A 57,671-nucleotide genomic window follows, 5' to 3' on the forward strand; every position below is an offset into this window, starting at 1 on the left:
AGGTAAACCCTCTAATCCCCCATAATTACGACATTCTATATTGTCAATAGTACATTCTTTCATATCTAAAATAGACATTGATAAATCTAATTGTTCACCACATGGTTTACCACGTGACATATCAAGTTTTAGGTCTAATGCTTTAAACTCTTGATATCTTTGTTCTAATGATTTTTTTAAAGTTAGTAATTCATCTTTATTCATTTTTGTAAATGCTTTCATTAGTCTTCCCCCTATTGTTACACTGACTGAATGTATTTTACCATTATATACTATTTTTTCAAGATAAAATAATTAAAATTATGTTAATATTTGTCATATATATTAAAGAAATAAAATAAGAGTTTCTTTTTATTATAAAGTGAATTAAAAATTATTTATTATCTATAATATTTACATATTTTATTTTTTAACAAATATATCTATCTTTTTTTGAAAAATAATGATAAAATACGTATGTAACTATGAAAGTTTTTGTAGATTATGATATAAAGTAATTTTATGGTGATTAAGATATTGTTTTTAACAATTATGTTAGATTCTACAATGAAAACATTACAAGATAAAACACAAACTATTTTTATTTTAACTATTGAAGAAAAGAAATCTTTATTAAATGATAATCATTTAATAAAGTAATGATTAATTCTAGACTAATTGTTCAAAATAAGTAAAGAAGAATTAATTGAAAATAATATTAGCTTTTTTGATAATGTTTGTGATAAACTAATTAAAACTGCTTTGGAGGTAATGAGTAAATCATAGATATGATAGTTATGAAAGAAAATTGGTATGTGTTATTTGTATTAGTTGCAAAAGAAAAAAAATTGTGTTCAGTTTTAACGAAAAAAGGTTTAAATGCATTTATCCCACAGATGGAATATTATCGTAGAGATATTAAAGGTAATGCATTAAAGTCATTATTTCCAGGATATATATTTATCAAAAGTGAAATGAATCAGAGTGATTTTGATAATTTTTTATATAAATTAGAAGATCAAAGAGATGGTTTAATTAGACAACTTAAAAAAGATGGCATATCAGCTTTAAGAAAAGAAGAAATAGAGATGTTTAAAAAACTTCTTAATAATGAAGGTATCTTAGAAATGTCCCAAGCATTTATTGAAGATAAAAAAGCTGTTGTTACAAAGGGACCATTAATTTATTATCAAGATCATATAGTTAAAGTTGATAAACACAATAAATTAGCTTGTTTAGATTTAAAGTTTATGAATAGACAAATCCTAGTAGGATTAAATATTAAAAGCAAAATTTAATAAATGGAGCTGGTTTACCGCTCATTTTGTAATTTGAATATAGTTTTTCCTTGGGGTAGGGGGAATTGTATTCATTTTTATTATATATAAAACTGCATAAAGCAGTTTTTTTTATTATAGGAGGAATTATATGTCACATATTTTTTTAGCATCACCTCATATGAGTGATGAGGGTTATGAAAAAGAATATATTAAAGAAGCATTTGATACCAATTGGATTGCTCCACTTGGTAAAAATGTAAATGAATTTGAAAATGAAATAAAAGATAAATTAGGTGCTAAAGCTGCAGTAGCATTATCTTGTGGTACAGCTGCTATACATATGGCTATTAAATCATTAGGAGTAAAAAAAGATGATATTATATTTTGTCAAAGTCTAACATTTAGCGCTTCTGCTAATCCTATTACTTATGAAAAAGCAATACCTGTATTTATTGATAGTGATGAATCATGGAATATGTCACCAGTGGCTTTAAGAAAAGCGTTTGAAAAGTATAAAGATAATTTACCTAAAGCAGTTATTGTAGTTCATCTTTATGGATTGGCATCAAATATCAAAGAAATTAAAGAAATATGTAATGAGTACAATGTGTCTTTGATTGAAGATGCAGCAGAATCATTAGCAACAACAATAGATGGTAAGTATACAGGAACATTTGGTGATTATGGAATTATCTCATTTAATGGAAATAAGATTATTACATCATCTGGAGGGGGAATGTTTCTTGCAAATACTGATGATGCTGATGAAAGAGCAAAGAAAGTATTGTTTTGGGCAACACAAGCAAGAGAACAGGCAAGACATTATGAACATAAAGAAATAGGATACAATTACCGAATGAGTAACATAGTTGCTGGAATTGGTAGGGGGCAATTAAAAGTATTGGATCAAAGAGTGATTAAAAAAAGATATATCTATGAATATTATCAAAAGGAGTTAGGGAATCTTGAGGGATTAACAATGATGCCAAGAGATAAGTATAAGTCGTATTCTAATTGCTGGCTATCAACAATCCAGTTAGATGAAAACTGTAAAGTAAGACCATTAGATATAATAATAGCTCTAGAAGAAAATGATATTGAATCAAGACCGATATGGAAACCAATGCATTTACAACCAGTATTTAAAGATTATGATTATATTGATAATGACGCAACGTCTGAAAGATTGTTTAATAATGGAGTATGTTTGCCAAGTGATACAAAGATGAGTGATGAAGATTTAAATAGAATCTGTAAAATCATAAAAGGATTGTGGGAATAATGTATAAATTATTATTTAAAAGATTATTAGATTTTACATTATCGTTAGTAGCATTGATAGTATTATCACCAATAATGTTAATAATTGCAATAATGATAAGAATCAAATTGGGAAAACCAGTAATATTTAAACAAAAAAGGCCAGGTAAGGATGAAAAAATCTTTGAAATGTATAAATTTAGAACCATGAGTGACAAAAGAGATAGGAAAGGTAATTTATTATCAGATGAAGATAGATTAACAAAGTTTGGGAAATTATTAAGAGCAACAAGCTTAGATGAACTTCCTGAACTTTTTAATATACTTAAAGGTGACATGTCAATTGTTGGTCCTAGACCTCAGCTCGTTCGAGATATGGTTTTCATGAGTGATAAGCAAAGAAAGCGACATTCAGTTAGACAAGGACTTACAGGATTGGCACAAGTTAATGGTAGAAATAATATTTCATGGGAAGATAAAATAAATTATGATTTGAAATATATTGATAAAATAACGTTTATCAATGATTTTAAAATAATTATGAATACTGTTTTAAAAGTATTTAAAAGAGAAGGGGTTTCTACTGAGGGAATGGATACAGCAGAAGATTTTGGGGATTATTTATTGCGTTGTAAAAAAATTACTATTGAACAATATCAAAAGAAACAAAAAGAAGCTGAATTATTATTGGAGGATAAATAATATGAATTTCTCTGTAGCGATGTGTGTATATGAAGGGGATAATCCACTTTTTTTTGATAAAGCAATAAAAAGTATATTGGATAATACATTAATACCAGATGAAATAATTCTTATTGTAGATGGGCCAGTTTCTAAAAAACATGAACAGATTATTGATAAATATTTTAAAGAATTGACAGTTTATAGATTTAAAGAAAATCAAGGTCATGGAGTTGCTAGAAGAAAATCATTAGAATTATGTAATAATGAGCTAGTGGCATTAATGGATGCTGATGATATCTGTTTAAAAGATAGGTTTGAAAAACAAATTAATGTATTTAAAAATAATAGTAAGTTAAGTATAGTTGGAGGTCAAATAGAAGAATTTATAGATGATGTTGAAAACATTATAGGAAAACGAGAAGTACCTTTAAGTGATGATAATATAAAAACGTATATGAAAAAAAGATGTCCAATGAATCAAGTTACAGTTATGTTTAAAAAGAAGGATATTATTAAAGCTGGTAATTATTTAGATTGGTATTCTAATGAGGATTATTATTTATGGATTAGGATGGCTCTTAATAATTTGAAGTTTCAAAATATTGATGATACTTTGGTTTATGTGAGAGTTGGAAAAGAGGCGTACCAGCGAAGAGGTGGTAAAAAATATTTTTTAAGTGAATTTAGATTACAGAATTATATGTTAAAAAAAGGAATTATAAGTGTTCCTAGATGGATAATTAATGTAGCAGAAAGGTTTGTTTTGCAAATAGTTATGCCAAATAAATTAAGAGGTATAATTTTTCAAAAATTAGCAAGGAGATAAGAAATGAAAAAATATAAGATAGGGTATACTACAGGAGTTTTTGATTTGTTCCATATAGGCCATCTAAATATATTGAAAAAAGCTAAAGAGCAGTGTGAATTTCTTATAGTAGGTGTTACTACAGATGAGTTGTGTAAAAAAAGAAAAAATAAAGTACCGATTGTTTGTGAAAAAGAACGTATTGAAATTGTTAGAGCAATTAAATATGTAGATAAAGTAGTTGAACAAGTAGATATGGATAAATTAGCAATGATAAAAAGATATGGAGTAGATGTAGTTTTTGTTGGATCTGATTGGAAAGGAACATCTTCTTGGAAACAATATGAAAAAGAATTTGCTAAAGAGGATTGCGAGGTAATATACCTTGATTACACAGATGGGATATCATCTACAATTTTAAGAAAGAGACTAAATAGAGAATGATTTTTGTATATAGCAATTGGGAGAAGTTTTGTAATAAATTAGCAGAAAAAGGTTTAAATAGTGTTACAGCTAAGAGTATTACAGAAAAATCAATAGAAGGTAATTATATAGTTTTAAAGCATGATGTAGAAACTAATGTTTCTAGTGCCTATGAAATAGCAAAAATTGAAAATAAATATGGTCATTGTGGCAGTTATTATGTACAAGCATATTTGATGGAAGAACAAAAAAATATTTTGTTATTAAAAAAAATGGCAGCTATGGGTCATGAGATTTCATATCATCATGATGTTATGGATTTTAGTAAAGGAAAATTAGAAACAGCAATTAAAGAGTATGATAAAAATGTTGCGTTATTTGAAAATAATGGCTTTAAAATTAGAACAGTTTGTCAACATGGAAATCCAGTAATTGAGAGGGTTGGCTATAGTTCTAATCGAGATTTTTTTCGTAGCAATAGGGTTCAAGCACTTTATCCTAATACCTTAGATATTATGGTTAATTTTAAGGAAAAAATTAATACAGATTATGAATATTTTTCAGATGCAGGTAGAAAATTTAAAATGATTTATGATCCTATTAATAATGATATTATAAATTCAGATGATAAAAATATACCATTTGATAATCTAGATGATCTTTTAAAGTATATTAATGGGTTAAATAAATCAAGTATTATTAGTATTCATCCACATCGTTGGACTTCATCTGCTTGTATATATGTGATTAAAGATTTAATTTTTAAGATAATAAAGAAAATATCAAAATTATTATTACATATACCATTTATGAAGAAAATAATGGGTAAATATTATTACTTAGCTAAGAAAATATAAATTATTTGTTGAATATAAATAATATTTAATTTTTATATGAATAATATTGGAAGCTATAAACATAATATGAAAACTATAAATATATTTATTATTCATATCTAATTTAACTAAAGTGGAAAAAGAAGAATTGAAAAATATAGTAAAATTAGAAGGTAAAGAGGGGAGTTGTATTTTGAATATATGAATAAACAAACAGTTAGGGATGTTCAAGATAAAATACTCGAAACAATGGTGTTTATAGACAACATATGTAGAGAAAATAATATAACATATTTTATTATGGGAGGTACAGCACTTGGTGCTATAAGGCATGGTGGTTTTATTCCTTGGGATGATGATTTAGATATATTTATGACTTTTGAGGAATATAAAAAATTTAAAGATGTATTTGAAAGAAGAAATAGTGATAAATTTATGCTTCAAGAATGGAAGACTGTACCAAAATATTTGGAATATGCAAAAGTAAGAATGAATGGTACTACTTTTATTGAAAAGGCATTTAAAGATCGTCCAGATATGCATCATGGTATTTATGTAGATATTATGATTTTACATAAATGTCCCAATATATATTGGAAACAAAAATTGATTTATTTACAATCTAAGTTTGTTACTTTATATGGACTTTCACAGCGTGGCTGGAAACCTAAAGGAAAAACTCAAGCAATAGTTTTAAATTTATTAAAATTTTTACCTAAAAAAATACTTGCTAATTGGAGTTATAAAGGGATATATAAATATGATGATATGGAAAGTGAATTTAAATGGTGTTATTTTATTACACCTGCAAAATTTAAACAAGGAATTTTTGAAGACTATATGTTTCAAAATCCTATTGATATTAATTTTGAGGGACATAAATTTTTAGGATCAAAAAACATAAAAAAATATCTTGCATATCGTTATGGAGATTATATGAAATTGCCATCAAAGCAACAACAAAAAGCTGCTGTTCATGCCTATATTTATGATACAGAAAGGAATTATACTGAGTATATAAAATGATAAAATTTCAAATATTATGTGTTACTATGAATCAGACTGACTTTTCTAAAATAAATCAAATGAATATACATTCAGATGTAATATTTGCAAATCAATCAGATACAGTATCATTTGATGAGATGAAATTTGAAGGTCATAGTGCCAAGATGATTACTACTAATACTCGAGGTGTAGGTAAAAATAGAAATCTATCACTTATGTATGCAAGTGGGGATATTTGTTTGTTATCTGATGATGATATAAAGTATACTTCAACATATGAAAAAGATATTATTGAGGAATTTAGAAAACATCCTGATGCAGATATAATGATTTTTAATATAGATTCAAATGATGAAAAAAGAAAGCAAAAATATAATTCTAAAACGCGAAAATTATATTTTTATAATAGAATGCCTTATGGGGCCCCTAGAATTGCTTTTCGCAGGTCTTCATGGCAGAAAAGTAATGTATGGTTTACAACATTATTTGGAGGAGGGGCTAAATATACTAATGGAGAGGATTCTATGTTTTTGCATGATTTAAAAAAAAGCAAATTATCAATATATGTAAGTAGTGTTAATATTGGTATAGTTGATATGAGTGATTCATGTTGGTTTAAAGGAGCAAATGAAGAGTTTTATTTTAATAAAGGAGCTTATTGTGCTGCTTTACACTCATATACAAAATTTTTATGGGGATTATATTTTTGTCTTAGAGTGAAATCAAAATTAACTTTTAGTAAAAGAATAAATTATTTTAATAAAGGAATTATTGCTTATCAAAAGGGTAAAGAATGGAAAGATTTTATAAAGTAGTAGAAAAGATAAGAGTTTATTGCAAAATGGATATAAAAACAGATTGTTTGTAATAATGTTTATATAGTTAGGAGGAAATATATTTGAAATATGTATTTTTTTCTATTGGATTAATGTGTTTATTAATATTATTATTAGGGAATCTCGTTTTAATTATTAATAGAAAGAAAGAGAAATTATTTTATACGAATTTTTTATGCAAATATTCGATGACTGCTATAAAAGGAATGGCAATATTAATAATTATTATGGGACATCTAGGAAATATTTTTGGTGTACGAGTCTTTAATCCATTAGGATCGTGTGGAGTTGCAATTTTTTTATTTTGTTCAGGGTATGGTTTACAAAAATCATATTATAAAAAAAATTTAAAAAATTATTGGAAAAAAAGATTTTTTGCAGCATATATACCTTATATTTGTATAGAAATAATTTCGTATATATTTTTAGTTAAAGAAATATCGGCTTTAGAAATTATAAAAGATATTATTTTAATTGATACAGTTCACCCATTTGGGTGGTATATGCAGTGTTTATTTATATGGTATATATCATTTTACTTTTCATCATTATTAGAACAAAGGAAACAAGGGTTAAAGTATTGGGGATTATTTATTACATCATTATTGTTATTTATATTTATGAGAAGTTTATTTAAACAACAGGCAGTTTCTTTTGTTTTAGGTGTTTGGATGGCAAGTGATAATAGTAAATATAAAACTGATTCTATAAATATAGGAATTATTTTAGGTATATTAGGTGTTGCTTTACTTGGTATTAAACAAATTGCAATTATAAGAAACTCATCATGGATAATATTTTATGCTGTAGAAATGTTCCAATGTACATTATTGGGAATGGCAATTATTTTAATTGTAGATAATCTTGTTAAAAATAAGAGGGAAATAATTTCAAGATCTCTTTATTGTATAGGAATAATTTCTTATGAAATTTATTTGATACATGCATTTTTATTACCTCAATATCCTTCGTATCATGGAATTTTTATATTTTATGTGCTAACATTACTATGTTCTTTATTTATGTATGTAACAAATAAATTAATTAAACGGAGTTGTAGATATGAAAAAGTCAAGTCTATTTAACAATAGTATAAAAAAAATACATATGGTATTATTTGTTTATTGGTTTATTTTGGTTATTTGGCAAAATATTCGTTCAGGTGATAATCGTTCTGGTATGGATGTAATAATAAAGGTATCACTATTGTTATTTTTGGTATGCTGTTATTTATTTAAGTCTCATAAAGTTAATAGAAATGCTTTGCTTATTTCTTATATTTGGTTTTTTTGTTATTTAGTCACCTTTTTTAAGGATAAGTCAGGATTTAATTTAGGAATAATGATTCCATATATTTTTCCAGTATTGTTTTTTTTCTTAACATTTGCAATTGGGCATAAATTTGAAATAACAAAAAAAGAATTGTTAGTTTTTCTTAATTGTAACATAGCAATTGTTTTATATATGGTAGTTTATGCATTATTATTTTGTTCAGATCAATTTTTTAATGCGTTTTCATTGCAAAGTGCATATGGAAATGAATTATCTTCTTTTCTTGTAAGTAATATGGAATATGGAATGTATCTTTTATTTGGAATAATAGCATGTATAATTTGTTTGGAATTAAATGAAAAATTAAATAAATTTCAAAGAATGTGCTACTATTTTATAGTAGTTTTGTTTGCTATTAATTTAGTATTAACTTTTTCACGTACATCTATTATTGCTTTTATAGTTTTAATGTTATTATATGTGTTTTTTGCTAAAAGTAAAAAAACTAAAAAGATAATATTATTTTTGTTTGTTATTGCAATAGCTGCTATTTTTCTTTTACCATCTTTACAAGAGTTTTTTGTGGATATTGTATTTAAAGGTAATGCAGATAGTGGACGAAGTGAGTTGGCAAATATAGGTTTGAATATTTATCAAAGTTCTTCATTGGATAGAAAAATATTTGGAAATGGATTTTCAAATGTTAGTGATATGATTGAATTATCATCAATCCATAGCAATACACATAATGGTTATATTCAAGTGTTATTAGCAACAGGGATATGTGGTTTAATTATTACTGTTGGAATATTAGTTGTACAGTTTATTATTAATTTAAAATTTATTCAACAAGCTAAAAAGTATAGTTTTTTATTAATTTTGTATGCAGGATCTGTCCTGATAGCAGCAGTATATATGATGACTTCAACATGTACTATATTTTATTCTAATATAGATGCTTATTATTTGACTATAATGGCATTTATTATTCCAAAATATGTTCGAAATGCTATAAAGGCTGAAACATTTGATGAAAAATAAGTGTGGGGGAAGAATAAATGAATAGTGATGAATTACGAAGATTGCAACTAACTGAATTGGAATTATTGATTGATTTTGATAATTATTGTAAAAAGCATGGGTTGAGATACTATCTTATAGGCGGGGCGTTACTTGGAGCTGAACGATATAATCATTTTATTCCTTGGGATGACGATATAGATGTTGCTATGCCACGTGAAGATTATGAGTTATTTCAGCAAATATGGAAAAAAGATGCGATGACTAAGTACTTTTTGCAAAGTAGTAAAACAGATCCTTTATTTGCTCGTGGAATATTAAAATTGCGAATTAAGGGAACACATATTATAGAAGAAAGTTGTAAAAATATAAAATTTTTAAATGATGGAATCTATATAGATATTTTCCCAATTGACTTTGTTGATGAAAATAAAGGGAAAAAAATGGAAATGAAAGGGAAAAAAATTCGCTTTCTAGCAACTATGAAAACTATTAAATCTGGTTATGACAATAAAAGATTTAGATATATAAAAAAAATTATCTCTATATTTTTAAAGTTAGTTCCAACAAGTTATCTTGATAATAAATTAGAAAAGATATGTACTGAAGAGAATTCAAAAAAAAGAAAGTATGCAGTATTATTTTTACATAACTATGGTTGGAAAAAACAAATTCATCTAGCAAGTATTTTTGAAGAGGGAAGTACATGTATATTTGAAGGACATATATTTTGTGCCCCAAAAAATAAAGAAGCATTTCTTTTAAAGGTATTTGGTAGTGATTATTTAGTTGAACCTCCAAAGGAATTACAGAAGCAGCCACACAAGTATATTGAGATTAAATTTTAACTAAATATTTGATATTTATTAAAACGAAGTGAGGATAAATTAAAATGAGTACATATAAAAGAATACTTATAGTTTCAAATGAATGTTTCTCATCATCATCTTCAAATGGAAGGACATTGATGAATTTTTTTAAAGATTATGATAAAGAAAGCATTGCACAGTTTTTTTTGCATGGAACTCCTGATCAAAATATTTGTAGTAATTATTTCCAAGTTACAGATACTGATGCAAAAAATGCTTTTTTAGGGCGTAAAATAGATAAGAAAAAGAAAGTAGTATCTAAACATAGTAATAATAAAGTAATTAGGAATTGTAGGAATCTTTTAATTAGAGATATAGTTTGGAGAAGTTATAGATGGTGGAGTAAAGAATTAGATACATTTATCTCTACATTTAATCCTGAATGTATTTTATTACAAGCAGGGGATTCTCCTTTTATGTTTCATATAACAAGAAAGATTTCAAAAAGATATTCTATTCCGATTATAATATATAATAGTGAAAGCTATGTTCTTAAAGAGAAGTTATATAGTAGAGTAAAGAAAAATTCGTTTTTTCATAAATTATTACAATATGAATTAAAAGGCCAATATAAAGCAATTATGAAAAAAGCATCATATTGTATATATTCAACAGAAGCATTAGAACAAGATTATCAAATAAAGTATCCTCATCCAGGAAAAAGTAAGTCTTTGTATGTATCTAGTTCTTTAAAACCTGCTGTTGTATGTGATAAAAAAGAAAATGATCAATTTCATATTTTGTATTGTGGAAATCTTGGTGTTGGGCGAGCTGAAATTATTGTAAAAATGGCAAACGTTTTTAATGAAATTAATAAAAATATTAAATTTATTATTTGTGGCAGTTTTCCTACTGATGATGATTTAAAAAAAGCATCTTCTATACCTTGTGTAGATTATAGAGGAAGAGTATCTTATCAAGAAGCTTTAGAATTGATGTCATGTTGTGATTTATTAGTACATTGTGAAAATACTAATAGAGTGGATAATTTATATTATGCTTTTTCAACAAAGATTGCAGATTGTTTAGCATTAGGAAAACCTTTTTTAGTTTATGCTTCAGAAAAATATCCATTTGTTCAATATTTACATAATAATAAAGCTGCTTATATTGCGCAAACTACTGAAGAATTGAATGAAATAATTAATCAAATGTTAATTGATAATGATTTCAAAAATAAGTATATAAATAATGCAATTTTACTCGCTAAGAAAAATCATAATATAGAAAAGAATTCTGAGTTAATGAAAAATATAATAGAATTTGTTGTAAAACAATAAAGATAAAGTTCATAGAAATAGGTTTTAATAAATTATTTGGAGAAGAAAAATGAGTATATTTCAGAAAGTTAAAAAAAATGTTGGCTCACTTATGCTGATTATTGTTTTTTCTAAATTGATAGGAATGTTTAGAGATGTTGTACTAGCAAATTGTTTTGGAACTTCTAATGTAAGTGATGCATATTTAATCGCTATTTCTGTACCTACATTGATTTTTTATTTTATCGGACATTCTTTATCAACAGCTTATATTCCAATGTATAATAAAATAAAAAGTACAAAGGGAGAAACTAAAGCTCATGATTACACAAATATTATCATAAGCATTGCTATGGTTATATGTACAATTATAGTTATTATTTTATTAATTAGTCCTGATTTTATGGTTAAACTTTTTGCTGCTGGATTTGATGATGCGACAACAAATATAGCATCTTATTATATAAGGGTAAGTGCATTTAGTTTATATTTTATGACATTAGTTAATGTATATGGAAGTTACTTACAAATATATGAAAATTTTGTTGTACCAGCAATGGTAAGTGTACCACGAAATATTGTTATAATTTTGTCAATAATATTTGCATATTATTTTGGAATTGAGTTTTTAGGTTGGGGAATTTTATTTGCATATGTTGCAGAGTTTATATTTTTATTGCCATTTGTAAGAAGAAGCGGATATAAATTTAAAATAAAGATTAATATAAAAGATGAAGAGGTTATTGAAACATTTCGTATTATTACACCAATTTTAATAGGTGTTAGTGTTGGACAAATAAATAAGATTATTGATAAATCGTTAGCTTCAATTCTTATAATAGGAGGAGTATCAGCGCTATCGTATGCTTCTATTATAAATAATGCTGTACAAGAAGTACTGGTAACAGGAATTATTACAATTTTGTTTGCTAGTTGTTCTGAATTAGTTGCACAAGGAAAACATTTAGAAGTAAAGAAAAAATTATCAAATACCATAGATACTATGATTTGTTTATTAATTCCTGCATCTATTGGAGTTATATTTTTAGCTGAGCCTATAGTTAAAGTTATTTTAGGTAGAGGAAATTTTGATGGTAATTCAATTGCTTTAACAATGAGTGCATTGAGATGTTATACAATTGGTTTAGTTTTTCTTGCGATAAGGGATACTATTGTAAAGGTTTTTTATGCATATAAAAATACAAAAATTACAACTATTATTTCTACTACAGCTATTGGAATTAATATAGTTTTTAATATTATTCTTTCACAAATATGGGGAATAAATGGATTGGCATTAGCTACTAGTATTTCAGCAATATTTAGCTGTGTTACTCTTTATTATTTCTTAAGAAAGAAAATTGGTGATTTTAATTTAGTTAATACTTTAGTTGTTTCAATAAAAAGTATAAGTTGTAGTGTTTTAATGGGATTAGTGGTAATATTTTTATTTAGAATTATTGAAACATTTTCATCTACAGTAATAGCATTGATTATATCAGTTAGTATTGGTATTTTAATATATTTTATTTTAAGTGTATTGTTTAGAGTACCTTTGGCATTGAATTGGGTTAGAAAAATAACTAAAAGGATATAGATAAGAAATTAAAATTACTATTTGTCTTGTTAAATAAATTCTAAGGAATATCATTAGAAATAGTGTAGAAATTATAATATGTTTATTAAATTTAATTATTTATTATGAATTTCAACTAATTATGTAGTTAATACTTAGATACTAGCTTTTTAACAATATATATTGGATATAAGAAAAGAGGAGTTTAAAGATGAGTGAATTTAAAGATAAAACATTGCTGATTACAGGAGGAACAGGATCATTTGGTAATGCAGTATTAAACAGATTTTTAGAAACAGATATCAAAGAAATCAGAGTATTTTCAAGAGATGAATTAAAACAGGATAATATGAGACATGAGTATCAGGCTAAATATCCTAATGTTTTTTATAAGCTTAAATTTTACATAGGTGATGTAAGAGATATTAATAGTATAAAAAATGCTATGTATGGTGTTGATTACGTTTATCATGCTGCTGCTTTAAAGCAGGTACCATCTTGTGAATTCTTTCCAATTGAAGCAGTTAAAACAAATGTATTAGGAACAGAAAATGTATTAACAGCAGCAATAGAATGTGGAGTTAAAAGAGTAGTATGCTTAAGTACAGATAAAGCAGCATATCCAGTAAATGCAATGGGTACAAGTAAAGCAATGATGGAAAAGGTAATCGTAGCTAAAAGCAGGACAGTAGATCCTAAGAAGACAAGTATCATGTGTACAAGATATGGAAATGTACTAGCATCAAGAGGCAGTGTTGTACCACTTTTTATTAATCAGATAAAAGAAGGTAATCCTTTAACATTAACAGAGCCAAGTATGACAAGATTTGTCATGACATTAGAAGAAGCGGTAGACTTAGTACTATTTGCCTTTGAAAATGGAGAAAGTGGAGATATATTCGTACAAAAAGCCCCAGCCTGTACAATAGAAATCTTAGCTAAAGCGGTAAAAGAGTTATTCAAAGCAGATAATGAAATAAAAGTAATAGGAATCAGGCATGGTGAAAAGATGTACGAAACATTGCTTACTGATGAAGAATGTGCAAATGCCATAGATTTAGGAAACTTTTATCGAGTACCATGTGATAAAAGAGATTTAAATTATGATAAATATTTCGTTGAAGGAATAGAGAAGAACAGATTGACACAGTTTAATTCAAATAATACTAAGCTAATGAATGTAGAAGAAGTAAAGAATAAGTTATTAGAAGTAAAACTTGTTCGAGAAGAATTATCAGGCTGGGAGAATAGATAAAATGAAAATTTTAATAACAGGTGCTAATGGATTTGTAGGCAAGAATCTAGTCAGTACATTAAAGAATATCAAAGGTGGTAAAGATAAAACACGTAATATAGATATTGAAGATATCTATAGCTATGATGTTGATAATACTATTGAGGATTTGAAGAAGTATACAAGTGACTGTGATTTTGTCTTTCATCTAGCTGGTATCAACAGACCTAAAGATATTAGTGAATTTTATCAAGGTAATGCAACATTTACAGAAACATTATGTTCTTTATTGGAAGAACATGATAATAAAAGTCCAATATTAATCAGTTCTTCTATTCAGGCTTCAAAAGACAATGACTATGGTAAAAGTAAAAAAGAAGGTGAAGAATATCTTTTGAATCATGGTGAAAAGATGGATTCAAAAGTATATATATACAGACTTGCTAATCTGTTTGGTAAGTGGTGTAGACCTAATTACAACAGTGTAACAGCAACATGGTGTTATAATGTTGCCAATGGAAAAGATATTCAAATCAATGATCCTAATGTTGAATTACCATTATGTTATATTGATGATGTAGTAAATGAATTTTTAAATGCTTTAGAAGGACATCCAACAGTATGTAAAGAAGGAATATATGAAGTTCATCCAGTACATCATGTTAAGTTAGGTGAATTAGCAGATATCATCAAATCTTTTAAAGAATCAAGAGGAACATTGAATGTACCAGATATGAAAGAAGGAAGTTTGGAAAAGAAATTATACAGTACATATTTAAGCTATTTACCAAAAGATAAGTTTAGCTATCCACTGAAGATGAATACAGATCAAAGAGGATCGTTTACTGAGTTTCTAAAGACAGAAGAATATGGACAGGTAAGTGTGAATGTATCAAAGCCTGGAATAACCAAAGGACAGCACTGGCATCACAGTAAAAATGAGAAATTTTTAGTAGTGAGTGGAAAAGGATTGATTCAGTTTAGAGATATATATAGTAATGAGATTATAGAATATTATGTAAGTGGAGATAAATTAGAAGTAATAGATATCCCAACAGGATATACTCATAATATAATTAATATTGGTGAAACTGATATGGTAACAATAATGTGGGCAAATGAAAAGTTTGATCCAGAACATCCAGATACATATTATGAAGAAGTTTAGAAGTAATATCACATTTTATTTAGTATATAATAATGAAGGATAAATATCGTATTGAAATGATAGACCAGTTTGGGTATTATATATACATGATAGGATGTGATAGATATGATGATGGAAATTGTTTTAAGTGAAGAAAAGGCTGAAATAAATAATATTGATATTAATGAATGTTATAATAAAATAGACAAATATTTTATTAGCAGAGGTGTTAGAAAAAAAGCTCTTGGTATTTATGAAGGAACAAATAAGGATTTTAGTACTTTTGCTTGTGCACAAACAGGATTTCCTAATAGTGAGTGGTTTTTAAAAGTAGTAGAAAAATGGTACTGCTGGTATGAAGGCGATACGATAGAATATCGAGAAGATGCATTAGAATCATATTATCGAATAAAGAATAGATATGCAAATTTCTTTAAAAAGCAGAAAAGCAATTAATTTTGATTTAAATGATAATCTTCTAAAACAATATTATCCTTCAAAAAATTATAAGAATGGCTGGAGAGATATTAAAAGATTTTTTGAAAAAAGTAATTTTGTACATCGCCAATACTCAGGTTATGTATCTAAGGAATGTGTAACAATGACAGATGTGTTGAATTTAGTAACAGAGATGTCTAAACAGTTAGATTGGTTAAAAAAATGTGTTAAAGAATTTGATGTAACAATAGTTGGGGATAATTACAGTTTATTGTTAAATATATTTAATATACATAACAATATTTAGACAGTTTTATCAAAGTATATAATAAAGGATAAAAGATCATATGGTAATAATAGATTAATTGAATATTATATACTTAATAGAAAATGATACAAAGTGAACAAAAGGCTAAAGAAAATAATATTGATATTAATAAGTGTTATGAAAAAGTTGTTTTCTTAAAAAAATATCTAAAGGAGTATATCAAGGAAATAAGAAAGATTTTAATATTTTTATGACTGCTCAATAGTTTTTAAAGATAGTAGACAAATAGTACTTTTTTATAGGCTGGAAAGTGGTACTGGCTTAGTAAAAGCGAGATGCAGTTTGATGTAACAAATGTTGGTGAAGAGTACAGCCTTATTCCTAAAATAAAACAAGAATCAGGATTGATAAAAGATGAGCTGATACAGTTTGTCTTTTATTAATGGAAAACAGAGGTAGAAAATGGAAATAATGACAGATTATTCAAATGTAAAATGGCAAGAAAATGGAAAATTAAAACTATTGATTATCGTAGGAACAAGACCAGAGATAATCAGATTAAGTGCAGTAATTAATAAATGTCGTAAATACTTTGACTGTATCTTAGCTCATACAGGACAGAACTATGATTACAATTTAAACGGAATATTTTTTCATGATTTGAAATTAGCTGATCCAGAAGTATATATGAATGCAGCAGGTGATGATTTAGGAGCAACAGTTGGTAATATTATCAACTGTTCATATAAATTAATGAATCAGATCAAACCAGATGCATTACTTATTTTAGGTGATACCAACAGCTGTTTAAGTGCTATCAGTGCAAAAAGACTGCATATTCCAATCTTCCATATGGAAGCAGGAAACAGATGCAAGGATGAATGTTTACCAGAAGAAACAAACCGCAGAATAGTAGATATTATTTCTGATGTTAATCTAGCCTACAGTGAACATGCAAGAAAGTATTTACATGAATGCGGTTTACCAAAGGAAAGAGTATATGTAACAGGGTCACCAATGGCAGAGGTATTAGCTAATAATATAGAAGAAATAAAAGCATCAAAAATATTAGATAAATTAAATCTAAAATCTAAAAACTATATATTATTAAGTGCCCATCGAGAAGAAAACATAGATACAGAAAAGAACTTTGTGTCATTATTTACAGCTGTTAATAAAATGGCAGAGAAATATGATATGCCGATATTATATTCATGTCATCCACGAAGTAAAAAAAGATTAGAGGAAACAGGATTTAAATTAGATAGGAGAGTAGTAATGCATGAACCGTTAGGATTTCATGATTATAATAACTTACAGATGAATGCCTATGCAGTAGTAAGTGACAGTGGTACATTACCAGAAGAGAGTTCATATTATACAAGTATAGAAAAACCAATCCCGGCAGTATGTATAAGAACAAGTACAGAAAGACCAGAGGCATTGGATAAAGGGAGTTTTGTATTAGCAGGGATAGATGAAAGATCACTACTGCAGGCAGTAGAAACAGCAGTGGAAATGAATAAAGACAACGATTTAGGAATACCAGTACCAGATTATGTAGAAGAGAATGTAAGTACAAAAGTAGTAAAACTGATACAGTCATATACTGGGGTAGTTAATAAAATGGTTTGGAGGAAAGATTTATAAATTAATAATAGACTAGTATTGATTATTGGAAATCTAAAATAACTAGGTATTGAAAATAAGAGATTTAAAGTTTTTTGGCTTGGGGTGTTTTACATCCCAGGCCTTTTTGCATATATTTAGAATTTGGTGATATTTTAACCATCTTTTAAATTATATTTATAACATTAATTAAATATGAATCAATCTATTAAGTTAGTCTATATCTTTCATTGTTTTATATTTATTCATAATGCTAGATTGTTACCATTTATTTTGTGTTGAATTGCAAATTAAAATAATTTTGAAGATATATTTATTGATGTTATCACTATAACCTTTAGCAAAAGAAAGGAGTATCTTTAAGAAACATTAAACTATTGTATTAAATTATTCTGTTAATAACACAAAAAAGCTGGAATTGTTGATAAAAATTGAGTTTTTAATCTACATAATTTAAAATTATTGATGCTTTCAACTTCTAAATTTAGGATGGAAATTAAAGGTTATTTATTATACATATATATACATATCTATATATTTTATTTTTTAAAAAATATATCTATCTTTTTTTGTAAAATAATGATAAAATGCGTGTGTAACTATGGAAAATTTCAATATAGAGTTGTAGTTAAAATAACTATTTTAATATAAATTACTTTTGTATGCAGAAAAGATGTATACAAATCTAAGATTATAGGTAATAGTTATTTTAAAATTAAAACTTATATGTATTAGTTAGTAGTTATAAAAAAATAAATTATATTTAGTTTTAATAAAATATGCTAGTTTGATATTTATCAATATAAAATTGGTCAAAGTAAATAATGACTTAATTAGACTATTTAAAAATAAAAGATTTTATCTTAAAAATGTCCCAAGCATTTATAGAAGATAGAATTGCAAAAGAAATAAGTTGTTGAAAGCTAATAATTTGAAGTTGATAAATATAATGAATTGTCTTGTTTGAGTATGATTATTCATTAATAAAAAACATAGTGAAACTAAATAATAAAAGTAAAATTAAGTAAATGTAGCTGGTTTACCGCACATTTAAATGTTTGAATATAGTATCTATCTTGGGTAAGGGGGAACTATGCCCTTTTATAGTATTATATGACTAAATTATTAAATTTTAAGAATTAAAATTATATTTGAAAAGGTTTTATTAAGTAAAATTTGTTTTAGGGTTAAGGTAAAGGTAAAACATAAATGGAGATTGAATTTATTTTATAAGGGAGGTATAAAATGTATAAAAATGGAATCAAAAGGGTTATAGATTTTATCTTAGCTTTATGTGGACTTGTGATATTAAGTCCTATTTTTATTATCTTGTGTATTTGGATTAAGATAGATAGTAGAGGACCTATTTTATTTAAACAAAAAAGGATTGGGATTAATAAGACATATTTTAATATTTTAAAATTTAGAACAATGTATATAAATACCCCAAAAGATATACCAACACATATGTTAAAAGATCCTGATCAGTTTATTACCAAAGCAGGTAAGTTTTTAAGGAAAACTTCGCTAGATGAATTGCCACAAATAATTAATATTTTAAAAGGTGAAATGGCAATTATTGGTCCAAGACCAGCTTTGTGGAATCAAGATGATTTAATTGAAGAAAGAGATAAATATCATGCCAATGATGTAAGACCTGGATTAACAGGATGGGCACAAATAAATGGAAGAGATGAATTGGAAATACAAGTAAAAGCAAAGTTAGATGGAGAATACATAGAATGTATCTCTTTTTTGTTTGATTTGAAATGTTTTTTTGGAACAATAGTATCAGTATTGAAAAGTGATGGGGTGATAGAAGGAGGGACTGGTTCAATAAATATAAAAGATAAATAACAAGAATATTTAAATAAGAAAGAAGAATTGAATATAAGGATGAAAGAAATATAGTATGTATTTCTTTTTGTTTGTCATAAAAAAACTTATTATGCTAATACAGAAACTTAAGTAATATACAAACCAGAGAGGATGGGTGAAAGTAGTGGAGATGTTTATAATTACCAATCATTCTTTTATGTTATATAAATTTCGTAAAGAGTTGATTAGGGAATTGTTGAAAAAACACCAGATTACGTTGGTTATGCCAGCAAATGAATTTACTCAAGAGTTTCAGGAAATAGGATGTAAAATAATTGATATTGATGTTGATCGTCGTGGAATAAATCCAATTATTGATTATAAATTATATAAGAAATATAAAAATCTTATCGAAAAAAATAGACCAGATATGATTTTAACTTATTCAATTAAACCTAATATTTATGCAGGTATAGCTGCAAAAAAGTTAGGTGTTCAATATTGTTCCAATATAACTGGATTAGGGACAGCTTTTCAAAAACCTTTTTTAGCACAATTTGTTACTGTTTTATATAAAATAGCTTTCTCTAAAGTCAAAACAGTTTTTTTTGAAAATGAAAGTAACATGAATTTATTTTTAGAAAAAAAATTAATTAATAAACCCCAGGCATGTTTATTGGATGGTGCGGGGGTTAATTTAAATGAGTTTCATGAAGAAGAATATTATTTTAGTTCAACAACTCGTTTTATTTTTATTGGTAGGATTATGAAAGAAAAGGGTGTTGATGAGTTGTTTGTAGCTATGAAACGATTAATAGAAGAAGGGTATGATGTTCATTTAGATATTGTTGGTCCTTTTGAAGATAATTATAGAGATAAGATTAATGAGTTGAATAATAGTGTACATTATGATTATCATGGTTTTCAAATGGATATTAAAGCATATTTGAAAAAGGCAAATTGTTTAGTCTTGCCCTCATATCATGAAGGTATGGCAAATACGATATTAGAGGCATCTTCTATGTCAAGACCAGTTATTGCTTCAAATATATCAGGATGTAGGGAAGGAGTAATTAACAATGTCTCGGGGTTATTAGTTAATGTTAAAGATAGTAATGATTTATATGAAAAAATGAAGAAATTTGTTTTATTAGATGATAAAAGTAAAATAAATATGGGTAAAGAAGCTAGGAAGTTGATGGAAATGAAATTTGATAAAAGAAAAGTTGTAAAAAATACAATTAAAGAGATTGAAAAATAGGGGGAAAAGTCGTTGCGTAATTTAATAATTGTAATGATTACTTCTGTTTTTCTAGCTTATTGTTCTCAATATAATGGTATAGGGGTATGTAAAAGTGGAGAGAAACAGCGTTGGGATATTTATTTAATAATTTTAATAATTGTAATGTCTTTATTTATTGGTCTTAGAACTAGTTATAATGATACAACTGCATATATTAGAAGTTTTAATAGGTCTGAGACAATTCAAATGTTTTTATCAAATCCTGAAAATTTAGATATTTTTCATAATCCATTATATTATGCAATCGTATCTTTATTTAGGACATTTACAGATAATTATCGCATATATTTTATGGCATTCGCCTTTTTTAATACAACTTTGTTTGTTAGATTTATCCAACGGTATACGGTTGATGGATATTTTCCATTTGCAATATTTCTATTTTTTGCATTTGGAACATTTACATTTTCAATGGCTGCAATGAAACAAGTTACTGCTATGGCAATATTAACATTAGCACTAAATGCGTTAATTGAAAAAAAATATTATAAATATTATTTTATCGTTATAATTGCTATTTTGATACATACGTATGCTATTGGCTATTTAATATTACCATTATTTTATACTAATGTTTGGAATTATCGGGGAACTCTTTTATTATTAGGAACTCTTACAATAATGATGACATTTCAATCATCTATATCATCATTATTGGAGATTGCTGATAGTGCAGGTAAAACTGTTACTAGTGATGAAGTATTTGATGGTAATCGTATGAATGTTTTTCGGGTAGCTGTTTATGCAGTTATTCCTTTATTGACATTTCTTTTTAAACATAAACTATCTTCAAGAATGAGTGATCATTATAAATTGTTTGGAAACATGAGTATTATTAGTTTGATGTTTATGTTATTAGCATTAATGAATGGTGCTAATATGTTTGGAAGATTTTCTAATTATTTTGTATTAGGTTCTATTTGTATTTTACCTAGAATAATTGCGGAACTTTTCCAATTACAATCTGCTAAAGTAATAAAATCTATAGCTATAGTATGCTTTTTAATATTTTTTGTATATGAAAATATTAATTTTGATGAAACTTATCGGACAATATCATTTATGGAATTTATTGATACATTGTTTTAAATAGGTGAGGGATGATATGGAAAATAATATACTTAAACAATTACAGGAAGTTGAATTAGAAATTTTAAAAGATTTTCATGATTTTTGTATAAAGAACAATATTAAATATTCATTATATGCGGGTACCGCTTTAGGAGCAGTTAGACATAAAGGGTTTATTCCTTGGGATGATGATGTGGATATTATTATGACACCTGAGAATTATATTAAATTTGTTAAATGTTGGTATGATAATCCTATAAATGGTTATTATTTTCAAGATGCTGATAAAGAGTTTGAAAGTGGTATAAGTCACTCAAAGATTCGTAAAAATGGTACAGTTTTATTAACTGATGGAGAAGATGAAAAGAAAGGTCATCATGGAATTTGGATTGATGTATTTGTATTTACTAAGGTTAAACAAAATTCTATAGGACGATTTAAAGTGCGTTTTTATAGTATCTGTCAAATATTATTAACTAGAGGTTTTAATTATAATGTAAATGATAATTTAATGAAAAAAATAATAAAAAGAGTTTTACAATTAATTCCAAAGAAAATACAAATATATTTATTATATTTAGCTAGAAAAAAGTTATCTTCTAATGATAATTTAACTAATAATTATTGTTTAGTTGATACTTCATGTTATTCTGTGTTAAATCTTTATTTTTCAAAAGAGCTAGTTCAAGAATATAGTCTGATTAGTTTTTGTGATACTGATCTAATGATTTTTAAAGATTATGGTCATATGTTAGAAGTTAAATATAAAGATTATATGACTTTACCTTCAAAAGAGGATCAAGTTTGTAAACATAATCCAAGTAAAATTATTTTTAAAGAGGAGTTTTAAAAATGGAGAAACCGATAAGAATTTTACATGTTATTGGCATTATGAATCGTGGTGGTGCTGAAGCTATGATTATGAATTTGTATAGAAGTATAGATAAAGAAAAAATTCAATTTGATTTTGTACAAAATTGTACTGGACCAGCTATTTTTGATGAAGAAATTAGACAAATGGGGGGGAAGATTTACCATTGTCCACATTATAATGGTAAAAATCATTTTCAATATGTAAAATGGTGGAAAAAATTTTTTAAAAATCATAAAGATGAATATTATATAGTTCATGGACATTTAGGAAGTACAGCTGCTATATATTTGCATATAGCAAATAAATTTGGATTATATACAATAGCCCATAGTCATTGTGCAGTTGTTGTAAATAGTTATATGGAGAGACTGTATACAATATTTTCATATCCAACAAGATATATTGCAGATTTTTTCTTTGGTTGTTCATTAAATGCTGGAATATCTAGATATGGAAAAAAGATAGTTAGTAAGAATAATTTTAAAGTTTTGAATAATGCAATTGATTTAAATCAATTTGCTTATAACAAACAAATAAGAGAAAAAATAAGAAATGAATTAAAAGTTACGAATGAATTTGTAATTGGACATGTGGGAAGAATGGATAATAAACAAAAGAATCAAGCTTTTTTATTAAATCTTATAAAGCAAATGAAAAATCAGTATCCAGTTAAATTGGTATTAGTAGGGACAGGAGTAAATTATGATAAATTAGTAAAACAAGCTGAAGAGATGGGATTAGAAAATGATGTATTATTTTTAGGGGTTAGATCAGATGTAAATGAGCTTTTACAAGGAATGGATTGTTTTGTGTTTCCATCATTTTATGAAGGATTACCTGTTACATTAATTGAAACTCAAGCAGCTAGTTTACCTTCAGTTATATCAGATACAATAACAGATGAAGTTATATTAACTGATATAGTTACAAAAGTATCATTAAATTCGTCTTTACAAGATTGGATTGTTGAGATAATAAAATATTTTAATTATGATAGATCACATAGTTATATTAATGATTTAAATGCATATGATGTTAAATTTACTTCTAAGTGGATGGAGGATTTTTATATAAAATGTCAAAAAGAGAATTTAAAGAACCATTAATAACAGTTTTTACACCATCATATAATCGAGCTCATACTTTACCTAGAACATATGAAAGTTTAAAAAGGCAAACTGATAAACGCTTTTTATGGCTTATTGTTGATGATGGTTCAAGTGATGGTACAGGTAGACTTGTAGATTGTTGGATACAAGAAAATAATGATTTTGAGATTCAATATGTTTATAAGGAAAATGGTGGTATGCATACTGCTCATAATACAGCTTATGAAAATATACATACATTATTAAATGTATGTATAGATTCAGATGATTATATGACAGATAATGCCATTGAATTAATACTAGATAAATGGGAAAAAAGCGGTAATGATAAAGTGGCAGGTATTATGGCATTAGATGTGTATTTATCTAGTGGTAAAGTGATTGGAAGTGAACTTCCTACAAACGTAGAAATGATGTCTACAGATGAATTTTACCAAAATGGTGGTGTAGGGGATAAAAAGTTTATATATCGTACAGAAATAATTAATGCATATCCTGCATATCCAGTTTTTTTTAATGAAAAGTATGTTTCATTAGGATATAAATATAGATTAATTGCTCAAGATTATAAAATGTTAATTTTAAATGAGCCAGTGTGTGTGGTTGAATACCAAGAAGATGGCTCTAGTAATACTATGTGGAAAGAATATTATAAAAACCCTAAAGGTTTTGCTTTTATAAGAAAAATAAATATGAAATATACAAGATCAAAGAAAAGATTACTTGTTGAAAATATTCATTATGTTTCAAGTAGTTTATTAGCTAAAAATCCTAATTTTATTAAAGAGTCACCAAAGAAATTATTAACTATTTTAATGATACCATTTGGATTTTGTTTAAAAATATTAACAATAAAAAAGGGATCGGTATAAATTTTATTATGGAATATATAAAAGTTATTTATTATTCAATAATTCTTTGGTTAAAAAAAATTATGAAAAAAGGAAACTGGGATGTTTCTTTTATACAAGATATTCACCCTTTTGTTAAAATAACAACTAATACTAATTCTTTTTTTAAATTAGCTAAACATGTTATTATTGAAAGATATGGAAATATTTTTATTGGTAAAAATGCTATATTAGAGATTGGTAAAAATACATATTTTAACCAAGGAATGGTAATTAGTTGTCAAAAAGAGGTAAAAATAGGTGAGGGATGTTTATTTGGTCCATCAGTAAAAATTTATGATAATAATCATAAATTTTCTAAAAATATGGGTGTTTTATATAAATTTAAAGCTGAATCAATAAGTATAGGGGATCATTGTTGGATTGCTTCAAATGTGGTTATTTTAAAGGGAACTCATATTGGAAAAAATTGTGTTATTGGGGCTAACTGTGTAATTTCTGGTAATATACCTGATTATACAATTGTTAGACAAAAAGATAATTTGATAATTGAAGAAATGAGGGAAAACTAATGAAAAAGAAAATATTAGTTATTATGCCCTCTATGTTTATTGGTGGAGCAGAAAGAAGTTTAATAGGACTATTAGATTCATTACATAGGGAAGATATAGAAGTTTCATTATTTTTGTTTAGACATGAAGGAGAATTAATGTCACATATTCCTGCTCATGTAAATATATTACCTCAAGTTAATCAATATACAACATTTGATAGACCTATTGTTGATTTATTAAAGAGTAAATTATTTTTATTTGGTTTAATACGTATTTGGTCTAAAATAGTTTTAAATATAAAGGTAAAAATAAAAAGACAGAATAAAGGTGTATGGAAATCTATGCAATATACATCTTACTATATATCAAAATTACTACCTGTTATTAAAGGAAAATATGATTTAGCTATTTCCTTTCAGGGTGTGCCTTTTTACATGAAAAAAATTAATGCAAAAAAGAAAATGGCCTGGATACATACTGATTATGCGATATTAGATCCTGATAAAAAGATGGATTTAAAAGCATATCGGTTAGTAGATTATGTTGTTACAGTATCTGATGAATGTAAAGAAGCATTAGATAAAATTTATCCTGTTTTAAAACATAAATCTATTATGATTGAAAATATAATTTCAAAATCTTATGTTTTTAATCAGGCAACACTGGAAATAGATAAGCATGATAAAAATATATTGAAGAAAGATTGTATTTTTTTATTGTCGATTGGAAGGTTTTGTGAAGCTAAGAATTTTGATAATATTCCAGAAATTTGTAAATATATTATTAATTCAGGAATAGATATTCAATGGAATATTATTGGCTTTGGTGGAGATGAAGAATTAATTAAATCTAAAATAAAGAAATATAAAGTTGAAAATTATGTACATATACTTGGAAAAAAGGACAATCCTTATCCATATATAAAAGTCTGCGATGTTTATATCCAGCCATCCAGATATGAAGGAAAAGCAGTAACTGTTAGGGAAGCACAAATACTAAATAAACCAGTCATTATTACTAATTATGCAACTTCTAAAAGTCAATTAATAGATGGATATGATGGAATTATAGTTTCAATGGATAATAAATCTTGCGCTAAAGAAATTATTGAAGTAATAGAAAATCTAAAATTATGTGATCAATTAATTGAAAATACTAAGAAAAATGATTATACAAATAGTCTGGAAGTTAATAAAGTATATAAGATTTTGGAGGAAATAGTATGATTCCTAAAATAATTCATTATTGCTGGTTTGGAAACAAAGAAAAACCAAAAAAGGTTCAGGAGTGTATAAATAGCTGGTATTTAAAATTACCAGATTATCAAATTATTGAATGGAATGAAACAAATTTTGATATTAATATTTTAAAATATACAAAGGATGCTTATGAAGCTGGTAAGTATGCATTTGTAAGTGATGTAGCAAGGGTTAAAGCGTTGTATGAAATTGGTGGTATATATTTAGATACAGATGTTATGGTTTATAAAGACTTTGATGAAATTCTTTGTCATAAGTGTGTTTTAGGTTTTGAACAGGATTATTATGTTGCAACTAGTTTTATGGCTTGTCAAAAAGGGTTTATATTGATGAAGGATTTTTACGATTTATATATAAATCATATGTTTTATGATGATAATGGAAATATTATTTCTGGAACTAATGTTACAAAATTAACAAATCTTTTACTAAAAAAAGGATTAATAAAAAATAATGAATATCAGATTTTAGATAATAATATTATTATTTATCCACAAGAGTATTTTTCTCCATATGATTATGGTTATTGTATTAGAAAAAACACAGATAATACAATTTGTGAGCATTTATTTTTAGTTTCATGGTTGCCTTGGCATGTTAAAGTAAAAAAAATTATAAAAAAGATATTAGTTAAATTAATTGGAAACAAAAATAGTGAGAAATTGTTTTATAAAAAAGAAAAGTGACTTAGTAGATTATAAATGTTATTGTTTATTATGTAGTATAGATATAAAATTTATAACTTAAAGATTTAATATTAGCAATTAAAATAATATATATTGTATTTATGATACTGTTAATTTGTTTATTTATTAATATGGTTAAAATTATATATGAAATAATTTTTATTGAATTTTTAATATATCAATGTTTGTAATATTTTTAAATAGATCAGTTTTTTATTGAATTATTTACATCAATAGATATACATTAAGAAAAACATCATTTCCTTAAAACTGGACAATTTATTATTGGGTATATTGATGTTTTGTTTTTTAAAGATGCATATAATTATTTAAAAACTTATAAAAAATAAAAAAATTATTTATTTTAATTATATAAATATATTTTATTAATAGTGTGATTGTTTTAATATTAGTAATGTTTGATTGTTTTTTAGTTTAGTATAATAAATGATTAAAATACTAGTTACTATAAAAATAAAAGTATTTTTAGATAAACTTTATACATAAAACGGGTGGTGAAATATTTGAAATGAAGAAAATAAGTGTTATTATTCCTGTATACAATGTAGAAAAATATTTATATCGTTGTGTTGATAGTGTTCTTGGACAGACATATTATAATATAGAAGTTATTTTAATAGATGATGGATCAACAGATAGTAGTTCTGAAATCTGTGATGAGTATCAAAAAAGAGACAAGCGAGTTAAAGTGATTCATAAAAAAAATAGTGGGGCTGCATCATCAAGGAATATAGGATTATCTAATGCAAAAGGTGATTACATTGCATTTATAGATAGCGACGATTATATTGAATTAGATATGTATGAAAATATGATGAAAATTAATGAAGAATACAATTGCGATATAGTATTATGTGATTGTTATAAGGAAAATAAAAATACTAGAGAAGTTTTTACGCATAATATTAGGGAAGGTTATTATAATAAGGAAATGCTTTATAAAGAATATTTTCCCACTTTATTAATGACCAATTCAGTTAATTATCCACCAACTATATCTAATTGTGTTTGTTTATTTAATAAAATATTATTAGATAGTCATCAGATTTTTTATAAAGATGGTTTACGATTTTCAGAAGATTTGTTATTTGGTGCACAAGCCATGTATTATGCAAATTCATTTTTTTATATGAAGAATAATTATTATTATCATTATATGTATAATCCAACATCTGTTACAAATGTTTTTTATAAAAATAAATGGATGATTATGAAACAATTACATATAGAAATTGAAAAATTTTTCTTATTTTTAAAAGATTATAATTTTCAAAGGCAGGTAGATTTAGTATTATTGTTTATTGTATATCATTGTATTGATAATATAAAAACATCGGCTTTAGATAAGAAAATAAAGGAAAAGGAAATAAAAAATATTCTAGAAAATATTGATGTGTGTAATATGTTTTCTAGAATAAAAATTAATTCTTTAAATATATCATGGAAATTAAAGATTATTACTTTTATTTATAAATATAGAATAAAAGCTTTATTTTATTTATGAGGTTAATTATGAAAAAGAAGATATTATTTGTAAATGGTCATCTTAATGTAGGTGGAGTAGAAAAGTCTCTTATTGATATATTAAAAAATTTTAATTATGAAGAATATGAAGTTGATTTAATCTTATTTGAAGGTTTGGGTGATTATTATAATGAATTACCTAACGAGGTTAATTTACACTTTCTAGATATTACTAGTACATATGGATCTTATAAAGAGTGTATTAAAAAATGTCTAAAGAAAAAAGATTGGTTTACTTTTTTCATGAAGATTATTTTAATACTTTCTTCAAAGATAAATCAAAAATTTTTAAAACTAGCAAGACCACTATTAAAAATAAATAAGTATTATGATTGTGCAATTGCTTTTAGAGTTGGTTTTTGTGGTGAAGTTGTTGGAAATTGTGTAAATAGTAAAAAGAAAATATGTTGGTGGCATCATGGTGAGTGTCAATATAGTGAAAAGACAAGAAAAAGGATGATTGAAACATTTGATATGTTTGATACTATTGTTTCAGTATCAAAGGGATGTCAATTAATGATTGAAAATTATTTTGGGAATTTGACTAATAAAACGATTGTTATACCTAATATGATTGATATTGAATCAATCGAAAATAAGGCAAAATTATTTAATCCTTATTTAAATGATGAACATGAATGGAAGTTTATAACAGTTGGAAGGTTATCTTTAGAAAAGCATGTTGATAATGTTGTTTATATTGCAAATGAATTATTACAACAAGGGTTTAATAATTTTATTTGGTATGTGGTAGGAGATGGACCTGAAAAGGATAAGATTAAGCAATTAATTAATGAATATAATATTAAAAATTATATAAAACTTATAGGTTCAAAAAATAATCCCTATCCTTATATTTATTATGCAGACTTGTTGATTCATACATCACTTGTTGAATCGCAATGTTTAACAGTATTGGAAGGATTAACTTTGCAGAAACCTTGTATAGTTACTCGATCAATTGGACCAGAGGAGTTTATTGATCAGCATAAAAATGGAATATTAACAACTAAAGATCCAAGTGATATTTCTAAAGAAGTATTATTATTAAGTAAAAATAAGAAGTTAAAAGAGATTCTTATTTGTAATTCTTTAAAAACAGTTCAAAGGACATATTCAATAGAAATAATAATGAAAAAAATATATGACAGTATAAATTGATAAAAATTATTTAGAGGAGGAATAAGTTTGATGTTAAATGATCAAATAGATATAAGTATTATTGTACCAGTTTTTAAAGCAGAAACATTTATTAATCGCTGTGTAGATAGTATTTTAGCTCAATCATTTTCTAATTTTGAACTGATTTTAATTGATGATGGTTCTCCTGATAGATGTCCAGAGATTTGTGATGAATATTCAAAAAAGGATAAACGTATTAGAGTAATTCATAAAACTAATGCAGGAGTATCAGCAGCTAGAAATACTGGAATTAAAGTTGCAAAAGGAAAATGGCTTATGTTTTGTGATAGTGATGATTATGTATCTTCTAATTGGTGTGAAAAAATGTATAATAGTGCGATAATGTTCCCTAATTCTTGGATTGTATCAAATATTTTTAGTGTAGATAAAAATAATAATTGCCATGTACTTATAGAAAAAAATATTGAGTCAAAAGATTTAGATTATAAAAAAGTATTTGATGAAAGAATATCTGGGGCTATGTGGAATAAGATATTTGATCGAATTAAAATAATAAATAATAAAATACAATTTGATGAAAATATGAACGTAGGGGAAGATGTTTTATTTAATGTTGAGTATTTTGAAAAATGTTGTAACTCTATTACTTATATTCATGAACCATTATATTTTTACAATGAAAATCTGATGAGTACTTTGCATAGTTATCATGAAAACTGGTTTTTACAGCATTTACAAGTATTTTGGATACGCTTGCCATTAATTAAAGAAAATCAACTAAATGATTATTGTGATAAATGGTTATGCACATTTATAAGTATGTTTGATTATACTTTTGATAAAAGAAATACAATTTCTTTTATCAAAAAAATGCATTATAATCAAAAAATGATAAAATCTAAAGAATTTAGATTTTGTTTAGAGAATGCTACATGCAAAAATGAAAATCCATTAATTATTAATATATTAAATAGACATAACTATTATGTATATTGGTTATTTCAAAAAATTGTAAATCTTAAAAAAGAAGTATTGGGGGAAAAGATATGAAAAAATTTTTTTCTTTAAGAAAGTCAAATATTGAATTGTTACGAATAATTTCAATGTTAATGATTATTGGTGTACACTGGTTAGGAAGTAGTAAAGCAGAGATTTCAATCAATCATAATTCTATTTCATATCTAATATTTGTTTTAGTCATGAGTGTATGTAATCTAGGGGTTAATATTTTTGCGTTGATTACAGGATATTTTATGATTACATTTTCTGAAGTTAGTATAAAGAAGATTATAAAATTATTATTAGATGTATTAATATATGGAATTGTATTTTATTTTGTTAGTGTTTTATTAAAAATAAATTCATTAAGCTTGGGAGGTTTTTTGAAAGCAGGGTTTCCTATTTTAGCAGGATATAGGTGGTTTGTTAAAGCTTATATTGTCTTATATTTATTAATACCATTTTTAAATAAAGTTCTTAATCAAATCACAAAAAAGCAATATACTACTTTTTTGATTATTATGATTATGTTATTTTCTATCTGGCCTAGTTTTTTTCCAAATCCGCCAATTGATGATTATGGGTATGGTTTTATACATCTTATTTTGATGTATACTATAGCTGGATTTATAAGAAAATTTGGTTTAGATTTATCTAAAAAGAAAATGTTGTTTTTATTTTGTATTTGTATATTGTTAACGTCAGTTGTACATATTGGAAATTTTGGTTTTTTAGGAGTATTTATTTCATATAGCTGGGCATATAATTCACCATTAAATATAATTGCAGCTGTTTCTTTATTTGGTTTATTTTTAAAAATAAATTTTCAAAGTAACATTATTAATATATTTTCTTCTAGTGCTTTTGCAGTTTTCTTGATACATGGAGATTATAATATAATGGATTTTTTATTTAATAATGTGTTTAGAGCATCTACAACTTATGACAATATAAAATGGGTACCTTATATGTTTATTGCAATTGTAATTATTTATATTGTTTGCAGTATTATTGATTTTATTAAAAGAATGGTTATTGATTCTTGGCTTGTGAATTTGTTAAATAAAATTAAAATCATAAATTATAAAATTAATATCTAATAAAAGGAGAAAAAGAAAATGAAAATTATAGGAATGATACCAGCCCGTAAGGGTTCAACGAGATTTAATAATAAGCCGTTAGCATTAATTTGTGATAAGCCAATGATTTATTGGGTATGGAAACATAGTAAAGAAGTAGAGTGTTTTGATGAAGTTTATGTGGCTACCGATAGTAAAGAAATAAAAGATGTTGCTGAAAGTTTTGGAGCTAAAGTTATTATAACTTCATCTGATTGTGAAACTGCTACAGAAAGATTGTATGAAGTTTCAAAGATAATTGAAGCAGATTTATATGTTATGATTAATGGGGATGAGCCACTTGTAATGGCAAAAGATATTGTTAAATGTATTCCTGAAGCAATACCTGAAGATGGATTTTATGTTTCTAATCTTATGACAGATTTTTCTAATCCAGTAGAGGTAGTGGATCCTACGAATTTAAAGATTGTGACTAATAAAGATGGAATTTGTTTATTTATATCACGTGCACCGATTCCATTTCCTAAAGGAGAAATGAATTATATTTACCATAAGTTTGTTGGAGTTGGAGCATTTACTCAAGAGGCGTTAGATTATTACCATAATACACCTAGAGGGCCTATTGAGAAAATAGAGGAGAATGATTCATTTCGTTTTATAGAAAATAGAAAGGATTGTTATTATATTAATGCACATTGTAAGACATTGTCAGTAGATACACAAAAAGATAGAATACAAGTAGAAAGATATATGAAAGAGAATAATTTGGATAAATAGGAGGAAAAAAATATGTTTCAATTAATTGCAGGGCCTTGTGTTATTGAATCAGAAGAAATGGTTCTTTCAATTGCAAAAGAAATGAAGAAAATTACAGATGAATTAGGTATACCATATACATTTAAAGCATCATTTGATAAAGCTAATAGAACATCAATTAATGGGTTTAGAGGACCAGGGATAGAGGAAGGAATTAAAATATTACAAAAGGTAAAAGATATATATGGATTACCAATTTGTACAGATATCCATGAGCCATGGCAAGCAGAAAAAGTGGCAAAAGTAGCAGACATTATTCAAATTCCAGCATTTTTATGTAGACAAACAGATTTATTAGTTGCAGCTGCTAAAACAGGTAAATGTATTAATATAAAAAAAGCTCAATTTCTAGCACCATGGGATATGAAGAATTGTCTTGATAAGGTAAAAGAATCAGGGAATGATAATGTTATGCTGTGTGAAAGAGGAACTAGTTTTGGATATAATACTTTGGTTGTTGATATGACAGGTTTAAGAGTTATGAAAGATTTTGGAGTACCAGTTATTTTTGATGCTACTCATAGTGTACAAAAGCCAGGTGGTAATGGAACTAGTACAGGAGGAAATAGAAAATATGTTGAATATTTAGCTAAGGCAGCTATTTCAGTAGGGGTAGATGGTTTGTTTATGGAGACTCATCCAGATCCAGATAGTGCAAAATCTGATGGGCCTAATATGGTGTTATTAGAAGAAATGAAAGAGTTACTTATAAAATTAAAAAAAGTGTATGAAGCAGTTCAATATATTGATAGAGAATAAGAGGTAATAATGGTGATCAATGATTTTGATATTATAAAAGAAGCAAAGAGTATATTTGATAAAGAAATTGAAGCACTTTATAAAACTAGAGATGCAATTGATAATAACTTTGAAATTATTCTTAAAAAAATTCTTGAATGCAAAGGAAAAGTAATTATTACTGGAATGGGAAAACCAGGCCATATAGGAACAAAAATGGCAGCAAGTTTTGCTAGTTTAGGAACACCTGCATTTTTCATGCACCCTGCAGAAGCTATGCATGGGGATTTAGGAATGATTGAAGAGAATGATGTTGTATTGTTGGCAAGTTATAGTGGTGAAAGTACAGAGGTTACAAAGTTATTACCTGTATTACAAGAAATACAATGTACAACAATAGCTATAACTGGTAAACCAAGATCTACATTGGCAAAACAGTGCCAATATCATTTTTATTTTCCTGAATTTGAAGAGGCATGTTACATGCATCTTGCTCCTACATCAAGTACTACTGCATTGCTTGTTTTGGGGGATGCTTTGGCGGTAGTTGCATCAAAAGTAAGGAATTATACAAAAGAAGATTTTGGACTTCATCATCCAGCTGGTGCACTTGGAAAAAAATTATTAGTTAAAGTTAAGGATGTTATGCATTCTGATAGTAAAAATGCGATTATTGAAGAGGGGAGTACATTAAGAAAAGCAATAATAGAAATGAGCAGTAAAGGACTTAGTATGGTAACGATTATAGATAAAAATAAGTACCTTAAAGGAATTATTACAGATGGTGATTTAAGAAGAATGCTTGAAAAAGGTATAGATGTTTATAATGAAATTGTTGATCATGTTATGACTCCATTTCCAAAATATATAGATTCAAGAGAAATGGCAGTTAATGCATTACAGATTATGAGTGATTTAAAAATAACATGTATGCCAGTTCTTGATGAAAATAAAAAAGTTATAGGTTCAATACTTATGCAGGACATATATAAGGCAGGTATAGTAAGATGACAAATGTAAAAATGTTAGTAATGGATGTTGATGGGACATTAACTGATGGCAAAATATATATATCTGATCAAGGTGAAGTCATGAAAGCATTTAATGTTAAAGATGGCTATGGAATAGTGAATTTAAAAGATCATGGAGTAATACCAGTTATAATAACTGGTAGAAAATCTATGATATTAGAAAAAAGAGCTGAAGAATTGAGAATTAATGAATTATATCAAGGGATAGGTAATAAAATAATAAAACTTAAAGAAGTAGCTAATAAATATGGTTTAAGTTTTAATGAAATAGCTTATATAGGTGATGATCTTAATGATTTGGATTGTATAAAGTATTGTGGTTTAACAGCTTGTCCTAATGATGCTGTAATAGAAATAAAAAAAGAGGTTAATTATATATGTAAAAATAATGCTGGTCATGGTGCAGTTAGAGAGTTTATAGATTATATGTTTGGAAGTATAGGTGAAAAAAATGCAGATATTTAAATCTATAAAGGCAAGAAGTATTAGATTTAAAGCTAGACACTATTATCTTTTTAAAGAAGGTAGAAGATTAAAAAAATTAAAAAATATTCATTTAGGAAAAAGATGTTTTATTATTGGAAATGGGCCAAGTCTTAAGGCTGAAGATTTAAGTAAATTATATAAAAATAATGAAATTACATTTGCATTTAATCGTATTTATCATATTTTTGATCAAACTAAATGGCGACCAACTTATTATATTTCACAAGATGAAAAAATGCTTGCGGGATGTATTGAAGAAGTTGAAAATTTAAGTGCATTAATTAAATTCATTCCTGCAGAAATGAAATGGTATTATAATTTGGATATAAAAGATGTTTTACCATTTCATATTATAACAAAGGAAAATAATAATTTGCCTTCTTTTAGTACTGATATTTCGAAAAGTATAATTAATTCAAAAACAGTTGTATATACAGCATTACAAATTGCATATTATATGGGAATAAAAGAAATTTATCTTATAGGAGTGGATCATCATTTTCATATGAGTATGAATAGTAATGGTGAAATTATTATAGATAATTCAGTAAAAGATTATTTTAGTGAAGATTACAATCAAGATAAGGATAATTTATACATACCTAATACAGATGAAAGTACTTTTACTTATGTAGCTGCAAAAAGATTTGCTGTTAATCATGATTTAAAAATATATAATGCTACTCGAGGGGGAAAATTAGAAGTATTTGATAGAGTAGATTTAGATAATTTATTTTAATAAATTTATATAAAAAAGCTATTAAGTAATAATTATTATTTGTGCTTATTTTTGAAGTGTTATCATAATAAAATAGTACAAATATTTTTAGTTATATTTATTATAGGGGGTGTTTATGTGGCAAGTATTAGTGTAGTAGTACCTATATATAAGGTAGAAAAATATTTAGATAGATGCATTATTAGTATTTTAAACCAATCTTATAATGATTTTGAACTTATACTTGTTGATGATGGATCACCAGATAATTGTGGCAAGATATGTGATGAATATGCAAAAAAAGATACAAGAATACATGTTATTCATCAAGAAAATAGAGGGTTGTCAGCAGCTAGGAATGCAGGAATTGATTGGGCTTTTAAAAATAGTAGCAGTAAATGGATAACATTTATAGATAGTGATGATTGGATAGATATCAGATTTTTAGAAGAATTGCATAATGCTGCAATTCAATTAAATGTGGATATAAGTATTTGTGATTATATAAGGACAAAGGGAGAAGCTAAAATAGCGAAAAAGCCTTTTTTGTATGAAAAGTATAATGTGGAAGATTTTTATGTGAGACAAAGAATAGTTGCTACAATTGCTTGTGCAAAATTGTATAAAAAGGATTGTTTTAATGAAATTCGTTATCCAGTTGGTAAACTTCATGAAGATGAATTTACTACTTATTTAGTTTTATTTAATTCAAGGCAAATTGCTTTTGTTAATGCACCATTATATTTATATTTTATTAACTATGATAGTATTATGCAGTCACAGTGGAATATTAGAAGATTAGATGCACTAGAAGCTTTTGAAACTCAATTAGTTTTTTTTAAACAAAATGGATATAACAAAGCTTATGTAAGGGTGGCTGATGCATATATTCAAGGAGTTAGTTACAATTTGAATAAAATCAAACAAAATGGGATAAGTTGGATTATTAAAGAGAAATATCGTATTAAATTCATTAGAGAAGTATTGAAGTTAAGAAAACAAATAAATATTAAAATTTCTACTTATCCAGCTTTATACAATGAATTTTTTCCAAAGTTTATGTATTTATATTGGTTTAGCAAAACACTAATAAATAAAATGAAAAGAAAAAAATAATCTAGTTATGATAATTTATAAAAAGGAGATTAAAAATCATGCAAAATTGGACAACAATTATAAAACCTAAAGCTAATTTATTAGATCTGAATTTAAATGAATTATGGAATTATAAAGATTTGATATGGATGTTTGTAAAGAGAGATTTTAAAACTATGTATAAACAAACTATTTTAGGTCCTGCTTGGGTTATCATTAATCCAATCTTAACAACATTAATGTTTACAATTGTATTTGGTGGTATTGCTAATATTTCTACAGATGGTATGCCACAGTTTGTTTTTTATATGGCAGGTAATACTATTTGGACTTATTTTTCTACTTGTTTAACAAAAACAGCAAATACTTTTATAGGTAATGCTGCAGTATTTGGAAAAGTATATTTTCCTAGATTAGTAACTCCTATATCTACTGTTATATCAGGATTGATTAATTTTGGTGTGCAATTTGCTATGTTTTTAGCTTTTGTAGTTTATTATGCTTTTTCAACTGGAACAGTAAATCCAAATATTTATATGTTGTTAAGTCCATTATTATTACTAATGATAGCATTATTAGGTTTAGGGTTTGGTATTATTATTTCTTCTTTAACTACTAAATATAGAGATTTAGCAGTTTTGGTTACATTTGGAGTACAACTTTGGATGTATGCTACTCCAATAGTATATCCGTTATCACAAATTCCTTTAAAATGGCAAGGTATATTGTTATTAAATCCAGTTGCGCCAATTGTTGAAACGTTTAGATATGCTTTTTTAGGATCTGGTAGTATACCATGGTTGTATTTAGGTATTAGTTTTGTAACAACTTTAATAGTTTTATTTTCTGGAATTATTTTATTCAATAAAGTTCAAAAAACTTTCATGGATACAATCTAGGAGGGATATATATGCAAAAAGAATTAGCAATCAAAATAGAAAATGTGAAGAAACAATATCGTTTAGGAACAATTGGTGGAGGTACATTACAAGGTGATTTACAAAGCTGGTGGGCAAAAGTAAAGGGAAAAGAAGATCCAAATGCTAAAATAGGTCAAAAGATAAATAATTCAAATGAAAAATTTTATGCATTAAATGGTATTGATTTTGAGGTTTATAAAGGTGAGCGTTTAGGAATAATTGGTGGTAATGGTGCTGGAAAATCAACAACATTGAAATTACTTTCTAGGGTTACAGCACCTACTGAGGGAAATATATATATAAATGGACGTATTGCAAGTATGCTAGAAGTAGGAACGGGTTTTCATCCTGAATTAACAGGAAGAGAAAATATATATTTAAATGGTGCAATATTGGGGATGAGTAAGGCTGAGGTAGATAGTAAGATAGAAGAAATTATAGATTTTTCAGAATGTAGGCAATTTATTGATACTCCAGTAAAAAGATATTCATCAGGTATGTATGTAAAACTAGCATTTAGTGTTGCTGCACATTTAGATTCTGAAATTATGATAATGGATGAGGTTTTAGCTGTCGGTGATATGAAATTTCAACAAAAATGTTTAAATAAGATGAAGGATGTATCCATAAAAGAGGGTAGAACTGTTCTTTATGTAAGCCATAATATGAATACAATTAGACAACTTTGTGATAGATGTGTTGTTTTAGAAAAAGGAAAAGTTATCTTTCAAGGTGATGTAGAAGAAGGCATTGCTATTTATTTGGGAAATAATAATATTGAGGCACAAGATAAGGTATTTACTTTAGACGATCATGAAAAGTGGTGTGAACAGAAATTATTTATTGAAAAATTAGAAATAAAAAATGATATTTCGAATATCTATTGTGGTGATGAGATTAAATTTAAAATCAAATATAAGGCAGTTGATAATATTAGTGATATTAAATTTAGATTAGTAGTTTTATCAGAAGGACAAGAAATTTTAGGAATGTGCATTTCAAATAATCAAATTTCTATAAAGAAAGACGAAATAGGAGAAATAGAACTTGTTTTAGATACAAGTATTCTGGCTTCAGCAAAGTATTATTTAAGAATGTCAGCTTTTACATTAAATGAGTTAGGAATGCATAATTATATATGTGTAATTAATAATTTTTCAACATTTAAAATTAATGATAAACCAGAATTACACTATGGTATGAATTGGAATATAAAATCCTGGGGTCATACCGTTCTTCCATCGTTTGAGGTGAAAAAATTATAATGAAAACAGCTACAGTAACGTGGATAACATATAATAATTATGGAACTGAACTACAAGCTTATTCTTTACAAAGATTTCTAATAAATAATGGAATAGATAATATAATTATTTCTGATAAAGAAATTATTCCTTATCGGATTGAAAAAAGTAAATTTTTTGATACTAAAATTTTGAAAGAAAAAGAATTATTTTTTCCAAAAAGAATTTTTTCATTATTATATGTTGCAAAAAGAAATTTTAGATATAGATATTACATAAATTCTCAAAAAAAATTTGAAAAATTTAAAAAAAGAAATTTGAAGATTGATTTCTGTTATTCGAGAGAAAAAATGGAAACTTTAAATGAAAAATTTGATTGTTTTATATGTGGGAGTGATCAAGTTTGGTCAGTTGCAGACATAAATTTTGATGGTTTTTTCTTTTTAAATTTTGTGAATAAGAAAAAAATAGCTTATGCTCCAAGTATGGGAACTGCATCAATTCCAATTACAAAGCAAGAACAAATAAAGAAGTGGTTAAGTGATTTTTATGGTATTTCGGTAAGAGAAAAGCAGACAAGTGATGAATTGACACAGATATTAAAAAAAGACGTGGCGTGGGTATGTGATCCAACATTATTAAATGATAAATTGTTTTGGCAAAATATAGCGAAAAAAGCAACCCTAAAAAGTAGATCTAAATTTGTTGTATGCTATTTTTTGGAAAATAAAGATTGGTATTATAAGTATGCAAAAGAATACTGTAATAGAAATAATTTTAAGATGATAATCATTCCTAATAAAATGGAGTATTGTGATCAAGAAGAAGTTTATAAAGGGAGAGTTGGCCCATTAGAATTTATAAGTTTAATTCAGCATAGTGAATATGTTATTACGGATTCATATCATGGTTTACTATTTTCTTTAATATTTGAAAAGCAATTTTCTATTTTAAAAAGATTTAATGATAGTGCATATAACTCTCAAAATATAAGAATTTATTCGATTTTAGAATATTTAGATTTAATTAATATTTTAATAAGTGAAGAAAATTATAAATATTATAATAATGAAATGATTGATTATGATATTGTTACTAATAAAATCAACAAATTTAGAGAATTTTCAAGACAATGGTTATTGGGAAAGTTAGATTATGAAAATAACAAAAAATAATTGTACAGGATGTGGGGCATGTATGATATCTTGTCCAACAGGATGTATTTCTATGAGAGAAAATAAATTATCTGAAATAGTACCATATATCAATTTAGAAAAATGTATCGCTTGTAAAAAATGTGTTAATACATGTCCACAAAATAAACAACTATCTTATTCTACACCATATAAATGTTATGTTGCATGGAGTAAAAAATCAGATGATAGAATTAAATCTGCTTCTGGTGGGATTGCTACTGTAATGGCTAGATATCAATTAGAGAATAATAATTATTTTTATGGTTGTGACTATGATTGTAATATTAATTTAAAACATTTTCTTGTTAATTCTGAAAAAGATATTTCAAAGATACGGGGTTCTAAATACTCACAAAGTAATTCTTATGATATTTATTTAGATGTTAAAGAAAAATTAAAGGATGGTAAAGTAGTTTTTGTTGGTACACCTTGTCAAGTAGCTGGACTCAAATCAATTATTGGAAAAAGTAATGAAAATTTAATAACTGTTGATCTTGTATGTCATGGAACCCCACCAAATGAATATCTTAAAAAACATATTCATAATTTAAACATTAAAAAAATTGATAAAATATTATTTAGAGGAGAATATGATCAAAAGTTGACCATACTTGAAAATGAAAATATTATCTATCAAAAAGATAAAACAAAAGATACATATTTTAGTGCATTTTATGCTAATATGATTAGCAGAAATTCTTGTTATGATTGTAAATATGCTAAAGGCAGTAGAATCTCAGATATAACTATAGCTGATTTTTGGGGGTTAAAGAAGTTAAATAATATTGATAAGATGAGTAATCGACCATCATTAATTTTAATAAATACTGATCGTGGTTTAAAATATTTTAATGAAATTAAACAGTATTTAATATATGAAAAGAGAGATGTTCAAGAGGGAATAAAAGGAAATGGTAGATTAAATAATCCTCCAGGAAAGAATATTAAAGCAAAGATATTTCAATTTCTTTATCCAATATGTGGACTAGATAAATCTATTAATTTTACAAATATAATTTTTAATATATATATACATATTAAAAAATTGAGAGCTAGATTGCAAAACTTATATAGTAAATAATGGTTAAGCTATAAGTAATGATAGCTTCTTTTTAATACATATAAATATGTTTTTATTTTAATGCAGTATTATAATTCTTTAAAATATATTAATATTTTTTAATGCAAAAAGAGTAATTTTTAGTTATTTATATAATGAAATAACTAGTATTTGTATAATAGATATTTAAATAAGGTTATAAAAATAATTAAGGAGATTTATTATGATACCAAAAATAATACATTATTGTTGGTTTGGCAATAATCCCAAACCAAAATTAATGAAACAATGTATAAAAAGCTGGAAAAAGTGTTGTCCAGATTATGAAATTATTGAGTGGAATGAAAGTAATTTTGATATAGGTTGCAATACTTATGTAAAAGAAGCTTACGAGGAAAAGAAATGGGCATTTGTTACGGATTATGCAAGATTATGGATAATATATCATTATGGGGGAATTTATTTAGATACAGATGTAGAGCTTATTAAAAATTTAGATGATTTATTGGTAAATGAATCATTTTTTGGTTATGAAGATGAATCACATATTGCAACTGGTTTAGGGTTTGGAGCGAAAAAAGGTAATGTTATTGTAGAATGCATGCTTAATGATTATAAGGATATTCATTTTATTAAAGAAGATGGTTCGTTAGATTTAACACCTTGTCCTAAAAGAAATACTGATGCTATACTACATTTATTGTCTGATGTAACTAATACTGGAAAAGTTAATGTAATTAATGGGGCTACTTTATTTCCTAAAGAATATTTTTGTCCTATGGATTACCAAACCAGGAGTATGAATAAGACAAAAAATACTTATTCTATACACTGGTTTAATGCATCATGGTACGATGAAAAGCAAAAAGAGGATCAAGAAAAGAGATTGAAAGAGATTAGAAGGGATAAACTAATACATAGTCCAAATAAAATATTAAGAAATATTTTAGGTATTCAAAAATATGAAAAATTAAAAAAAATAATAAAAAAATAAATTTATTTTGAATATTTAATTTTTTATTATGATTACTTTAAGAATATTGGAAAAAGCTTTTAAAAAACCACTAAACGAATTATTTATCGAAATATTAAAAAAGTAATACATTTTATTTACAGCAAGGATGATATTTTAATTAGTATAATAAAAGGGATAAAATAATGAATAAGATTGGAAAATATATAGTAAATTTTATTTAGTTATATAATCTTGTAATTTATTATTTTTTTATCTATTTTTATTTGATGGGTAATTATAATAATATTTAAAAGTTAATCCCCTATGAAATACTATAGGGGAATTAAATCTCATAAAAATTGAACTAATCTTTATAAATAAAAATAGAAGATTGCCAAAATTATGAAAGAACTTTATGTATAATTGGTAAGATTTAAAGTAATATATGCTAATTTTTTTATTTAATTATTGTTGGATAGTTATAAGGGGAAAGGAAAGTGAGATTTATATAGTAAAAAATAGAGATAAAAGTATAGATTATATGAAAGCAATTTGTATAATTTTAATGATATATACACATACTGTTGTTGAGGAGAATATGTTTAAAACATATTTATTTTCTTTTCATATACCAGCTTTTTTTATTGTTTCAGGAATTCTTTTCGAAAGGAAATATAGAAAAAATGATAAAAATATTAGTATAGATTACAGATACATTATAAAGAAAAGAATTAATCAATTAATGATACCATATCTTATTTTTTGTTTATTATTGGCTTTATATTTTTCTTTTAATCAGTTTATTTCAGGTGAAAAAATATTGCTAGTAGATTATTTTATTAAAATTGTAACATTTCAAGGTATTGAATCAATGTGGTTTATTCCAGTGTTCTTTTTTTCAGAGTTATTATTTTTGTATTCTAATAAGAAGTTTGTACAATCAGTTATATTAATTTTAAGCTTGATTTTAATGTATTTTTCTCCTTATATATCTGATTACTGGTTAATTCGTTTAATTATAAAAATAGGTGTTGGGTATATTTTTATATTTATTGGATATAGTATTAGTAAATTTGACTTAATCAATAAATTAGTTTCTATGGTAGCAGTTGTATTAGGTATAGTTTGTTTTTGTTTAGCTCAGTATAATGGTTTTGTAGGGCTAGGAAGTGTTGACTTTGAAAATATTTTTTTATATTTATTTAATGCTTCAATAACATCTTTATGTTTGTTAGTGATTATAGGGAATTACATGGACAAATTTAATATCTCATTACTTAGTTTATATGGTGAAAATAGTATTGTATTGTTATGTATTAATAATTTAATTATAGAAATTGTTCGATTAATTGATTATAAAGTATTTAATAGTTTTTTAATAAAAACACAGCATTTTGGTAGTTTATTGTTTACTGTAATCATACTATTTATTTGTTATATAATAATATATTTAATGAATAAAGTTACAGTTTTAAAGAGTGTATTTGGGAAGCGGTAAATTAGTTATTATTTTATTTCCCTATATAAGTACAAAGTAAGTTTATTCTTAGGTTTTTTATGTATTAGAATAGTTTATATATATAATTTATGGATTAATGTAATAATATATAAATTAATTAGTAAATAGGAAGAAATGGAATATAATATATTATAAAAAGTATGGAAGACTTATAAATGATAGTAATTCTAATATATGTTTAAATTTAGTAAAGTTATATATATGTTTGTTAATAACATATAAATTGATTATTTAAAAGATTTTTTAGGGAATGAAGATATTTTAATAACTATGACTTATGTACAAATAGATTAAAGAAATAAGCAATAAACAATTTAGCATCTAAGTTAATAGAAGAAAAATTAGATAATGAGAATAAAGATTTATTAGAATATTTAAATATTTTTCTTTACATAATGATGAGTCAAATTTTCGAATATACCATATGTAAGATATGTAGATAATGGGATAACGCACTGTGTATCCTTGATATAAGGAAAATATTTATAAAGAAGATTGGTAGAAAGATTTAAGAAGTATAGATTAGAACTAAATATAAAAAATAATTATGTAGGTATTTTTTTGTTTGTTCAAACATATACTTTGTTAGTTATATTATCAAAGAAAATATTTGAAACAATAGGAAAATATGAATATAAATTGATTATAGCAATATCTTTTCTCATATATATTTTAGTGTTTATTATAGAAAAGAAAATTTTAGTTATTTCAATGAATGAATTACTAAGTCTTTTTATAAATGCATTAATGTTGTTATTAAGATCACAGTTTTCGTTTGTAATAGGTGGAATATTTGCAAGTAAGACTATTATAAATCAAAATATAGAAAAAATATTAAGTAATAACATAATTGCTGGATTAATATCAATAAGGGGAATAGTGTTAAGACCAATGATTTTTGCTCTTTTTTCAGCAATAGTATTTATAATAATATCTTTTGGTAATCATTCTACAAATATGTGGTTAACACATATGCAGTATTATATGATTTTTGCGAGTAGTTTTGTATTTATGTCAAGAAATGTATTTGTTATATTTATTGCTTTAATTATATTATCATTAGTAAGTTCGTATGTTATTAGATTTATTTTTAAATTAAAATAATTAATATAATTTGAATAAAAAATAAGAATAGAAATAAATATTTTGCCTAAAAAGTATGTAAAACTTTTTTTCAAAAATGAAGAGGGATTCTATTTGAGATGATTTATTAGATTCTTCATCAGTTAAACTAGTAAAACTGAATTGATTAAAAGTATCTTTTAAATTGTTAAATATGCTAAAAAAGCACAGTATTAGAACCAATTAACTTTAGGATATTGGCATAATGAAAAGATTAAGACATGTAGCTTATACACTACAATGATCTTAATCTTTTTGTTTTTTATAAGAAATTGAATATATGTAAAAGTGTAATTTAATGCAGTTAATCTTACATTAATAAGTATATCTATATGATGTTTAGGATTTATTTTTTGTATTCCCTCTTTTAAAATATCTATATACTCTTGCCATTGTTTCGGTTGTTTTGTCAAAAAAGATATTATGTTATAACTGGTTTTCCAGTTGAATAACATTTATCAATTATTGATTTCCAATATTGTTTTGTTATAAATAAGCACATCCATCTATAACTGATTATAGACTTCACTTATTTTCATTAAAATAAGTCAGCTATTTGATGCTTACAACAAATACAGGCAAGATGTGAATGACTATTTGCTCATTTTTTATCGAAACTCAAAACAGTTCATTTTATAATTTAAAATGATTTTTACGAAACAGCTACTTAATTTTATAAGTAGTTTTTTGTTTTATAAAGGGATGGAAAGGGTTATGGAGAAAAAACAGAGAACAATATTATGGTTATCTACTGAAAGTAAAGTGTAAAAGTAGGAGTAAATTTATTGAATAAGCAATAAAGTTTGATGCTAGAATAAAAACTGCACTAGGTATGGTAGTGTTTTATATGAAATGCGTAAAGAAGTTAAGGGAACTTATTTTTGTTCAGCAGAAGGTAATCAATTATGTAGAATAACGTTTATTGTGAACAAAATGATATAATTGAATCAACTATCACTGTTAAACAGTAACTAGCAGTAATTGAGAGTAGTATTGCATCAATATCATTCCCACTAATATTATAAATGATAAATATATCATTTATTTTTAACTTAATGATATTGGTATTTTTTGTTTGTATATCTTATTTTTCCTGCCATTCAATTTCAATATTTTTTTGATAATGTGCAAGTCCTATATATATAATTTTTCCACTTATTTCTGTATCATACTTTCTATCTTTGATTTGTTCCACTGCTGTCTTTGCTAGTTCTTTTAAATCTGGATTACTGTCTTTTGCATACTTAAATTCCAGGATATAAGATACCTGATTTTCTTTCCTGGCTTTTAAAATAATATCACATCTTCCCTTTCCTGCTTCTCTATTACTTATTATCTTATAATCATGACACAGCCATGCACACATTCCTAATGCCATCATATGATAACTGTTTTCATCTTTTAAATCATGATATGATGGCAATGTTAGTAAAATTCTTTGGTATTTATCTTTGAAATCTTCTTTTTTTCTACGTTTTAAAGCACTAAACATAGTAAATAGATCAGTTCCTGCAACTTTTAAATAATGTGCAGTTAGTTTTTGAAATTCCTGCTGCACTTCCTGATTTGGAACTTTGATTACATATAAGCCTTCTTGATTTGATATAATTTTAGAAATTGTTAAATATCCAGCATTTACCAAAAGTCCCCACAGGCTTGATGTTGAATTCATTTCAAAAAAACTCGTTTCCATTCTTACCAGTGTTTCCAGTTTTCCTGTCTGGATAAGTTCCTCATATCCTCTGTTAAATGCATCATCACTGCTTTCCATCGCTTTTTTTATCATTTCATTACTGCTTGTATTTATCCAGTATGGCTCTAAAACTTTTCTTGATGCATAATTTAATACCGACCATGGATCATAAATTTCATTGTTTCCAAAATGATAGCCATTAAACATTGACTTTACTTCACTGTTTAATGACATATCATAGTATTCTAATGCTTCTTTTGTTTCTTCTTCTGTAAATCCAAAATACTGAGCATATTCAGGATCTTTTACTGTACATACAACTAGATTGTTTAAATCACTAAAGATATTTTCTTTTGCAACTCTTTGAATTCCAGTCATCATTGCATACTGTAAACTGGTAGATGTTTTTAAGGCATTATGGAGGATAGAAGATAAGCCATCTCGTATTTCTTCATAAAAGCCGCCTAAATGGGCTTCAATAAATGGGGTGTCATATTCATCTATAAATATCATTACCTTTTTGTTGTAATATTTTTCTAGAATTCTCATTAAAAAAGCCAAACTGTCGCTAATATGTTTCAATTCTATTTTTTCATTAGTAAGTCCATGAATAATAGTTTCATAATCATAAGTTTCCAATCTTGTTAAGTTTTTAAAAATAAAATCGTAGTCATTATATAAGCTCCTAAAATAAGATTTAATATGTTTTGTAACTATGTCTTTATCTCCTTTTGCATCTGCAAAAGAAATAAAAACAGTAGGGTATTGATTCATTTCAGAAACATATTCAGTATTGATAATTTTTGTATTTTTAAACAACTTTTTAGAATTCTTCGTAATATCAAAAAACTCTGCCATCATTGATATATTAATTGTTTTACCAAATCTTCTTGGTCTTGTAATTAATGTGACTTCATTTCCACGTTCTAAAAAGTCTTTTATCATTAAAGTTTTATCAACAACATAATAGTTTTCATTCCTTAGTTTTTCATAATCTTTTAATCCAACTGGAATCCTTTTTTTCATATGTTCCACCCTTTCTTTTGGTTCTATTATGACATAGATATATAATTCTGGTGTGTTTAAATTTCTTAAACAATTTTATTTACTATGATTTAATATATTCTTTATTGTTAGAAGTTTTGCTGTTTGTTATAATTTTAACTATTTTCATTCGACTATTCTAGTTTTTCTTAGAAAATATTGTTTTTGTGGTATTAAAGTAATGCTTTAGTTGTAGAAAAATAGGGTATTTATAATAATTATGAGAGAATAGAGGTGATGTATTTATAGCATTGGATTCTACAATAGTATAAAAATATTTAAGTTAAAAAATCCCTATCTGTGGTAATTATTAGATGGGGATTTTTGTGACTTTTTGAATTTTGTTATGTATGAAAAACCATGTTGATTTGGTTTACTATTTAAATAGCTAAATTGCAGATGTACTTTTAAGTATTTTATAGTTTTAGAGATCGTTTGCTTTTACTAGATGCTTTTATAGGCACTTTAATCATACACTTATAAAATAAATCATCATGATCAATTGTTAATATACCTTTGTATTGTCTAATAATACCTTTAACATTCATTAATCCAATTCCATGATTTTGCTTATCTTTTTTAGAAGTAACAGCACCATCTTTAAGAATACTGTTAGAATTATAAGTATTTTTAATAATGATAGTAGTATATTGTTGATCTTGATAAATATGAATAATGATCTTTTTATAATCAGAATTTATGTTTTCGATTGCATTATCTAATAAATTTCCAATTACAATAAAGAAATCTATTGTATCAAATGGAGTTATCTCCATTTGATTAGTAACAATTAGTTCAATTCCATATTTATCTATTTTATCTTTATAATAATTTAAAATAAAACTGAATTCTTTATTACTAATATCATAGATATTCTTTAAATTAGTTTCATTTAATTTCTCTTTTAAATATATAAGAGCTTTTTGTGGATTATCATTTTGGATACAATATATTGTAGATAATAAAATATGATTTAAATCATGTTTGATTTTCTTGATTTTTTTATCATTATTAATAATATTTTGATAATTATCTTTTTGATGCTGTAATTCCAATTCTAAAAGGTGTTTCTCTTTTTGATATTTTAAATATTCATTAAAAATACAAAATACAACAATTGATAAAATCATTATAATAAGTAATCCAAAAATAATATTAGGTGATAAAGAAACTGTTTCAAAGATAATATCAAATAACTCAACATGAATAATAATCAAGCATGCTAGAACAATATTAATATACCAAAGTGTTTTACTAGCCTGATGCTGATATTTTTTAATTGTTTTAGAGATATAATATGCACTTATAAAATATATTATTTTTGAAACAATAGCTGTTTCTATTGTAATACCAGGATAATTATTATAATAGACAATCTTACTAATAAAAATAGCTAAAGAATTAGAAAAAGTCAAGATTACCCAAACCATAAAAGCATTAAAGATATTGACGGAGTAACTGCTTTTACTAGTCAAAGAAGCAAAGAGATAATAAAGCATAATATCAATAATTATAAAGATATTATTATTAATATGATAAATATCATATAGAGTCACTAGTAAATATGATAAAGCTGTAAAAAGAATAATGTATATGTAGCGATGCTCATAATCTTTATTGGATAATTTATCGATAAAATAAATACCAATAAATGATTCAGTTATATTTATTATTTGATTTAATATCATGACAAATACCTCTGTAAAAATAAATGATATTTATTTTTACCAATAGAAATTATTTTATCATTATACATGATAATTTTTTTTCGATCATACACTTTTACATATTCAAGATTTACATAGTAAGATTTATTGATATGAAAAAATTTGTTGGATTGAATCATCATCATTATTTCTTTTAATGATTTACGAACCTGGAATAATTCATTAATTGTATAAATAGTTGTTATATGATCAGTTGTTTCACAAAATAAAATATCGTTTATCTTTATTTTTACTTTTCCTTGTTTTATTTTTAAAATTAAATATTTATTTTTTTCATCAATTAAATTAAAAACTGCTTTTAATGTATAAGATAATTCTTTATTCATTTGACTTTTTCTAATAAAGTCAAATGGATGAACTTTAAAGGAATCAAATACTAAATGCTCCATATTAGTTATAAAGATAACTATAGTATTATTTGATAAAGTTGTTGCAAATTGAATTCCATTAATAGATGGCATATCAATATCTAAAAAGATAAGATCCTGGTTTATTAAATCTTTTATTTGTAAAGGGTCATTGCAACATTGAATCTTTACTTCATGTTTATTTATTTGACAATAATTATTAATTAAAGAAAAAATATAATTAAGGTCTTGTTGATTATCATCAATAATTGTAATATTATACATATAAGTAGACCACCTCCCTCATTCATTTTAACATATTTTGAGATATTTTGTTGAATGGAAACATGGTAACTTAAAAAATAATTTAAAGGAGAGTTTTATGATACATACACTTAGTCAATACATTACAAATTATTTGATTAAACATAAAATAATAGATCAAGAAACAGAAATTTATGAATATGGGTTTGAATTAATGATTTCAACCTGGATTGGGACAATCTTGGTTTTAATCATTGGCAGTTTTACAAATCATTTTTTAGATGCTGTTATTTATGAATGTGTGTTTAGATTTACTCGTATTTATACAGGTGGGTATCACTGTAAAACATATACTAAGTGTATTTTATCATATGTATTCTTTTTTATAATTTTTATCTTCTTATTTCCTTATTTTAGTAATATATCTTTTTATAGTATATTAGCTGTATGTTTACTTAATCTTCTTATTGTAATGCTTTTATGTCCTGTTGATCATCAAAATAAGAGATTATTAGAAGATGAAAAAAGGCGCTTTAAGAAAAAAAGTATTTTTAGAATGTTCATATTAGATCTGGTAATTATTTTATTACCAATTTTAAATATTAATAGGATTGTTATTATTTTATATAGTATTATTGTAATTGATACACTAATTTTTTTAGGTTATCTTGAAAATAGATTTTTATAATCTTGCGTTATATTCCAATTGTTTTACGTCAACTAACTTGTAGATGATTATTAAATATAATAGAATTATTTTACAAGGAGGATAGGGATATGAAAAAAATGTATAATAAGCTTTTGACATTAGTGGCTTCATCAGCTTTTATTTTAGCCATTCAAGCAGTAAATGCTGCTTCAAGAGAACATATATATCAAGGTGAAGAACCAGAAACTCTTAAAAAATATAAAAAATAATAAGATAAACCAAGGTTATTGCTCCTTGGTTTATTTTTTAAGCAAATTCTGTTTTTAAACGCTCCAGAGCTTCTAAAAGAACTGAAGTTGGACAAGCAATATTAATTCTTTCAAAACCTTCGCCTTCCTGACCAAAAATATAGCCTTCATCTAAATATAAATCAGCATTAATCATTTTCTTTTCCAAATCCTTAAAATCGTAGCCATAGCTTCTAAAATCTAACCAGGTTAAATAAGTGCCTTGTAAAGGATAGACTTTAATCTTAGGTAAATTTAGGTTTATGAAATCTACTAATATTTGATAATTTTTATTAATCAATAGTTTAAACTCTTCTAACCAGTCCACACCTCTATTATAGGCTAATATAGTGGCTTCATAAGCAATTGTATTTAAACTATGAAAACTTCTTTTTTCTTGTTGTAAAATAAATTTATCTTTTAAAAGAGGATTTTTAATAATAATATTTGATCCTTGTAATCCTGCTAGATTAAAACTTTTACTAGGAGCAGTGCAAGTAATTGTAATATCAGCAACTCTATCATTTAAAGTGGCGATTGGATAATGTTTAAAGCCAGGCATAATTAAATCCTGATGAATTTCATCACTAACAATAATAAGATTATTATCCAAACATATTTTTGCAATCTTTTCTAGTTCTTCTTTTTGCCAAACACGACCTATAGGGTTATGAGGATTGCATAAGATTAACATTGTATTATTAGGATCTTTAGCAAGATTTTTAAATTTGTTAAAATCAATTGTATAACTAGTATCTTGATTAATTAGTGGGCACTTAATGATTTGTCGTTCATTTGTTTCAATAGCCTGATAAAAAGGATGATATACTGGTGTGAAAATAATTACACCTTCATTTTTATTTGTAAAGGCTACTACAGAATCAAATAATGCAGGTACTATACCATTTGATATCACAATCCAATCTTTTTCGATTTTATAATCATGTCTATTTAACATCCAGTCTTTTACAGCTTGATAATATTTATCAGTTGGGTTTGTATATCCTAAAACAACATCATTATTTAAAAATTCAATTAAACCATCTTTAATTTCAGGAGCTAAAGGAATGTCAACATCAGCTACTGATAATGGCACGATATGATTAGGAACATTAGGATTAGCCTTTTTCATTATATCCCACTTACTAGAACCCTTATTGTTACGATTAATTATAGTTTCAAAATCATATTTCATATGTTTACCTCCATTGTTAAGTATTAATTTACTACATCTATAAATAATGTCAATAAAAAGATTTTTTAGCCAGATTAAGTTTTAAAATTATGTATATTAATAATCTGTTATATATTTTATCACTTTTAGATTAATTACTTGATTTTTAACAACTTTAACATAAATCTTGATATTTTGTATATATTTTTATGAGTAGATGGTTAAAAAGGGTTTGTAATAAAGATAGTAAAATGGATATACTAAGATTAAATGTAAAAAATGATAGGTGATTATAGTATGGATAATAAGAGAGCTTATAAATGTACGTTAAAAATATTTATTGTGATATATGTAATAACTTCAATAATTGGATTTTATATAAATTATGTAAATAATGATTCTACGGCTTTATTTATGGGAGTTGTTGCATTAATAACACCGTGGATAATTCCTGGTATATTTAAATTGTTTAAATTAACAGCGACAGATGAAATATATATAATTAATTTAGTTTTTATTTATTTTGCTTCATTGATTGGAAGCTGTTTTAATGGATATAGTCTTCCATTTTTTGATAAAGCATTGCACTTTTCAAGTGGAATCTTTGCATCGTTATTAGCTGTAATTTTATTTTGTAAGATTAAAAAGGAAAAAAGAATAAATAAAATTAAAGATTATTATTTATTTATATTATTTGTTAATAATACAAATCTTGCAATTGCTATGTTGTGGGAGCTTTATGAATATATGATGTTAATTTTATTTAATAATGATTGTATCAATCACTATAAAACAGGGGTTCATGATTCTATGAGTGATATGATTTGTGCACTAATAGCAGGGATAATTGTACTTGGTTTGATTCATCGGTATCATAAATTTGGGAAAAATAGTTTTTTATTAAAATTATGTGAAAATTTTTATGATCAAAATTATTAATAGGGGGATATCTAGAAGTTACAATATGTAACTAATAGATATTTTATTTTGGGTAATAAAGAAGCATATTAATTGAGGCAATTAATTTATCTATGTTAGAATGGCAACTAAGGACGTGAGAAGATGATAATTCAAAAAAGAAATGGTCAATATCAAGACTATGATAACAATAAAATAAAAAAGGCACTTGAAAAAGCATTTAAAAGCCTAGATCATTCGATTAAAGAAAATGATTTAGAACTTATTATTAAAGATATTGAACAATCAATATACAATCAAATAAATGTTGAAATGATTCAAGATTATGTAGAAGAATCATTAATGAAACATGGATATCTTCAAGTAGCAAAAGCATATATATTATATCGTCAAAAACATAGTGAGCGAAGAAGAGTCATGAATGAGCTATTAGATTTATTGAAGGATAAAAATATAGAGCATATATTATTGGCGATACAACATGATTATCCTCAAGAAGAGTATTCATTGCAGTTATTATTAGTAAAATTTAAATCTTTTTATAAAGAAAATATGAATTTTCAGGATGCTTTAACGATTCTAGCTAAAGCAAGTAATGAGTTAATTAGTAAAGAAGCTCCTAAATGGGAAATGATTTCAGCACGATTTTTGAGTTATGAAATTAATCGTCGTGTTAATCAAAAGATGGTAGAGTATAACATAGAAAATTTATATGATAAAATTCACTATCTAACAAACCAGGGATATTATGGTAAATATATTTTAGAGTATTATTCACAAGTAGAGATTGAAGAGTTAAGTGATTATTTAGATGATAAACGTGATGAATTATTTACATACAGTGGTTTAGAATTAGTTATGAAACGGTATTTAATTCAAGATCATCAACATGAAATATTAGAAAAACCTCAAGAAATGTTTATGTTAATATCAATGCATTTAGCAATGAAAGAAAATGATAAAATTAGATGGGCTAAAGAATTTTATGATATTTTAAGCACTTTAAAAGTAACAATGGCAACCCCAACTATGTCTAATGCTAGAAAACCATTTCATCAAATGAGTTCATGTTTTATTGATACCGTTGATGATTCACTAGCAGGAATCTATAAAAGTATTGATAACTTTGCAAAAGTTTCTAAAAATGGTGGTGGTATGGGCTTGTATTTTGGAAAAGTGCGTGCTAATGGCAGCAGTATTCGTGGATTTAAAGGAGCTGCAGGAGGTGTGATTCGTTGGATTAAACTAGTTAATGATACTGCTACTGCAGTTGATCAACTTGGTGTAAGACAAGGCGCTGCAGCAGTATACTTAGATGCCTGGCATCGGGATTTACCAGAATTTTTACAATTAAAAACTAATAATGGTGATGATCGAATGAAAGCTCATGATATATTTCCAGCTGTTTGTTATCCAGATTTATTTTGGAAATTAGCTAAAAATGATTTAGATGCTCCATGGTATTTAATGTGTCCACATGAAATCCATGAAATTAAAGGATATTATTTAGAAGATTATTATGGCGATATCTGGCAACAGAAGTATTATGAATGTGTTGAAGACGAACGAATTACAAAACGAGTAATGACAGTAAAGGAAATTATTCGTTTGATTATTAAATCATTAGTTGAAACGGGGACACCATTTACATTTAATCGTGATCATGTCAATAAGATGAATCCTAATAATCATCAAGGTATGATCTATTGTAGTAATTTATGTACAGAAATCGCTCAAAATATGAAAGCAATGGAAATTTTACCTCATGAAGTAATTGAAGTTGCTGGTGAAAAAATAATTATTGAAAAAACTGTTCCTGGTGATTTTGTTGTATGTAACCTTGCTTCATTGACTCTAGGACGATTTGATGTTACTGATGATAAGATATTGAAACATACAATAGAAGTAGTAGTAAGGGCTTTAGATAATGTAATTGATTTAAATTATTATCCAATTCCTTTTGCAAAAATAACAAATCAAAAATATCGTCCAATTGGTTTAGGAACAAGCGGTTATCATCATATGCTGGTAAAACAAGGAATTTCATTTGAAAGTGATGAACATTTAGAATTTATTGATAAACTTTATGAAAAAATAAATTATTTTGCATTAACAGCTTCTTGTAATTTAGCTAAAGAAAAAGGAAGCTATGACTTATTTCAAGGAAGTGATTTTGAAACAGGTACTTATTTTAAAAAACGTAATTATCAAAGTGAAGCTTGGGAAATCTTGAAAGAAGATATTCAGAAATATGGTCTTAGAAACGGTTATCTTTTAGCGATTGCACCTACAAGTTCAACTTCAATAATTGCTGGAACAAGTGCAGCTGTTGATCCAATTATGAAGAAATATTTCATGGAAGAAAAGAAAGGCAGTATGATTATTAGAGTGGCTCCAGATTTAGATATGAAAACATTTTGGCTTTATAAAAATGCTCATCATATTGATCAAAGCTGGATTATTAAAGCTGCTGGAATTCGACAACGACACATTGATCAGGCACAATCAGTTAATTTATATATGACAAATGAGTTTACATTTAGAAAACTACTTGATCTATATATTCAAGCTTGGCAATGTGGCGTAAAAACAATTTATTATGTTCGAAGCCAGTCACTTGAAGTTGAAGAATGTGAATCATGTAGTGCATAGGAGGAAATCATGGAATTAAAGAAAAAAGCTTTATTTAATGCATTTGGTGACATAGAAGTAAGAAAAAGACGAATGATTAATGGTAATACTACAAATCTAAATGATTTTAATAATATGAAGTATTCTTGGGTTAGTGACTGGTATCGTCAAGCGATGAATAACTTTTGGATACCAGAAGAAATTAATTTAACACAGGATATACGTGATTATCGATTACTAAATGAAAAAGAAAGAACAGCATATGATAAGATATTATCTTTTTTAGTCTTTTTAGATTCTTTACAAACCGCTAATCTTCCTAATATTGGAGAATATATTACAGCTAATGAAATCAACCTTTGTTTAACGATTCAAGCTTTTCAAGAAGCAGTTCATTCTCAAAGTTACAGTTATATGCTTGATTCAATCTGTTCACCAGCAAAAAGAGATGAAATTTTATATCAATGGAAATATGATGAACATCTGTTAAAAAGAAATGAATTTATTGGTGAACAATATAATGCTTTTCTAGAACATAAAGATAGTTTTCATTTAATGAAAACTATCATGGCTAATTATATTTTGGAAGGAATATACTTTTACTCAGGTTTTATGTTTTTCTATAATTTAGGTCGAATGGGTAAGATGTCTGGTTCAGCCCAGGAAATCCGATATATAAATCGTGATGAAAATACACATCTTTGGTTATTTAGAAATATGATTATTGAATTGCAAAAAGAGGAACCAGAACTTTTTACACCTGATAAGATAACAGTATATCGAGAAATGTTGAAACGTGGAGTTGAAGAAGAAATAGCATGGGGTCAGTATGTATTAGGAAATGATATTGATGGATTAACGATGGAAATGATTAGTGATTATATTTATTATTTAGGTAATCTTCGAGCTCGTTCATTAAATTTCGAACCTCTTTTTGAAGGGTATGAAAAAGAACCTGAATCAATGAAGTGGGTTAGTATTTATAGTAATGCTAATAATATTAAAACAGATTTTTTTGAAGCAAAATCAACGGCATATGCAAAATCAAGTGCTATTGAGGATGATTTATAAATAATTTTGATTAACTTTTTATGAACAAAAAAGATTTCTTAACTATTGGTATATAATAGTTTTGAAATCCTTTTTAGTTATTATTAAATTAAATTTTTTAACCTAATATTACTTAAAAAATATAAATAATTATCAAAATCGCTTATAAATAATTTTTTTTAAATATGATTTAATATAGAATAATGAAAAGATTAACAGTAATAAGAATATTAAAATAATGATTATACTATACAAAATAATCTATTAATTAGATTGTTTTTTAAGCTTATTTTAATACTGTTATCTATCTCATTGTTATAATTCAATATATTGTAATCACTTTTATTGTGATATATTAATTTCATTTTATACCTCCATAAAGTTAGCTTAGACTAACTATATACATCTTAATACGTTACATAGAATTTGTCAAATATAGAGATTTAAATTTTTAATTACTAGTAAAATATATTATACCATTCACAGACAAATAAATAGGAAACTAAAAAAAGGCATTTGTGGATTCGATTTTAATTGAATTCACCATGCTCTTTTATTTTATTTTCAATGATCTTAATCTTGTTTTTGTTATGTTATTTGTAAATAAGTTTGTAACATTTAATATTTTTTCACTTCCATATTATCAGTATTTATTTTTGACTGTGAACAGTAATATATGATTATAGAAATTTGATTTTTAAAAGTAATCCTTTTAATTATTTTGTATAAAATAATAGGAGGATTATTGTATAAGTGAAGTAATTAATTATCAAAATGATTTAGTTAAATTTAATAATGATTTTTTCTTTAAATATCTTCTTTCCAGAGATACTGCTGAATCTAGAATGTTAAGAAAGTACATTGTTAAACTCG

At 25.6% G+C, this 57,671-nt stretch carries 55 protein-coding genes and 1 pseudogene (1 of these 56 running past the window's edge); 51 read left to right on the forward strand and 5 right to left on the reverse strand.

Annotated elements, in window-relative coordinates:
* Positions 1–222 (reverse strand): annotated as a pseudogene (locus tag BMW96_RS02905) (aminotransferase); the annotation flags it as partial.
* A 294-nt stretch (positions 223–516) separates the two neighbouring features.
* Here BMW96_RS02905 and BMW96_RS14600 point away from each other — a divergent pair.
* The 45 genes from BMW96_RS14600 to BMW96_RS03125 all read left to right on the forward strand — a co-directional run bounded on the left by BMW96_RS14600 (position 517) and on the right by BMW96_RS03125 (position 44,996).
* A complete protein-coding gene (locus BMW96_RS14600) occupies positions 517–639 on the forward strand; it encodes a hypothetical protein (RefSeq protein ID WP_257606856.1) in 123 nt (40 codons plus the stop codon).
* Between the two features lie 128 nt (positions 640–767).
* Positions 768–1,277, forward strand: coding sequence for a transcription termination/antitermination NusG family protein (locus BMW96_RS02910; protein ID WP_228762312.1), 510 nt, complete (start codon positions 768–770; stop codon positions 1,275–1,277).
* Positions 1,278–1,407: 130 nt separating this feature from the next.
* Complete coding sequence (locus BMW96_RS02915) at positions 1,408–2,541, forward strand: DegT/DnrJ/EryC1/StrS family aminotransferase (protein ID WP_092352330.1); 1,134 nt, start codon at positions 1,408–1,410, stop codon at positions 2,539–2,541.
* Positions 2,541–3,221 carry a sugar transferase gene (locus BMW96_RS02920; protein ID WP_092352332.1) on the forward strand — a complete coding sequence of 227 codons (681 nt, stop codon included), beginning with the start codon at positions 2,541–2,543 and terminating at the stop codon, positions 3,219–3,221. The genes BMW96_RS02915 and BMW96_RS02920 overlap by 1 nt, the downstream gene beginning before the upstream one ends.
* Before the next feature lies 1 nt (position 3,222).
* Entirely contained in the window at positions 3,223–4,029 is an 807-nt protein-coding gene (locus tag BMW96_RS02925; RefSeq protein WP_092352334.1) for a glycosyltransferase, read from the forward strand.
* 3 nt (positions 4,030–4,032) lie between these two features.
* Positions 4,033–4,452, forward strand: coding sequence for an FAD synthase family protein (locus BMW96_RS02930; protein ID WP_092352336.1), 420 nt, complete (start codon positions 4,033–4,035; stop codon positions 4,450–4,452).
* Positions 4,449–5,288: a polysaccharide deacetylase family protein gene (locus tag BMW96_RS02935; protein WP_092352338.1), complete on the forward strand. Its 840-nt coding sequence runs from the start codon at positions 4,449–4,451 to the stop codon at positions 5,286–5,288. The genes BMW96_RS02930 and BMW96_RS02935 overlap by 4 nt, the downstream gene beginning before the upstream one ends.
* 180 nt (positions 5,289–5,468) lie before the next feature.
* Positions 5,469–6,293, forward strand: a complete 825-nt coding sequence (locus BMW96_RS02940; protein ID WP_092352340.1) for a LicD family protein — start codon at positions 5,469–5,471, stop codon at positions 6,291–6,293.
* A complete protein-coding gene (locus tag BMW96_RS02945) occupies positions 6,290–7,090 on the forward strand; it encodes a glycosyltransferase family A protein (protein WP_092352343.1) in 801 nt (266 codons plus the stop codon). Before BMW96_RS02940 ends, BMW96_RS02945 begins: the two co-directional genes overlap by 4 nt.
* Before the next feature lie 83 nt (positions 7,091–7,173).
* Positions 7,174–8,196, forward strand: coding sequence for an acyltransferase family protein (locus BMW96_RS02950; RefSeq protein ID WP_092352345.1), 1,023 nt, complete (start codon positions 7,174–7,176; stop codon positions 8,194–8,196).
* Positions 8,174–9,424 (forward strand): O-antigen ligase family protein, encoded by a 1,251-nt coding sequence (locus BMW96_RS02955; protein ID WP_092352347.1) that lies wholly within the window; start codon positions 8,174–8,176, stop codon positions 9,422–9,424. The genes BMW96_RS02950 and BMW96_RS02955 overlap by 23 nt, the downstream gene beginning before the upstream one ends.
* A gap of 17 nt (positions 9,425–9,441) precedes the next feature.
* Positions 9,442–10,251 carry a LicD family protein gene (locus BMW96_RS02960; protein ID WP_092352349.1) on the forward strand — a complete coding sequence of 270 codons (810 nt, stop codon included), beginning with the start codon at positions 9,442–9,444 and terminating at the stop codon, positions 10,249–10,251.
* Between the two features lie 44 nt (positions 10,252–10,295).
* Positions 10,296–11,552, forward strand: a complete 1,257-nt coding sequence (locus tag BMW96_RS02965) for a glycosyltransferase (protein WP_143050702.1) — start codon at positions 10,296–10,298, stop codon at positions 11,550–11,552.
* 49 nt (positions 11,553–11,601) lie between these two features.
* A complete protein-coding gene (murJ, locus tag BMW96_RS02970; protein WP_092352353.1) occupies positions 11,602–13,128 on the forward strand; it encodes a murein biosynthesis integral membrane protein MurJ in 1,527 nt (508 codons plus the stop codon).
* Positions 13,129–13,318: 190 nt separating this feature from the next.
* Positions 13,319–14,362: a nucleoside-diphosphate sugar epimerase/dehydratase gene (locus BMW96_RS02975; protein ID WP_092352355.1), complete on the forward strand. Its 1,044-nt coding sequence runs from the start codon at positions 13,319–13,321 to the stop codon at positions 14,360–14,362.
* Between the two features lies 1 nt (position 14,363).
* The gene (locus tag BMW96_RS02980; RefSeq protein ID WP_092352357.1) at positions 14,364–15,509 is read left to right on the forward strand and encodes a polysaccharide biosynthesis C-terminal domain-containing protein; all 1,146 of its coding nucleotides are present in this window, start codon (positions 14,364–14,366) and stop codon (positions 15,507–15,509) included.
* A 105-nt stretch (positions 15,510–15,614) separates the two neighbouring features.
* A complete protein-coding gene (locus BMW96_RS02985) occupies positions 15,615–15,944 on the forward strand; it encodes a hypothetical protein (protein WP_092352359.1) in 330 nt (109 codons plus the stop codon).
* Entirely contained in the window at positions 15,910–16,233 is a 324-nt protein-coding gene (gene vapD / locus BMW96_RS02990) for a VapD family protein (RefSeq protein ID WP_092352361.1), read from the forward strand. Before BMW96_RS02985 ends, vapD begins: the two co-directional genes overlap by 35 nt.
* A gap of 423 nt (positions 16,234–16,656) precedes the next feature.
* On the forward strand, positions 16,657–17,844 hold the full coding sequence (gene wecB, locus BMW96_RS02995) for a non-hydrolyzing UDP-N-acetylglucosamine 2-epimerase (protein ID WP_092352363.1): 1,188 nt from the start codon (positions 16,657–16,659) through the stop codon (positions 17,842–17,844).
* A 1,224-nt stretch (positions 17,845–19,068) separates the two neighbouring features.
* Positions 19,069–19,680 (forward strand): sugar transferase, encoded by a 612-nt coding sequence (locus BMW96_RS03000; protein ID WP_092352365.1) that lies wholly within the window; start codon positions 19,069–19,071, stop codon positions 19,678–19,680.
* Between the two features lie 151 nt (positions 19,681–19,831).
* The gene (locus BMW96_RS03005) at positions 19,832–20,902 is read left to right on the forward strand and encodes a glycosyltransferase family 4 protein (RefSeq protein WP_244881249.1); all 1,071 of its coding nucleotides are present in this window, start codon (positions 19,832–19,834) and stop codon (positions 20,900–20,902) included.
* A gap of 12 nt (positions 20,903–20,914) precedes the next feature.
* Positions 20,915–22,033 (forward strand): EpsG family protein, encoded by a 1,119-nt coding sequence (locus BMW96_RS03010; RefSeq protein WP_092352369.1) that lies wholly within the window; start codon positions 20,915–20,917, stop codon positions 22,031–22,033.
* A 16-nt stretch (positions 22,034–22,049) separates the two neighbouring features.
* Positions 22,050–22,865, forward strand: coding sequence for a LicD family protein (locus BMW96_RS03015; protein WP_092352371.1), 816 nt, complete (start codon positions 22,050–22,052; stop codon positions 22,863–22,865).
* Between the two features lie 2 nt (positions 22,866–22,867).
* Entirely contained in the window at positions 22,868–23,995 is a 1,128-nt protein-coding gene (locus BMW96_RS03020; protein WP_092352373.1) for a glycosyltransferase, read from the forward strand.
* Positions 23,965–24,870 carry a glycosyltransferase family 2 protein gene (locus BMW96_RS03025; RefSeq protein WP_092352374.1) on the forward strand — a complete coding sequence of 302 codons (906 nt, stop codon included), beginning with the start codon at positions 23,965–23,967 and terminating at the stop codon, positions 24,868–24,870. Before BMW96_RS03020 ends, BMW96_RS03025 begins: the two co-directional genes overlap by 31 nt.
* A gap of 62 nt (positions 24,871–24,932) precedes the next feature.
* Positions 24,933–25,421, forward strand: coding sequence for an acyltransferase (locus BMW96_RS03030; RefSeq protein ID WP_162207471.1), 489 nt, complete (start codon positions 24,933–24,935; stop codon positions 25,419–25,421).
* The gene (locus tag BMW96_RS03035) at positions 25,421–26,629 is read left to right on the forward strand and encodes a glycosyltransferase (RefSeq protein ID WP_092352376.1); all 1,209 of its coding nucleotides are present in this window, start codon (positions 25,421–25,423) and stop codon (positions 26,627–26,629) included. Before BMW96_RS03030 ends, BMW96_RS03035 begins: the two co-directional genes overlap by 1 nt.
* The gene (locus BMW96_RS03040; protein ID WP_092352378.1) at positions 26,626–27,348 is read left to right on the forward strand and encodes a glycosyltransferase family 32 protein; all 723 of its coding nucleotides are present in this window, start codon (positions 26,626–26,628) and stop codon (positions 27,346–27,348) included. The genes BMW96_RS03035 and BMW96_RS03040 overlap by 4 nt, the downstream gene beginning before the upstream one ends.
* A 529-nt stretch (positions 27,349–27,877) precedes the next feature.
* Positions 27,878–28,873: a glycosyltransferase family 2 protein gene (locus tag BMW96_RS03045; protein ID WP_092352379.1), complete on the forward strand. Its 996-nt coding sequence runs from the start codon at positions 27,878–27,880 to the stop codon at positions 28,871–28,873.
* Positions 28,874–28,881: 8 nt separating this feature from the next.
* Positions 28,882–30,054, forward strand: coding sequence for a glycosyltransferase (locus tag BMW96_RS03050; protein WP_157796025.1), 1,173 nt, complete (start codon positions 28,882–28,884; stop codon positions 30,052–30,054).
* Between the two features lie 30 nt (positions 30,055–30,084).
* Positions 30,085–31,086 (forward strand): glycosyltransferase family 2 protein, encoded by a 1,002-nt coding sequence (locus BMW96_RS03055; RefSeq protein WP_092352383.1) that lies wholly within the window; start codon positions 30,085–30,087, stop codon positions 31,084–31,086.
* The gene (locus tag BMW96_RS03060) at positions 31,083–32,135 is read left to right on the forward strand and encodes an acyltransferase (RefSeq protein ID WP_092352385.1); all 1,053 of its coding nucleotides are present in this window, start codon (positions 31,083–31,085) and stop codon (positions 32,133–32,135) included. The genes BMW96_RS03055 and BMW96_RS03060 overlap by 4 nt, the downstream gene beginning before the upstream one ends.
* 18 nt (positions 32,136–32,153) lie before the next feature.
* Positions 32,154–32,891 (forward strand): 3-deoxy-manno-octulosonate cytidylyltransferase, encoded by a 738-nt coding sequence (locus BMW96_RS03065; RefSeq protein ID WP_092352387.1) that lies wholly within the window; start codon positions 32,154–32,156, stop codon positions 32,889–32,891.
* Positions 32,892–32,903: 12 nt separating this feature from the next.
* Positions 32,904–33,689, forward strand: a complete 786-nt coding sequence (kdsA, locus tag BMW96_RS03070; RefSeq protein WP_092352389.1) for a 3-deoxy-8-phosphooctulonate synthase — start codon at positions 32,904–32,906, stop codon at positions 33,687–33,689.
* 9 nt (positions 33,690–33,698) lie between these two features.
* The gene (locus tag BMW96_RS03075; RefSeq protein ID WP_092352391.1) at positions 33,699–34,679 is read left to right on the forward strand and encodes a KpsF/GutQ family sugar-phosphate isomerase; all 981 of its coding nucleotides are present in this window, start codon (positions 33,699–33,701) and stop codon (positions 34,677–34,679) included.
* Positions 34,676–35,164 (forward strand): KdsC family phosphatase, encoded by a 489-nt coding sequence (locus tag BMW96_RS03080; RefSeq protein WP_092352393.1) that lies wholly within the window; start codon positions 34,676–34,678, stop codon positions 35,162–35,164. The genes BMW96_RS03075 and BMW96_RS03080 overlap by 4 nt, the downstream gene beginning before the upstream one ends.
* Complete coding sequence (locus tag BMW96_RS03085) at positions 35,151–35,924, forward strand: 6-hydroxymethylpterin diphosphokinase MptE-like protein (protein WP_092352395.1); 774 nt, start codon at positions 35,151–35,153, stop codon at positions 35,922–35,924. Before BMW96_RS03080 ends, BMW96_RS03085 begins: the two co-directional genes overlap by 14 nt.
* Before the next feature lie 117 nt (positions 35,925–36,041).
* Positions 36,042–37,019 (forward strand): glycosyltransferase family 2 protein, encoded by a 978-nt coding sequence (locus tag BMW96_RS03090; RefSeq protein WP_157796026.1) that lies wholly within the window; start codon positions 36,042–36,044, stop codon positions 37,017–37,019.
* 38 nt (positions 37,020–37,057) lie between these two features.
* Positions 37,058–37,897: an ABC transporter permease gene (locus BMW96_RS03095; protein ID WP_092352399.1), complete on the forward strand. Its 840-nt coding sequence runs from the start codon at positions 37,058–37,060 to the stop codon at positions 37,895–37,897.
* Between the two features lie 11 nt (positions 37,898–37,908).
* Positions 37,909–39,183 (forward strand): ABC transporter ATP-binding protein, encoded by a 1,275-nt coding sequence (locus BMW96_RS03100; protein WP_092352401.1) that lies wholly within the window; start codon positions 37,909–37,911, stop codon positions 39,181–39,183.
* A complete protein-coding gene (locus BMW96_RS03105) occupies positions 39,183–40,337 on the forward strand; it encodes a polysaccharide pyruvyl transferase family protein (RefSeq protein ID WP_092352403.1) in 1,155 nt (384 codons plus the stop codon). Before BMW96_RS03100 ends, BMW96_RS03105 begins: the two co-directional genes overlap by 1 nt.
* The gene (locus BMW96_RS03110; protein WP_092352405.1) at positions 40,318–41,439 is read left to right on the forward strand and encodes a Coenzyme F420 hydrogenase/dehydrogenase, beta subunit C-terminal domain; all 1,122 of its coding nucleotides are present in this window, start codon (positions 40,318–40,320) and stop codon (positions 41,437–41,439) included. The genes BMW96_RS03105 and BMW96_RS03110 overlap by 20 nt, the downstream gene beginning before the upstream one ends.
* A 202-nt stretch (positions 41,440–41,641) precedes the next feature.
* Entirely contained in the window at positions 41,642–42,412 is a 771-nt protein-coding gene (locus tag BMW96_RS03115; protein ID WP_092352407.1) for a glycosyltransferase family 32 protein, read from the forward strand.
* 406 nt (positions 42,413–42,818) lie between these two features.
* Entirely contained in the window at positions 42,819–43,871 is a 1,053-nt protein-coding gene (locus tag BMW96_RS03120; RefSeq protein WP_092352409.1) for an acyltransferase family protein, read from the forward strand.
* A 582-nt stretch (positions 43,872–44,453) separates the two neighbouring features.
* Positions 44,454–44,996 (forward strand): hypothetical protein, encoded by a 543-nt coding sequence (locus BMW96_RS03125; RefSeq protein ID WP_143050705.1) that lies wholly within the window; start codon positions 44,454–44,456, stop codon positions 44,994–44,996.
* 1,102 nt (positions 44,997–46,098) lie between these two features.
* Here the strand turns inward: BMW96_RS03125 and BMW96_RS03130 are convergent.
* From BMW96_RS03130 to BMW96_RS03140, 3 genes are all read right to left on the reverse strand, one after another.
* A complete protein-coding gene (locus BMW96_RS03130) occupies positions 46,099–47,733 on the reverse strand; it encodes an AAA family ATPase (protein WP_092352413.1) in 1,635 nt (544 codons plus the stop codon).
* A 434-nt stretch (positions 47,734–48,167) separates the two neighbouring features.
* The gene (locus tag BMW96_RS03135; protein WP_092352415.1) at positions 48,168–49,439 is read right to left on the reverse strand and encodes a GHKL domain-containing protein; all 1,272 of its coding nucleotides are present in this window, start codon (positions 49,437–49,439) and stop codon (positions 48,168–48,170) included.
* Positions 49,436–50,110: a LytR/AlgR family response regulator transcription factor gene (locus BMW96_RS03140; protein WP_092352417.1), complete on the reverse strand. Its 675-nt coding sequence runs from the start codon at positions 50,108–50,110 to the stop codon at positions 49,436–49,438. Before BMW96_RS03140 ends, BMW96_RS03135 begins: the two co-directional genes overlap by 4 nt.
* A gap of 97 nt (positions 50,111–50,207) precedes the next feature.
* Here BMW96_RS03140 and BMW96_RS03145 point away from each other — a divergent pair, with 97 nt between their 5' ends.
* Entirely contained in the window at positions 50,208–50,777 is a 570-nt protein-coding gene (locus tag BMW96_RS03145) for an accessory gene regulator B family protein (RefSeq protein ID WP_092352419.1), read from the forward strand.
* Positions 50,778–50,866: 89 nt separating this feature from the next.
* Complete coding sequence (locus BMW96_RS03150; protein ID WP_092352421.1) at positions 50,867–51,007, forward strand: cyclic lactone autoinducer peptide; 141 nt, start codon at positions 50,867–50,869, stop codon at positions 51,005–51,007.
* 37 nt (positions 51,008–51,044) lie between these two features.
* Here BMW96_RS03150 and BMW96_RS03155 read toward each other — a convergent pair whose 3' ends face one another.
* Positions 51,045–52,220: a MalY/PatB family protein gene (locus BMW96_RS03155; protein WP_092352423.1), complete on the reverse strand. Its 1,176-nt coding sequence runs from the start codon at positions 52,218–52,220 to the stop codon at positions 51,045–51,047.
* Between the two features lie 276 nt (positions 52,221–52,496).
* Between BMW96_RS03155 and BMW96_RS03160 the strand changes: the two genes are divergently transcribed.
* The 4 genes from BMW96_RS03160 to BMW96_RS03175 all read left to right on the forward strand — a co-directional run.
* Complete coding sequence (locus BMW96_RS03160) at positions 52,497–53,138, forward strand: DUF2238 domain-containing protein (RefSeq protein WP_092352425.1); 642 nt, start codon at positions 52,497–52,499, stop codon at positions 53,136–53,138.
* A 123-nt stretch (positions 53,139–53,261) separates the two neighbouring features.
* Positions 53,262–55,769 (forward strand): ribonucleoside-diphosphate reductase subunit alpha, encoded by a 2,508-nt coding sequence (locus BMW96_RS03165; RefSeq protein WP_092352427.1) that lies wholly within the window; start codon positions 53,262–53,264, stop codon positions 55,767–55,769.
* A 9-nt stretch (positions 55,770–55,778) separates the two neighbouring features.
* Positions 55,779–56,819 carry a ribonucleotide-diphosphate reductase subunit beta gene (locus tag BMW96_RS03170; RefSeq protein ID WP_092352429.1) on the forward strand — a complete coding sequence of 347 codons (1,041 nt, stop codon included), beginning with the start codon at positions 55,779–55,781 and terminating at the stop codon, positions 56,817–56,819.
* A 740-nt stretch (positions 56,820–57,559) separates the two neighbouring features.
* A protein-coding gene (locus BMW96_RS03175) for a PD-(D/E)XK nuclease family transposase (protein WP_272481902.1) crosses the window boundary here: on the forward strand, positions 57,560–57,671 show its start. 806 nt of this gene lie beyond the right edge of the window; the window shows 112 of its 918 coding nt (coding positions 1–112); the start codon lies at positions 57,560–57,562; the stop codon falls past the right edge of the window.

The organism is Thomasclavelia cocleata (genome assembly GCF_900102365.1).
GTDB classification, from domain to species: Bacteria; Bacillota_I; Bacilli_A; order Erysipelotrichales; family Coprobacillaceae; genus Thomasclavelia; species Thomasclavelia cocleata.

What these genes read in the sequence shown, in the direction of transcription:
- BMW96_RS02910 (WP_228762312.1), top strand. Translation starts at nt 768, where the DNA reads ATGATAGTTATGAAAGAAAATTGGTATGTGTTATTTGTATTAGTTGCA.
- BMW96_RS02915 (WP_092352330.1), top strand. Translation starts at nt 1,408, where the DNA reads ATGTCACATATTTTTTTAGCATCACCTCATATGAGTGATGAGGGTTAT.
- BMW96_RS02920 (WP_092352332.1), top strand. Translation starts at nt 2,541, where the DNA reads ATGTATAAATTATTATTTAAAAGATTATTAGATTTTACATTATCGTTA.
- BMW96_RS02925 (WP_092352334.1), top strand. Translation starts at nt 3,223, where the DNA reads ATGAATTTCTCTGTAGCGATGTGTGTATATGAAGGGGATAATCCACTT.
- BMW96_RS02930 (WP_092352336.1), top strand. Translation starts at nt 4,033, where the DNA reads ATGAAAAAATATAAGATAGGGTATACTACAGGAGTTTTTGATTTGTTC.
- BMW96_RS02935 (WP_092352338.1), top strand. Translation starts at nt 4,449, where the DNA reads ATGATTTTTGTATATAGCAATTGGGAGAAGTTTTGTAATAAATTAGCA.
- BMW96_RS02940 (WP_092352340.1), top strand. Translation starts at nt 5,469, where the DNA reads ATGAATAAACAAACAGTTAGGGATGTTCAAGATAAAATACTCGAAACA.
- BMW96_RS02945 (WP_092352343.1), top strand. Translation starts at nt 6,290, where the DNA reads ATGATAAAATTTCAAATATTATGTGTTACTATGAATCAGACTGACTTT.
- BMW96_RS02955 (WP_092352347.1), top strand. Translation starts at nt 8,174, where the DNA reads ATGAAAAAGTCAAGTCTATTTAACAATAGTATAAAAAAAATACATATG.
- BMW96_RS02960 (WP_092352349.1), top strand. Translation starts at nt 9,442, where the DNA reads ATGAATAGTGATGAATTACGAAGATTGCAACTAACTGAATTGGAATTA.
- BMW96_RS02965 (WP_143050702.1), top strand. Translation starts at nt 10,296, where the DNA reads ATGAGTACATATAAAAGAATACTTATAGTTTCAAATGAATGTTTCTCA.
- murJ (WP_092352353.1), top strand. Translation starts at nt 11,602, where the DNA reads ATGAGTATATTTCAGAAAGTTAAAAAAAATGTTGGCTCACTTATGCTG.
- BMW96_RS02975 (WP_092352355.1), top strand. Translation starts at nt 13,319, where the DNA reads ATGAGTGAATTTAAAGATAAAACATTGCTGATTACAGGAGGAACAGGA.
- BMW96_RS02980 (WP_092352357.1), top strand. Translation starts at nt 14,364, where the DNA reads ATGAAAATTTTAATAACAGGTGCTAATGGATTTGTAGGCAAGAATCTA.
- BMW96_RS02985 (WP_092352359.1), top strand. Translation starts at nt 15,615, where the DNA reads ATGATGATGGAAATTGTTTTAAGTGAAGAAAAGGCTGAAATAAATAAT.
- vapD (WP_092352361.1), top strand. Translation starts at nt 15,910, where the DNA reads ATGCAAATTTCTTTAAAAAGCAGAAAAGCAATTAATTTTGATTTAAAT.
- wecB (WP_092352363.1), top strand. Translation starts at nt 16,657, where the DNA reads ATGGAAATAATGACAGATTATTCAAATGTAAAATGGCAAGAAAATGGA.
- BMW96_RS03000 (WP_092352365.1), top strand. Translation starts at nt 19,069, where the DNA reads ATGTATAAAAATGGAATCAAAAGGGTTATAGATTTTATCTTAGCTTTA.
- BMW96_RS03005 (WP_244881249.1), top strand. Translation starts at nt 19,832, where the DNA reads ATGTTTATAATTACCAATCATTCTTTTATGTTATATAAATTTCGTAAA.
- BMW96_RS03015 (WP_092352371.1), top strand. Translation starts at nt 22,050, where the DNA reads ATGGAAAATAATATACTTAAACAATTACAGGAAGTTGAATTAGAAATT.
- BMW96_RS03020 (WP_092352373.1), top strand. Translation starts at nt 22,868, where the DNA reads ATGGAGAAACCGATAAGAATTTTACATGTTATTGGCATTATGAATCGT.
- BMW96_RS03025 (WP_092352374.1), top strand. Translation starts at nt 23,965, where the DNA reads ATGTCAAAAAGAGAATTTAAAGAACCATTAATAACAGTTTTTACACCA.
- BMW96_RS03030 (WP_162207471.1), top strand. Translation starts at nt 24,933, where the DNA reads ATGAAAAAAGGAAACTGGGATGTTTCTTTTATACAAGATATTCACCCT.
- BMW96_RS03035 (WP_092352376.1), top strand. Translation starts at nt 25,421, where the DNA reads ATGAAAAAGAAAATATTAGTTATTATGCCCTCTATGTTTATTGGTGGA.
- BMW96_RS03040 (WP_092352378.1), top strand. Translation starts at nt 26,626, where the DNA reads ATGATTCCTAAAATAATTCATTATTGCTGGTTTGGAAACAAAGAAAAA.
- BMW96_RS03045 (WP_092352379.1), top strand. Translation starts at nt 27,878, where the DNA reads ATGAAGAAAATAAGTGTTATTATTCCTGTATACAATGTAGAAAAATAT.
- BMW96_RS03050 (WP_157796025.1), top strand. Translation starts at nt 28,882, where the DNA reads ATGAAAAAGAAGATATTATTTGTAAATGGTCATCTTAATGTAGGTGGA.
- BMW96_RS03055 (WP_092352383.1), top strand. Translation starts at nt 30,085, where the DNA reads ATGTTAAATGATCAAATAGATATAAGTATTATTGTACCAGTTTTTAAA.
- BMW96_RS03060 (WP_092352385.1), top strand. Translation starts at nt 31,083, where the DNA reads ATGAAAAAATTTTTTTCTTTAAGAAAGTCAAATATTGAATTGTTACGA.
- BMW96_RS03065 (WP_092352387.1), top strand. Translation starts at nt 32,154, where the DNA reads ATGAAAATTATAGGAATGATACCAGCCCGTAAGGGTTCAACGAGATTT.
- kdsA (WP_092352389.1), top strand. Translation starts at nt 32,904, where the DNA reads ATGTTTCAATTAATTGCAGGGCCTTGTGTTATTGAATCAGAAGAAATG.
- BMW96_RS03075 (WP_092352391.1), top strand. Translation starts at nt 33,699, where the DNA reads ATGGTGATCAATGATTTTGATATTATAAAAGAAGCAAAGAGTATATTT.
- BMW96_RS03080 (WP_092352393.1), top strand. Translation starts at nt 34,676, where the DNA reads ATGACAAATGTAAAAATGTTAGTAATGGATGTTGATGGGACATTAACT.
- BMW96_RS03085 (WP_092352395.1), top strand. Translation starts at nt 35,151, where the DNA reads ATGCAGATATTTAAATCTATAAAGGCAAGAAGTATTAGATTTAAAGCT.
- BMW96_RS03095 (WP_092352399.1), top strand. Translation starts at nt 37,058, where the DNA reads ATGCAAAATTGGACAACAATTATAAAACCTAAAGCTAATTTATTAGAT.
- BMW96_RS03100 (WP_092352401.1), top strand. Translation starts at nt 37,909, where the DNA reads ATGCAAAAAGAATTAGCAATCAAAATAGAAAATGTGAAGAAACAATAT.
- BMW96_RS03105 (WP_092352403.1), top strand. Translation starts at nt 39,183, where the DNA reads ATGAAAACAGCTACAGTAACGTGGATAACATATAATAATTATGGAACT.
- BMW96_RS03110 (WP_092352405.1), top strand. Translation starts at nt 40,318, where the DNA reads ATGAAAATAACAAAAAATAATTGTACAGGATGTGGGGCATGTATGATA.
- BMW96_RS03115 (WP_092352407.1), top strand. Translation starts at nt 41,642, where the DNA reads ATGATACCAAAAATAATACATTATTGTTGGTTTGGCAATAATCCCAAA.
- BMW96_RS03120 (WP_092352409.1), top strand. Translation starts at nt 42,819, where the DNA reads ATGCTAATTTTTTTATTTAATTATTGTTGGATAGTTATAAGGGGAAAG.
- BMW96_RS03130 (WP_092352413.1), bottom strand. Translation starts at nt 47,733, where the DNA reads ATGAAAAAAAGGATTCCAGTTGGATTAAAAGATTATGAAAAACTAAGG.
- BMW96_RS03135 (WP_092352415.1), bottom strand. Translation starts at nt 49,439, where the DNA reads ATGATATTAAATCAAATAATAAATATAACTGAATCATTTATTGGTATT.
- BMW96_RS03140 (WP_092352417.1), bottom strand. Translation starts at nt 50,110, where the DNA reads ATGTATAATATTACAATTATTGATGATAATCAACAAGACCTTAATTAT.
- BMW96_RS03145 (WP_092352419.1), top strand. Translation starts at nt 50,208, where the DNA reads ATGATACATACACTTAGTCAATACATTACAAATTATTTGATTAAACAT.
- BMW96_RS03150 (WP_092352421.1), top strand. Translation starts at nt 50,867, where the DNA reads ATGAAAAAAATGTATAATAAGCTTTTGACATTAGTGGCTTCATCAGCT.
- BMW96_RS03155 (WP_092352423.1), bottom strand. Translation starts at nt 52,220, where the DNA reads ATGAAATATGATTTTGAAACTATAATTAATCGTAACAATAAGGGTTCT.
- BMW96_RS03160 (WP_092352425.1), top strand. Translation starts at nt 52,497, where the DNA reads ATGGATAATAAGAGAGCTTATAAATGTACGTTAAAAATATTTATTGTG.
- BMW96_RS03165 (WP_092352427.1), top strand. Translation starts at nt 53,262, where the DNA reads ATGATAATTCAAAAAAGAAATGGTCAATATCAAGACTATGATAACAAT.
- BMW96_RS03170 (WP_092352429.1), top strand. Translation starts at nt 55,779, where the DNA reads ATGGAATTAAAGAAAAAAGCTTTATTTAATGCATTTGGTGACATAGAA.